The 57,671-nt window shown below is 49.6% G+C and carries 49 protein-coding genes, 1 tRNA gene, 1 pseudogene and 1 riboswitch (2 of these 52 running past the window's edge); of the genes and pseudogenes, 22 read left to right on the top strand and 29 right to left on the bottom strand.

Going from position 1 to position 57,671, the window contains the following annotated elements:
- Window positions 1-310 carry the 5' portion of a MazG nucleotide pyrophosphohydrolase domain-containing protein gene (locus tag CFREI_RS04215; protein ID WP_027013218.1) on the bottom strand. The gene continues 278 nt to the left of window position 1, outside the view, so the window shows 310 of its 588 coding nt (coding positions 1-310); its start codon is at window positions 308-310; its stop codon lies beyond the left edge, outside the window.
- Between the two features lie 63 nt (window positions 311-373).
- Between CFREI_RS04215 and CFREI_RS04210 the strand changes: the two genes are divergently transcribed.
- Window positions 374-1,849 (top strand): amino acid permease, encoded by a 1,476-nt coding sequence (locus CFREI_RS04210; RefSeq protein WP_027013217.1) that lies wholly within the window; start codon window positions 374-376, stop codon window positions 1,847-1,849.
- A 791-nt stretch (window positions 1,850-2,640) separates the two neighbouring features.
- Here the strand turns inward: CFREI_RS04210 and mfd are convergent.
- Together mfd and CFREI_RS04200 are read right to left on the bottom strand one after the other, a co-directional pair.
- Window positions 2,641-6,384: a transcription-repair coupling factor gene (gene mfd / locus CFREI_RS04205; protein WP_051256061.1), complete on the bottom strand. Its 3,744-nt coding sequence runs from the start codon at window positions 6,382-6,384 to the stop codon at window positions 2,641-2,643.
- A 17-nt stretch (window positions 6,385-6,401) separates the two neighbouring features.
- A complete protein-coding gene (locus tag CFREI_RS04200) occupies window positions 6,402-7,028 on the bottom strand; it encodes a TetR/AcrR family transcriptional regulator (RefSeq protein WP_027013215.1) in 627 nt (208 codons plus the stop codon).
- 138 nt (window positions 7,029-7,166) lie between these two features.
- On the opposite strand from CFREI_RS04200, the gene CFREI_RS04195 reads away from it, so the two are divergent.
- A tRNA-Gln gene (locus tag CFREI_RS04195) sits at window positions 7,167-7,238 on the top strand.
- A gap of 59 nt (window positions 7,239-7,297) precedes the next feature.
- Here the strand turns inward: CFREI_RS04195 and CFREI_RS04190 are convergent.
- Window positions 7,298-8,842 (bottom strand): peptidoglycan DD-metalloendopeptidase family protein, encoded by a 1,545-nt coding sequence (locus CFREI_RS04190; protein ID WP_290246126.1) that lies wholly within the window; start codon window positions 8,840-8,842, stop codon window positions 7,298-7,300.
- 411 nt (window positions 8,843-9,253) lie between these two features.
- Here CFREI_RS04190 and CFREI_RS04185 point away from each other — a divergent pair, with 411 nt between their 5' ends.
- Complete coding sequence (locus CFREI_RS04185; RefSeq protein ID WP_027013214.1) at window positions 9,254-10,438, top strand: hypothetical protein; 1,185 nt, start codon at window positions 9,254-9,256, stop codon at window positions 10,436-10,438.
- On the opposite strand, the gene CFREI_RS04180 is transcribed toward CFREI_RS04185, so the two are convergent.
- Both CFREI_RS04180 and CFREI_RS04175 read right to left on the bottom strand, forming a co-directional pair.
- Window positions 10,433-12,403 carry a heavy metal translocating P-type ATPase gene (locus CFREI_RS04180; protein ID WP_084170810.1) on the bottom strand — a complete coding sequence of 657 codons (1,971 nt, stop codon included), beginning with the start codon at window positions 12,401-12,403 and terminating at the stop codon, window positions 10,433-10,435. The two genes, CFREI_RS04185 and CFREI_RS04180, sit on opposite strands and share 6 nt — an antisense overlap.
- Window positions 12,404-12,714: 311 nt before the next feature.
- The gene (locus tag CFREI_RS04175) at window positions 12,715-13,140 is read right to left on the bottom strand and encodes a YfbO family protein (protein ID WP_051256047.1); all 426 of its coding nucleotides are present in this window, start codon (window positions 13,138-13,140) and stop codon (window positions 12,715-12,717) included.
- 203 nt (window positions 13,141-13,343) lie between these two features.
- Between CFREI_RS04175 and CFREI_RS04170 the strand changes: the two genes are divergently transcribed.
- From CFREI_RS04170 to pth, 5 genes are all read left to right on the top strand, one after another.
- Entirely contained in the window at window positions 13,344-13,682 is a 339-nt protein-coding gene (locus CFREI_RS04170; protein WP_027013212.1) for a DUF5713 family protein, read from the top strand.
- Between the two features lie 43 nt (window positions 13,683-13,725).
- Window positions 13,726-15,198 (top strand): bifunctional UDP-N-acetylglucosamine diphosphorylase/glucosamine-1-phosphate N-acetyltransferase GlmU, encoded by a 1,473-nt coding sequence (gene glmU, locus CFREI_RS04165; RefSeq protein ID WP_027013211.1) that lies wholly within the window; start codon window positions 13,726-13,728, stop codon window positions 15,196-15,198.
- A 12-nt stretch (window positions 15,199-15,210) separates the two neighbouring features.
- Window positions 15,211-16,188: a ribose-phosphate diphosphokinase gene (locus CFREI_RS04160; RefSeq protein WP_027013210.1), complete on the top strand. Its 978-nt coding sequence runs from the start codon at window positions 15,211-15,213 to the stop codon at window positions 16,186-16,188.
- Window positions 16,189-16,484: 296 nt separating this feature from the next.
- Complete coding sequence (locus CFREI_RS04155) at window positions 16,485-17,093, top strand: 50S ribosomal protein L25/general stress protein Ctc (protein ID WP_027013209.1); 609 nt, start codon at window positions 16,485-16,487, stop codon at window positions 17,091-17,093.
- A gap of 121 nt (window positions 17,094-17,214) precedes the next feature.
- Complete coding sequence (pth, locus tag CFREI_RS04150; RefSeq protein ID WP_035112337.1) at window positions 17,215-17,823, top strand: aminoacyl-tRNA hydrolase; 609 nt, start codon at window positions 17,215-17,217, stop codon at window positions 17,821-17,823.
- Window positions 17,824-17,828: 5 nt separating this feature from the next.
- Here pth and CFREI_RS04145 read toward each other — a convergent pair whose 3' ends face one another.
- A complete protein-coding gene (locus CFREI_RS04145; RefSeq protein ID WP_169719169.1) occupies window positions 17,829-18,005 on the bottom strand; it encodes a hypothetical protein in 177 nt (58 codons plus the stop codon).
- Between the two features lie 108 nt (window positions 18,006-18,113).
- On the opposite strand from CFREI_RS04145, the gene CFREI_RS04140 reads away from it, so the two are divergent.
- The 3 genes from CFREI_RS04140 to CFREI_RS04130 all read left to right on the top strand — a co-directional run bounded on the left by CFREI_RS04140 (window position 18,114) and on the right by CFREI_RS04130 (window position 21,134).
- A complete protein-coding gene (locus CFREI_RS04140) occupies window positions 18,114-18,851 on the top strand; it encodes a cyclase family protein (protein WP_027013207.1) in 738 nt (245 codons plus the stop codon).
- 117 nt (window positions 18,852-18,968) lie between these two features.
- Window positions 18,969-20,420: a serine hydrolase domain-containing protein gene (locus CFREI_RS04135; RefSeq protein ID WP_027013206.1), complete on the top strand. Its 1,452-nt coding sequence runs from the start codon at window positions 18,969-18,971 to the stop codon at window positions 20,418-20,420.
- A gap of 33 nt (window positions 20,421-20,453) precedes the next feature.
- Entirely contained in the window at window positions 20,454-21,134 is a 681-nt protein-coding gene (locus tag CFREI_RS04130) for a DUF6891 domain-containing protein (protein ID WP_027013205.1), read from the top strand.
- A 37-nt stretch (window positions 21,135-21,171) separates the two neighbouring features.
- Here the strand turns inward: CFREI_RS04130 and CFREI_RS04125 are convergent, their stop codons facing one another.
- Together CFREI_RS04125 and CFREI_RS04120 are read right to left on the bottom strand one after the other, a co-directional pair.
- Window positions 21,172-22,614, bottom strand: coding sequence for a glyceraldehyde-3-phosphate dehydrogenase (locus CFREI_RS04125; RefSeq protein ID WP_027013204.1), 1,443 nt, complete (start codon window positions 22,612-22,614; stop codon window positions 21,172-21,174).
- Window positions 22,615-22,814: 200 nt separating this feature from the next.
- A complete protein-coding gene (locus CFREI_RS04120) occupies window positions 22,815-23,861 on the bottom strand; it encodes a nitronate monooxygenase (RefSeq protein WP_051256046.1) in 1,047 nt (348 codons plus the stop codon).
- 440 nt (window positions 23,862-24,301) lie between these two features.
- Between CFREI_RS04120 and CFREI_RS04115 the strand changes: the two genes are divergently transcribed.
- Window positions 24,302-24,802, top strand: a complete 501-nt coding sequence (locus tag CFREI_RS04115; protein WP_027013202.1) for a hypothetical protein — start codon at window positions 24,302-24,304, stop codon at window positions 24,800-24,802.
- A 322-nt stretch (window positions 24,803-25,124) separates the two neighbouring features.
- On the opposite strand, the gene CFREI_RS04110 is transcribed toward CFREI_RS04115, so the two are convergent.
- From CFREI_RS04110 to CFREI_RS04095, 4 genes are all read right to left on the bottom strand, one after another.
- The gene (locus CFREI_RS04110; protein ID WP_156907794.1) at window positions 25,125-25,697 is read right to left on the bottom strand and encodes a hypothetical protein; all 573 of its coding nucleotides are present in this window, start codon (window positions 25,695-25,697) and stop codon (window positions 25,125-25,127) included.
- Window positions 25,698-25,778: 81 nt separating this feature from the next.
- The gene (locus tag CFREI_RS04105) at window positions 25,779-26,348 is read right to left on the bottom strand and encodes a hypothetical protein (RefSeq protein ID WP_027013200.1); all 570 of its coding nucleotides are present in this window, start codon (window positions 26,346-26,348) and stop codon (window positions 25,779-25,781) included.
- Between the two features lie 916 nt (window positions 26,349-27,264).
- On the bottom strand, window positions 27,265-27,828 hold the full coding sequence (locus tag CFREI_RS04100) for a hypothetical protein (RefSeq protein WP_156907793.1): 564 nt from the start codon (window positions 27,826-27,828) through the stop codon (window positions 27,265-27,267).
- 14 nt (window positions 27,829-27,842) lie between these two features.
- A complete protein-coding gene (locus CFREI_RS04095; protein WP_027013196.1) occupies window positions 27,843-29,486 on the bottom strand; it encodes an RHS repeat domain-containing protein in 1,644 nt (547 codons plus the stop codon).
- Window positions 29,487-29,838: 352 nt separating this feature from the next.
- Between CFREI_RS04095 and CFREI_RS04090 the strand changes: the two genes are divergently transcribed.
- The gene (locus CFREI_RS04090; RefSeq protein ID WP_027013195.1) at window positions 29,839-31,473 is read left to right on the top strand and encodes a peptide chain release factor 3; all 1,635 of its coding nucleotides are present in this window, start codon (window positions 29,839-29,841) and stop codon (window positions 31,471-31,473) included.
- Here the strand turns inward: CFREI_RS04090 and CFREI_RS04085 are convergent.
- The 4 genes from CFREI_RS04085 to CFREI_RS04070 all read right to left on the bottom strand — a co-directional run bounded on the left by CFREI_RS04085 (window position 31,421) and on the right by CFREI_RS04070 (window position 35,076).
- Window positions 31,421-32,299, bottom strand: a complete 879-nt coding sequence (locus CFREI_RS04085) for a CPBP family intramembrane glutamic endopeptidase (protein ID WP_051256045.1) — start codon at window positions 32,297-32,299, stop codon at window positions 31,421-31,423. The genes CFREI_RS04090 and CFREI_RS04085 overlap by 53 nt on opposite strands.
- 52 nt (window positions 32,300-32,351) lie before the next feature.
- The gene (locus CFREI_RS04080) at window positions 32,352-32,996 is read right to left on the bottom strand and encodes a response regulator transcription factor (RefSeq protein WP_035112324.1); all 645 of its coding nucleotides are present in this window, start codon (window positions 32,994-32,996) and stop codon (window positions 32,352-32,354) included.
- Window positions 32,997-33,063: 67 nt separating this feature from the next.
- Window positions 33,064-34,173, bottom strand: coding sequence for a sensor histidine kinase (locus CFREI_RS04075; RefSeq protein ID WP_156907792.1), 1,110 nt, complete (start codon window positions 34,171-34,173; stop codon window positions 33,064-33,066).
- A gap of 18 nt (window positions 34,174-34,191) precedes the next feature.
- Complete coding sequence (locus tag CFREI_RS04070) at window positions 34,192-35,076, bottom strand: alpha/beta hydrolase (protein ID WP_027013193.1); 885 nt, start codon at window positions 35,074-35,076, stop codon at window positions 34,192-34,194.
- 101 nt (window positions 35,077-35,177) lie between these two features.
- On the opposite strand from CFREI_RS04070, the gene CFREI_RS04065 reads away from it, so the two are divergent.
- From CFREI_RS04065 to CFREI_RS04050, 4 genes are all read left to right on the top strand, one after another.
- A complete protein-coding gene (locus tag CFREI_RS04065; RefSeq protein WP_027013192.1) occupies window positions 35,178-35,801 on the top strand; it encodes a LysE/ArgO family amino acid transporter in 624 nt (207 codons plus the stop codon).
- A gap of 39 nt (window positions 35,802-35,840) precedes the next feature.
- Entirely contained in the window at window positions 35,841-36,518 is a 678-nt protein-coding gene (locus tag CFREI_RS04060) for a DUF4253 domain-containing protein (protein ID WP_051256044.1), read from the top strand.
- Window positions 36,519-36,898: 380 nt separating this feature from the next.
- The gene (locus tag CFREI_RS04055; RefSeq protein WP_027013191.1) at window positions 36,899-38,119 is read left to right on the top strand and encodes a DUF6882 domain-containing protein; all 1,221 of its coding nucleotides are present in this window, start codon (window positions 36,899-36,901) and stop codon (window positions 38,117-38,119) included.
- A gap of 8 nt (window positions 38,120-38,127) precedes the next feature.
- A riboswitch (FMN riboswitch) is annotated at window positions 38,128-38,273 on the top strand.
- 82 nt (window positions 38,274-38,355) lie between these two features.
- Window positions 38,356-39,087 (top strand): nicotinamide mononucleotide transporter family protein, encoded by a 732-nt coding sequence (locus tag CFREI_RS04050; protein ID WP_027013190.1) that lies wholly within the window; start codon window positions 38,356-38,358, stop codon window positions 39,085-39,087.
- A gap of 3 nt (window positions 39,088-39,090) precedes the next feature.
- On the opposite strand, the gene CFREI_RS04045 is transcribed toward CFREI_RS04050, so the two are convergent.
- The 11 genes and pseudogenes from CFREI_RS04045 to CFREI_RS03995 all read right to left on the bottom strand — a co-directional run bounded on the left by CFREI_RS04045 (window position 39,091) and on the right by CFREI_RS03995 (window position 51,669).
- Window positions 39,091-40,143, bottom strand: a complete 1,053-nt coding sequence (locus CFREI_RS04045; protein WP_027013189.1) for an enoyl-CoA hydratase/isomerase family protein — start codon at window positions 40,141-40,143, stop codon at window positions 39,091-39,093.
- Between the two features lie 99 nt (window positions 40,144-40,242).
- On the bottom strand, window positions 40,243-41,097 hold the full coding sequence (gene ppk2 / locus CFREI_RS04040) for a polyphosphate kinase 2 (protein WP_027013188.1): 855 nt from the start codon (window positions 41,095-41,097) through the stop codon (window positions 40,243-40,245).
- A gap of 27 nt (window positions 41,098-41,124) precedes the next feature.
- Window positions 41,125-41,448 carry a putative quinol monooxygenase gene (locus CFREI_RS04035; RefSeq protein ID WP_027013187.1) on the bottom strand — a complete coding sequence of 108 codons (324 nt, stop codon included), beginning with the start codon at window positions 41,446-41,448 and terminating at the stop codon, window positions 41,125-41,127.
- A gap of 21 nt (window positions 41,449-41,469) precedes the next feature.
- Complete coding sequence (locus tag CFREI_RS04030; RefSeq protein WP_051256043.1) at window positions 41,470-42,393, bottom strand: zeta toxin family protein; 924 nt, start codon at window positions 42,391-42,393, stop codon at window positions 41,470-41,472.
- Complete coding sequence (locus CFREI_RS04025; protein WP_027013186.1) at window positions 42,377-42,694, bottom strand: hypothetical protein; 318 nt, start codon at window positions 42,692-42,694, stop codon at window positions 42,377-42,379. The genes CFREI_RS04030 and CFREI_RS04025 overlap by 17 nt, the downstream gene beginning before the upstream one ends.
- Window positions 42,695-44,551: 1,857 nt before the next feature.
- Window positions 44,552-46,105, bottom strand: a pseudogene (locus tag CFREI_RS04020) (ABC-F family ATP-binding cassette domain-containing protein); the annotation flags it as partial.
- Window positions 46,084-47,049, bottom strand: coding sequence for a 4-(cytidine 5'-diphospho)-2-C-methyl-D-erythritol kinase (locus CFREI_RS04015; protein WP_027013182.1), 966 nt, complete (start codon window positions 47,047-47,049; stop codon window positions 46,084-46,086). The gene CFREI_RS04015 and the pseudogene CFREI_RS04020, both read right to left, overlap by 22 nt.
- Window positions 47,042-47,917, bottom strand: coding sequence for a 16S rRNA (adenine(1518)-N(6)/adenine(1519)-N(6))-dimethyltransferase RsmA (gene rsmA, locus CFREI_RS04010; RefSeq protein ID WP_027013181.1), 876 nt, complete (start codon window positions 47,915-47,917; stop codon window positions 47,042-47,044). The genes CFREI_RS04015 and rsmA overlap by 8 nt, the downstream gene beginning before the upstream one ends.
- Before the next feature lie 37 nt (window positions 47,918-47,954).
- The gene (locus tag CFREI_RS04005; RefSeq protein ID WP_027013180.1) at window positions 47,955-49,100 is read right to left on the bottom strand and encodes a resuscitation-promoting factor; all 1,146 of its coding nucleotides are present in this window, start codon (window positions 49,098-49,100) and stop codon (window positions 47,955-47,957) included.
- Between the two features lie 240 nt (window positions 49,101-49,340).
- Window positions 49,341-50,186 (bottom strand): TatD family hydrolase, encoded by an 846-nt coding sequence (locus CFREI_RS04000; RefSeq protein WP_027013179.1) that lies wholly within the window; start codon window positions 50,184-50,186, stop codon window positions 49,341-49,343.
- A 16-nt stretch (window positions 50,187-50,202) separates the two neighbouring features.
- On the bottom strand, window positions 50,203-51,669 hold the full coding sequence (locus tag CFREI_RS03995) for an aldehyde dehydrogenase family protein (RefSeq protein ID WP_051256041.1): 1,467 nt from the start codon (window positions 51,667-51,669) through the stop codon (window positions 50,203-50,205).
- Window positions 51,670-51,884: 215 nt separating this feature from the next.
- Here CFREI_RS03995 and CFREI_RS03990 point away from each other — a divergent pair, with 215 nt between their 5' ends.
- A complete protein-coding gene (locus CFREI_RS03990) occupies window positions 51,885-53,333 on the top strand; it encodes an NAD(P)/FAD-dependent oxidoreductase (RefSeq protein ID WP_035112322.1) in 1,449 nt (482 codons plus the stop codon).
- 33 nt (window positions 53,334-53,366) lie between these two features.
- Here the strand turns inward: CFREI_RS03990 and CFREI_RS03985 are convergent, their stop codons facing one another.
- Entirely contained in the window at window positions 53,367-54,692 is a 1,326-nt protein-coding gene (locus CFREI_RS03985) for a hypothetical protein (protein ID WP_156907791.1), read from the bottom strand.
- 204 nt (window positions 54,693-54,896) lie between these two features.
- On the opposite strand from CFREI_RS03985, the gene CFREI_RS03980 reads away from it, so the two are divergent.
- The 4 genes in view from CFREI_RS03980 to CFREI_RS03965 are tightly spaced (each overlapping or abutting the next) and all read left to right on the top strand, a layout consistent with a single transcriptional unit that may run on beyond the window.
- Window positions 54,897-55,475: an MptD family putative ECF transporter S component gene (locus CFREI_RS03980; protein ID WP_051256040.1), complete on the top strand. Its 579-nt coding sequence runs from the start codon at window positions 54,897-54,899 to the stop codon at window positions 55,473-55,475.
- Window positions 55,472-56,152: an energy-coupling factor transporter transmembrane component T gene (locus CFREI_RS03975; RefSeq protein ID WP_027013174.1), complete on the top strand. Its 681-nt coding sequence runs from the start codon at window positions 55,472-55,474 to the stop codon at window positions 56,150-56,152. Before CFREI_RS03980 ends, CFREI_RS03975 begins: the two co-directional genes overlap by 4 nt.
- Window positions 56,149-57,582 carry an ABC transporter ATP-binding protein gene (locus tag CFREI_RS03970; protein WP_084170809.1) on the top strand — a complete coding sequence of 478 codons (1,434 nt, stop codon included), beginning with the start codon at window positions 56,149-56,151 and terminating at the stop codon, window positions 57,580-57,582. Before CFREI_RS03975 ends, CFREI_RS03970 begins: the two co-directional genes overlap by 4 nt.
- A protein-coding gene (locus CFREI_RS03965) for an ABC transporter ATP-binding protein (protein WP_051256039.1) crosses the window boundary here: on the top strand, window positions 57,579-57,671 show its beginning. Its footprint extends 1,677 nt past the window's final position; only the first 93 of its 1,770 coding nucleotides appear in the window; its start codon is at window positions 57,579-57,581; its stop codon lies off the right edge, out of view. Before CFREI_RS03970 ends, CFREI_RS03965 begins: the two co-directional genes overlap by 4 nt.

The following is a 57,671-nucleotide window of genomic DNA, read 5'->3' as shown; positions in this document are numbered from 1 at the left end:
TCTGATCTCGTTCCCAAGCACCCCGCACCACTGCGGCATGCATAACGGACACGGCTTCGTCAATGCTTGTCGACGTCCCGCATCTCAATATTTGCTCACCGGCTACGATACGCTCAACCACCTCTGGATGAAAAAGATCAGAAGTAATCAATAATGCTGCATGTTCACCGGGTTGAATTCCAAGTTGTTCCCCTGCATCTCGCACCTGGTTGGGCACCTCAGAAGTATACGCAAACCTCCCGTTATACTGGGCTAATACATCAATGGGGAATAAAGTTGGATGCTTCGAATCCAAGAGGAAAACCGGCATGCGGCGATTCTACATGCATTCATACTTGGGAAATTAGTTGGTGAGCACCTAGGGTTACTCTTTGTGACTACTACAACGGCCGATCACAAAGTACGCGTCTGGACACTCGTTTCCCTTATTATCGGCTCCACTATTGGAACCGGAATCTTCGCCCTGCCACAAAACGCAGGATCAGTGGCCGGCCCCGGCGCCATGCTTATCGGCTGGTGCATCGCTGGCGTAGGAATGCTCTCAATTGCCTTTGTATTCCAGATTCTGGCCGTGCGAAAACCCAATTTAGACTCCGGCGTATACTCCTATGTTCGCGCCGGACTTGGCGACTTCGTAGGATTCGCCTCTGCCTGGGGTTACTGGCTCGGCAGCGTCATCGCCCAAGTAGGCTACGCTACACTCTTCTTCTCTACCCTCGGCTACTACGTCCCCATTTTCTCCTCAGAAAACCGCTGGACCTCCGCAATTGCCGTATCCATCCTCACCTGGCTTATCTTTGCTGGACTCACTCGCGGTGTCCGCGAAGCCGCCATAATGAACGTAGTAACCACAGTGGCAAAACTCCTGCCCATCCTGGTTTTTATCGTCCTCGTAGCATTCCTTGGTTTTAGCTGGGAGCGCTTCACCTTCGACCTCTGGGCCGAAGGCAGTGATATCGGCAGCGTTATGGACCAAATCAAAGGCATGATGCTCTTTACCGTATGGGCATTTATTGGCGTCGAAGGCGCCAGCGTCTACTCAAAACAAGCACGCACACGGCGCGATGTCGGGCGCGCTACCGTCATCGGCTTCGCCATGGTCTTGGCATTACTTGTCACCGTAGCCACACTCTCCTACGGCGTACTTACCCAAGAAGAACTCGCCGCTCTACCAGATAACTCCATGGCAAGCGTCCTTGAAGCAGTAGTAGGCCCATGGGGAGGCGCCCTTATTTCCTTCGGCCTCTGCCTCTCCGTGCTTGGCGCATATGTCTCTTGGCAAATGCTCTGCGCCGAACCAATCGCCCTTATGGCCTACGACGGCCTACTCCCCCGCAAACTCGGCAAAATCAATGCTGCAGGGGCACCCGTATTTGCGCAGCTCGTTTCCACAATAGTGATACAAATCTCCGTAATTATCTTCTTTGTGAACGAAACAACCTATGTATCAATGGTGCAACTCGCCACCATGATGTACATGCTCCCCTACATTTTCTCCGCCTTCTACCTGGTACTCCTTACCACCCGCGGACGCGGAGTAACCCACCCACACGCCGGAACCCGCTTCGATGACTCCGGACCCGAAATTTCTACTACAGATAACCGACGCCATCTTCTCGTCGGAGCAATAGCAACTATCTACTCCCTCTGGCTCTTCTACGCTGCCGACCCCACCTACCTCCTATTCGGCGCCCTCCTTGTAGTCCCCGGATTCATCCCCTACATCTGGACACGCATGCGGGCAGGCGAAAAAATCTTTAACGCCTTCGAATGGGTCGTAGTAGGTCTTATCGTCCTTGGCGCACTGACCGCCATCTACGGCCTAGCAACCGGCACACTAAGCCTGTAAACAAGATTCACCACAGTTTATTGGGTTAGGCCTGGGCAGGGGCTGGGTTAGGCCTCGGTTAGGCCTGGGCAGGGGTTGGGTTAGGCCTCGGTCGAGGCTGGAACAGGCAGATTTGTGTTGCGGGCTTCTGGTCTTGGGGTGTGAACTGGGGAAACGTGGTGATGGGTTGTGGGTGATGTGAAATCTGCCTTGTTGGGGGTGGGGTGGGTCAGATCTGCCTGATATTCGGGCGGGTTGGCTGATTTTTGGGGCGTTTGGGTCGATTTACCTGGAGTTTGGCCGGCTTCTCGGGCGTTTAATAGGCCCACCCTATTGAACTAGTGATGTTTTTATACCGAATGTCACAGATTCCATAAAACAAACCCGTTCCAGTGGAATTTGTGACACCAGCCAATGTTGCACACAATCGTTGACCTGGGGTTTGTCGCAGATTCCATAAAAACAACGAAAAAAATGGAATCTGTGACAGGATCCCTACCTATCGTGTCACAAATTCCATAAAAACAGCCGAAAAAATGGAATCTGTGACAACCCGCCCAAGCAGCACCCAAAAAAGACCAAGCAACCCCGATCAAATCTCAAGCAAAGCCAAGGTCACCGGACGTACACAACCAAACCACCGGCCAAAACCCAGCCCTTCGCCAGGTTGACCCAGTGAAATCCGGACCACCACAATCCCACAAGCCCCAAAAACCACAGCAGCAATGTCTCGACATTCAACCAGGCCCAGCCACGTCGTAGATTCGAAACCGGAAAGTTTTTGTACCAGGTTTACTCTTGGTTAGCAGCCCTTAGCGTAATCGGTATTTCCGACGGCGGGCAGCTCTACGATCTTCGTCATCAGTTTCCAATTGGTTAAATGTTCGACCTGCAGTGTTGGAACGCCGAAGAGCATTGGTTTCAGTTGCTGGCGCGGGCGTCGTAACGCTAGTGGTGTTTTGACGTGGTGAGCCATCTACATTTATCGGCACCAAATCAAACATTGTTGCGATAAAATCTGCGATCCATTGGAGGAGTTCCATGTCGCGCAGTTGCGGGTCAGTAACATTTCGGCCAGCCTTGGGGAATGGCAACTGAATGGCCTGAGCGGCAGGCCGATACGTAGCCCCGGCGAACATTCGTTTGAGCCTGATTTGTTTAGAATCGGGAAGTTCAACGGGGTGCACTTTGATTCGGGTTCCCTGAACACCAATGTCGGTAAGGTTGGCCGCGCGCATCAGGTGCCGCACGCGGGCAACAGCGAACATTCTTTCTACTTCGACCGGAATCGCACCATAGCGATCGAGTATTTCTTCGGCTACTAGGCGGAGTTCGGACTCATCAGTTGAAGCGGCGATTTTACGGTAGATTTCCAGACGCAATCGCTCGGCATTGATATAGCCATCAGGGATGTGGGCGTCCACAGGCAGGTCGACGCGGATTTCTTTTGGCTCCTTATCGGTGGCATCAACAATTTTGCCATCAGCGAGCGCCCGGAATGCCTCGACCGCCTCCCCCACAAGCCGAACATAGAGATCAAAACCGACTCCAGCGATATGGCCTGATTGCTCTGCGCCAAGCACATTTCCAGCACCACGCATTTCAAGATCTTTCATTGCCACTGCCATACCAGCACCAAGATCGTTATTTTGTGCGATTGCGGCAAGACGATCGTAGGAGGTTTCTGTAAGGGTTTCGCCTTTGGGATATAGGAAATATGCATAGCCGCGTTCCCGGGAGCGCCCTACCCTGCCGCGGAGTTGATGAAGCTGCGAAAGTCCCATATGGTGGGCGTTTTCTACAATAAGCGTATTGGCATTAGCAATATCTAGACCAGTTTCCACAATGGTTGTACACACCAGCACGTCATATTCACGGTCCCAGAACCCTTGCACTGTCTGCTCAAGAAGATCTTCGCTCATTTGTCCGTGCGCAACTACAATTCTGGCTTCTGGGACGAGTTCGCGGAGCTGCTGTGCACGTTTTTCAATGGAAGCAACTTTATTGTGCACATAGAACACTTGTCCGTCTCGGAGGAGCTCCCGGCGGATTGATGCAGCCACCTGCTTATCCTCCTGTGCACCAACATATGTAAGCACTGGGTGGCGGTCTTCGGGCGGGGTGAGGATCGTGGACATTTCACGGATTCCAGCCATTGACATTTCCAGTGTGCGCGGAATTGGAGTCGCTGACATGGTAAGCACATCAACATGGGTGCGCAGCGCTTTAATATGCTCTTTGTGTTCTACGCCGAATCGTTGTTCTTCATCAACAACCACTAAACCAAGATTTTTCCACTGAACACCAGTTTGAATAAGGCGGTGAGTTCCAATTACTACATCTACAGAACCATCCGCCAAACCGGCAATCACTTCCTTCGCTTCTTTTGTCGGCGTAAAGCGGGATAATCCTTTGATAACTACAGGAAAACCGTCCATACGCTGCTGGAATGTTGATAGGTGCTGCTGTGCTAATAGTGTGGTCGGCACTAATACGGCCACTTGTTTGCCATCTTGGACAGCTTTAAAGGCGGCACGTACGGCCACTTCAGTTTTTCCGTAACCAACGTCACCTACGATTACACGATCCATTGGAACAGGGCGTTCCATATCGGATTTTACGGCTTCGATTGCGGCCATTTGGTCTTCGGTTTCCACAAATGGGAAATTATCTTCCATTTCCCGCTGCCACGGATTATCCATCGAAAATGCGTGCCCCGGCGCGGATTGCCGTTTGGCATACAGTTCGATGAGCTCTCCGGCGATTTCACGTACTGCAGTGCGGGCTTTACGTTTTGTATTTTTCCAATCGGACCCACCCATTTTGCTAAGGGCAGGCTTTTCGCCACCAACATACCGGGATAATAAATCCAGGCTTTCCATTGGAACATAGAGTTGATCTCCCGGCTGTCCGCGTTTCGACGCCGCATACTCCAAGACAACATATTCCCTGCGGGAAGTGCCGTCACCAGTGGTAATGGTACGTTCCATCATTTTAATAAAGCGGCCAATGCCATGTGTTTCATGGACCACTAGATCACCGGGCGTCAGTGCGAGTGGGTCGACTTTATGGCGGCGACGTGCGGGGCGTCGTTTAGCACCTGCAATATCGCCAACCCGGTTACCGGTGAGGTCTGTTTCAGTAATAACAATTAGCGGCATAGCCGCGGCGTCGCGGTGCTTTCGAATCTTTGGAAAGACTAATCCTGCATGGGACATCGCCTGATAGAGAGTCACTTCTCCGGGGCTTGGCTCCCATGCGGGCGTGGCTACCTTTGTGGGAATTCCCTGCTCCGCAAACCGCTCAACCATACGTTTGATTGCACCCGCCGCGGGGGCAATAAAAGCTGCGCGGCCACCATCGCGCGTGTGCGCTAGTAAAGCGTGCATCATTGCTTCGATTTTCGGCAGGTCTCCACGTGGCGCAGGGCCTGGCTCAAAGTCAAGCGGTAATGTGTCGGCGTCATCTGCTGCGAACATTCCTTCGGGCGCAAAAGTCCACCAAGGCTGGCCGAATTTTTGAGCGGAAATTTGCAGTGATTCAAAGGAACGGTAGCTACTTGGGGAAAGATCAAGCCCCTCAGCAGCGAGCGGACCACTAGCCCCCATCGCTGCCGCTTCCCAGCCTGCAGCAAGGAATTCCGCGTCGGTTGCTGCTAAATCCGCAATCCTTGTTCGTATCTTCTCCGGATCCATTAATAGGATATGTGTTCGGTCTGGGAATAACTCTGAGACCGCAACCATGGGAGCATCACTTAGCGCTGGAATAAGGGCTTCCATTCCATCTGCGGGTGTACCTTCTGCCAGTTTGGAAAGCAATTCCACCAATGCAGGGTTTCCAGGATGCTGCACAGCAAGCTGCGCGGCACGTCCCCGAATCGAAGAATCGATCAGAAGTTCGCGGCACGGATAAATTGGCACCTCAGGAATTTCAATTTCTGCAACGGCCCGTTGATCAGCCACGGAAAAAGGACGAATTTCCGCAATTTCATCGCCCCAAAACTCAAGTCGAACCGGCAGTTCGGCGGTCGTCGGAAAGATATCTATAATTCCGCCACGAGTTGCGAATTCGCCGCGCTTTGCCACCATATCCACACGCTGATATCCCCGAAATACAAATTCACGGATTAAATCTTCGAATTCATACTCGGCACCTTGAGCCAGCACATACGGGGACCGATCCTGGTGTAATACAGGTTGGCAAAACGCGCGGGCCGCCATTACTACAACCTGTAAGTTCGGTAGGTTCGCCAAGACTTCTGCCCGTCTACCAACGGTATCTACGCCGGGGCTCATACGTTCGTGAGGCAGGGTTTCCCACGATGGAAACCAGGCAACTTTTTCCCCCAGCATTGCTTTGAGTTCGGCGGTAATATCTTCGGCTTCTCGGCCGGTGGCAGCAACCACAAGCAACGGCGCATGGTGCGCTAACGTTGCAATCGCCCACGGGCGGACTTGATGCACACCAGAAAGGTGCAATATTGGTTCGCCAATATGGTTGACCATGCCTTTAAGTTTTGGGTCTGTGGCTGCAACTTTTAATAATCCTGCCAGCATTGGAGCCTGTGTCTCCATTAGTTTTGTTCCTCCGCACCAGAACTGGCTTCAATCGTTGGGTTGGCTTTCATACCTGCCAACCCATTCCAACTTAGGTTCACAATATGCGCGGCTACTTCTTCTTTCGAAGGTGTGCGCTCATCTAGCCACCATTGTGCGGTCATAGAGACCATGCCTACGAGTGCTTGCGCATATAAGGTTGCAAATGCAGGATCAAGACCTGTTCTCACAAATGCTTGCCCAAGGATATGGGATACCTGGGTAACAGCATCATTAAGCATTGTCGAATAACTGTGCTCCCCGCCTGGGGTTACGTCACGCACTAGAATTTGGAAGCCATCTGTGTGCTCTTCCACATAGGTGAGAAGCGCAAGCACAGCACATTCCACGCGTTGCCGCGAATGTCCCCGCGCTAGGGAATTGGTTATAAGACCTTCCAACCGCACCATTTCCCGGTCAACCACAACCGCGTACAGGCCTTCTTTACCCCCAAAATGTTCGTATACGACGGGTTTGCTCACCCCGGCGCGCGCCGCGATTTCCTCGACGCTTGCGCCTTCAAAGCCACGCTCAGCAAACACTGATCTACCAATTGTAATGAGCTGCTCGCGTCGCTCTTTGCCCGTCATGCGCTGTCTACCCATGCGTACCACCTTAGAGCACCGCTCAAGACAATACACGCACAGGTCAGGCCCCCAATATGCAAACAAACAACAATCAAGGTATAGTAATCACCCGAACGCGTAAGGCGCTGATGATTATCGACGCCGCGCATAGTTCAATGCCCCATGGTGTAATTGGCAACACTCTGGTTTTTGGTACCAGCTTTCTAGGTTCGAGTCCTGGTGGGGCAGCATAGAGAAATAACCGCCAACCCGCAAAGTCAATGCAGGTGGGCGGTTATATTTTTTTATTACGTCACTGTAGCTCCAGCTGATGCCCCTGCTGGGACTCCTGCGGATTCTTCCTTGGGCTTTTTATTAACGACGTCCCGGTTCGTCACCCCTGCCACACCATGTGTGGCATTGCCATTGATCTTTAGCTGTGCCTCGATTTTGTCCAACCGGGCTGGAATTTCAGCTACTGCTTGGGCCATCTCGATTAACAGTTTTTCATTACGATCAAGCCGGGCAGGAACTTCCGCCACCACTTTGGCCATTTCAGGGATGAGCTTGAGTTTGCTCACTACGTAGTCAACAAATGTACGGCCCTCAGTTTGCACCCAACCAGAGAATTTTGGTTTTCCATCTGACCATTCAGGTCCAACAAATTGATCTAATAACCAACGAGTCATACGTTCCATGCGGGTTTTCTCCTCACCTTCAGAGCCTTCGGAATGTCCAGTGTTACTTGGGGTGCCATAGAAAAGGGCGTGTAGCTGTTCTCTGGTACCACGGAAAGCATTGATATCAACACCCGAATTTCCGCCGCGCCAGCTTCCAAATCGCGCTTCTGAGCTAAATTGCCACAACGCCGGCTTTTGTTTGCCCAATGGGTAATTCCATTGCCTGTGGCTATTTCCTGGATAGATATTTTTTGGCGGGCCCGGAGCATTTTTCCCATATGCTGCCACCCAAAATGCACCAAATTCATGGCTATCTGGCTCACCCGGCGAAATTTTATGCTCCCAATAGGGAACATATGAATAACACCCGATAACTCTCACTCCAGCTTCTTCAAACCTCCGTTTACATTCTCGAATATGGTCCACATGGATACCTGCGGGAGTCTCCACATCAATCCACATTGGGCGTTGCTGGTTTCCCATGACCTCAAGTGACGCTTGTACCTGAGCAGCGATACTCCGACCCTCACTTGGATTTCGCAAGTAGTGGTATGCCGCTGTAATCAGGCCGGCACCCTCAGCATCTCGTAAATGTGATTGATAGCGTTGATCGCGGTGTGTGCCATCTGTAGTGCGGATAATGGCAAAATCCAAACCAGCTTCTTTCGCTGCAAGCGTTAGACTCATTCCGGCTTGGTGTTCAGATACATCGACGCCAAAGATTGTCATTGAATCTCCTTCTGGTGCTGAGTTTTCGCCTGGATGCGGGCATCCCGCAAGCCAACGAGCTGGGTCGATTCGCCTTCCTCCGTATCCTCGTTCCCATACGGTGAGGTGCAAATGTGGCCCGGTAGATGTTCCGTTGCTGCCTACATATCCAATGAGTTGTCCTGCGGTGACTTTCGACCCAACTTTAAGACCCGTGGCAAAGGCATTCCACATATGTCCGTATTCGGTACAGCCTCCACCTTCACTTGCGGGATGGTCAATAACAATCCATTGTCCATATCCTTGGGCCGCGCCAATATGGATAACAGTGCCTCCTGCACAGGCATAAAAGGGTGTGCCGTCGGGTGCAGCAAAGTCGAGCCCATAGTGGAAGCCTCCCCAGCGTGGACCCCAGCCGGAGGATATTGTGTACGAGTCTTTTTTCATTGGATATTGTCTGGGCATAAGCGATCCCTTCAATGTCATTTGCCGCACCATATATGCGCTGTTTCTGCACAGTGGTCGGCGCCTGATGGTTCCCAAACCAATGCCGTTTTCCTTGTTGTTTTCACATAGGAATGGTGGTGGTTGTAATTGGTTTGGATTTTGGTTGCTTGAGTATAAGCTCGGCACCCCCTTAAAACATCTCACAAGCTGCGCACGTGGTGTTTAAGCTTTCGTGCCTCATGTTTTATATTTCCACTTCGAAATATGAGCACTATAGATGTTGGGTAGTGTTTCTATATCAATTAAGGCGGGCTTTTAGAGCATTTGCTATCCAGAGCCTTAGCCACTGCGAATCATAATTTTATAGTGCGCACTACCTGTCTAATGCGGCGGCCCGGTTTTCCTCTGTTTTTTGGTTATTTTTCCAGCATGCCTGTTTCGCAAATTGCGTGCTCTTACGCGTTTTGGCCAGGCCGCGGATTTACTACACTTGGCGGAGTGGAAACCCTTACATTCCTGCACAATTTCGATTGGGCGTCACTCAAACATGCTTACGGTTCGGCCGATGACGCATTAATGTATTTACAAAACTTACTAGGTGAAAATCCGAAAAATATTGAGGATTCAATAGATTATTTGTGGGATGCGATTATGCACCAAGGCACGTTCTATTCTGCAACGGTGCCGGTAGTTCGTGTATTACTGCATGCACTCGCACACAAAGAGCTTGCCGACGCCGCAGTCGATCAGGTAATCGACTGGCTTGGGGAAGTTGCCAATCGTGTAAGAAATCGCCCGGACGGTTCTCAGATTGCGGACGCCATATCCTATTTTGCAACCCTTGGTATTGATCTAAGCAATCAGTTCGACGCACAATATGATTCCCAGTGCATAGAATTAGCAGAATACGCTACCCAAACTCTCTTACAATACCCAGCAAACACTCATGCTATTACCGAGTGGGCTCTATTGATTCCCCCAGCTCAGCGCATGCACGAGGTTCAAACACTAGTGGCACATACGCTTACTCGAGCTACAACCCGCGTCGCACGTATTGAAGCGCTTATGGACTACCACGAAGTCGGTGGAGATATCAGCTCCTATCTCGACGATTCTGATATTGCGGTGCGTGCAAGCGCAGCCTTATTGCTTTTCGACGACCGCGCAACCCAGGTTCTTATTGAAGCTATCTGTGGCACGGAAGACCCTCGCGAGTGGTTTCCTGATATCCGTCCAGCCCAATACAACGATTCGGCAGGTGTAAGGGACAAGCTTATTCATACACTTGTACAACGAAATATACCTATAGACGATATTGTGCCGGTTGCCATGCATGTACTTTCGCAGCCATATCTGACGGACGAGCAAGTTGGCCCGTTACTGTGTGTTACCTTGGGGCTTTCACTACAGGAATATTGGCGGTTAAGCGCACCACCACAAAAGCTTCCGGTGCTTTCACCAAATGCCCGTAAGGTGCTTGGTGTATATGCGGAAAATGATTGTGTTTGGAACCCGCACGATGGCAATCATTTGCATGTACGCAGACAACTTGGGTTGCCGCATGATCGTCAGACCTTATACAGAATGATTGAGCAGAATCCGCCAATTTTATGAGGATACAAGCGCGGTAGGTTCTGAGGCGGTTGCTCCGCTCTTTGCAAATGATTGCGGCGTTTTAGCCGCTTGCATCCCTAAAAGGATAATTACCACTTCAGCAATTTCGTGGATCAGTACCACACTTGTAAGACCAAGGATCCCAAAGAGCGCGAGTGGGAAAAGCCCAAGAATAATCAATAATGCTAAAGCAATATTGGTGACCATAATGGCTCGACCGCGGCGGGCATGTGCCAAGGCTTTTGGAAAGAGTCGCAAGTCGGTTCCGGTAAATGCAATATCAGCAGATTCCACTGCTGCAGCCGTACCGGTGGCACCCATTGCAATACCGATTGTGGCGGCCGCCAGGGCGGGGGCATCATTTGTTCCATCGCCAAGCATTGCTGTGGGTTGTTGCGCCCGCAATTCGGTAATTCGTTCAGCTTTTGTAGCGGGAAGTTGTTCAGCGTATACAGTGGTGATCCCCGCTTGTGCGGCAAGTGTTTGTGCGGTTTCTTTGTGGTCACCAGTAAGCATGACAGTGGTCAATCCCTGCTGATGCAGTGTTGAAATAACTTCCGATACTTCGGGTCGAAGTTCGTCACGGATACCAAGCAATCCGGCGACTGTATTTTCGATTTCCACGACAATAACGACCATTCCTTGTGTAGTCATGGAATGAATCTGATGTTCCAGTTCAGTAGATTCGATCCAGCGTGGACTACCTACGCGAACCTTCTGACGGTTCACCAGACCTTGGAGCCCAAAGCCAGAAAGCTCGACCACCTGGTCAGCCAATGGGATACGGCCAACCTGGGCCACCACAGCGTCGGCAAGCGGATGTTTACTTTGAATTTCTAACGCGGCAGCCGCCTCACAAACTTGTTCGCGGCTAAAGCCGGGGCACGTATGTACGGAAACTACTTCGGGACGGTTTTGGGTAAGCGTGCCTGTCTTATCAAAAACAACTGTGCGAATCGTGCCGAATTCTTCAAATGCAGCGCCCGATTTAAAAACCACACCAAGCTTGCTTGCAGCACCGATAGCAGAAATTACTGTTACCGGAACAGCAAGAGCTAATGCGCATGGTGACGCGGCTACAAGAACCACCAATGCACGTTCGATCCATAATTCAGGTTGCCCAATAACAAAACCAAATCCCGCAATAGCACAAGCTACTACCAGGATAATTGGAACGAGAGGCGCAGCGATTCTATCAGCAAGACGGGCTCGAGTACCTTTATTCGCCTGTGCTTGCTCAACTAAATGGACGATTTGGGTCAAGGAATTATCCTCACCTCGGGCGGTGGCACGAACCGTAATAACTCCAGCACCATTGATTGCGCCAGCAAGTATCGGCGAATTAGGTTCCACTTCAATCGGAATTGATTCGCCAGTAAGTGCGGAATTATTTACTGATGTTTTTCCGGTAACTACTACCCCATCAGTTGGAATCCGCTCACCTGCACCAATAACCAGGATTTCCCCTTCCACAATGTCTTTTACTGGGATTTCCTGTTGTTTACCAAGTCGGATTACCTGCGCAGTATCGGGAATTAAAGCAAGCAATGACGATAAACTACGGCGTGCCCGCCGCATTGCTCGTTCTTCGAGCGTTTCTGAAATTGAGAAAAGAAATGCTAATGCTGCCGCCTCACCCACATGGCCTAAAAATACCGCACCTACTGCAGCGATAGTCATAAGTAAACCAATACCTAAGCGCCGCAGCCCACGTTGACGGACGAGACGTCGTAACGCCTTTGGCACAAACGTGTAGGCGCCAACCAATAGCGCAACACCGTATATCCAAATAGGCCATTCCCCCAGCCCCAGCCATTCAATAAGTGCACCAGGCAACCATAGCGCACCAGAAATTATTGAACAGAGGAAACCTACATCGCGCCAAAGAGACGGAGCCTTCTCAGAAGAGATCGAAGACTGCTGCCCATTTGTCTCGTCGATACTGCAGCAACAACCATCACTCATGAAACACACCTAATCCCACAGCCAAGAAAATCGCAATAACTACTCATTCTTCTACAACGATAATCTTTGTGCACAAGTACATCGACACACAACTAAAATTACACCCCCGCTATGGCACTTGTTCTACATCGCAAATACTGATGCGACAACCTTTAACGCAAGCAGAACATCAATTGAGCCTTCGCATTTTAGTTCTATCAATCGAACCTCGATACCATTACCCCAGGATACGGCCGATTCCCATATCCGACCACTGTAGAGTTTTAATATATTTTGTGTGCGAATTAATATATTTCGGGAGACGGAATATCCTAGTCCCAAATAAGAAATAGCACATCGTAGCCATCAGGAATCAAAGGAATATCCGAATAGGATTGCACCATACGCGGCGTTGCTTTTATAACGCCGCTACTCTCCAAGGTTTGATAATCAACCCGGTTTTCAATTTCCTCCGGTGAGGCTGTTGTGCAAAATGCAATATGATCACCGCAAACTGGATCATCCGGATTAAGTTCTTGGGTATCAGGATGAAGCGTTACTCGTACCCATGCAATATCGGAATCCTGCTGCCGCACGCTTATACGGTCAAACAACTCTGCTAACGGTGGGCGCCCAAATTCCCACTGGTTTGGGGCAATGGAATCTTCAATCGAATTGTCCTGAAAAAACGCTTCAAGGGTGAGCATAGGCAAGACGCCATCCGCAGCTTGTTCCGCAATTTCTCCGTACGTCATCATGCGTGAACCCTTATCTTTGTTACTACTCGGACTGGCATCCTAATTACGACCATACGGTACACGAAACCACTGAAAACCCAGGCCACAACTATGTTTTACACTTTTAAAAATTCAGGTTTTACTGATGAATTCTTCTTCATTTTCAGGAAATACTTGGCAGTATTGGCCTATCTAATAGCGTTTTTCGAACTATCCTTTTGCCTATGGAGATACCTCACGATGCGATCGATTCGCACGTTTTCTTAGCTGACATGGTCGATGATCCATATTATCCGCAATTCCTGGTAGCCAAAGGTCAGGAAATCCTTTTGGATGTTTGCCGCACCATTGAGTCATTGCAACCGAAAAACCTTGATGAGCTTTATACAATAACGCATCAAGCTACCGAGCAGTTCAATGATTTGGATGAAGAATTGTCAGCCCATGATAGTGAAATTGAAACGGTTGCCCGTGAGAATATCGCCTCTGACATGTTATTTATTGCTAACGCATTCGGGTTTGAAGCTGATATTGAAGAACTAGTCGCGCCGCGCGATTGGTAGCGATTGGTAGTTTTACATCCTTGTAAAGAATTGGAGTTTATCTATGTCACATGCAGATTCTGCAGTTATTATCTTAGCGGCGGGCGCTGGCACTCGTATGAAGTCAGCAATTCCTAAAATGCTGCATAAGGTTGTTGGGCGTACCATGTTGGGCCACGCTTTACATGCCGCAGCGGGGGTACAGCCTGCTCATTTAATTACGGTTGTTGGTCATGGCCGTGACCAGGTTATTCCAGCCATTGAAGGCACTGATGTTTCTTCTTATGGAGTTTCGAGTGTTCGCATAGCAGTTCAAGAGGAACAAAACGGCACTGGTCATGCTGTGGCTTGCGGTCTAGAGCAATTGCCTGCAGATTTTACGGGAACCGTATTGGTCACTACCTCCGATGTACCAATGTTAAATTCCGACACACTTGAAGCTTTACTTGCAGAGCATGATCAAAAACCTCGAGCTGCTGTAACGGTGCTTACCGCCGGGGTGGAAAACCCCACTGGCTATGGGCGTATTGTGCGCAGCGCCGACGGCGAGGTATTGCGCATTGTTGAGGAAAAAGACGCCAATGAGGACGAACGCGCTATTCAGGAAATCAATTCCGGTGTATATGCGTTCGACGCCACACTGCTTCGCCATGCGGTGACACAATTAGATACCGATAATGCCCAAGGCGAGTTTTACCTTACCGACGTGGTGCGTATTGCACGCGATCATGATCGTATTGTTCGTGGACATAAGCTTGACGACGCCGCGCTCGTCGCTGGTGTAAATGATCGAGTACAGCTCGCCGCAATGAACGCTGAAATGAATCGGCGAATCTGCGAGCAGCATATGCGTGGCGGCGCAACCATTATTGACCCGAATTCCACTTTTATTGACGTCGATGTTGTAATCGGTCAGGATGTTACGATTCTCCCCGGTACACAACTTCAGGGCACTACGGTAATAGCCAATAACTGTACGATTGGCCCGGACACCACACTAACCAATATGACAATCCACGAGGGTGCAAATGTAGTACGCGCACACGGCTCAGATTCAATCATTGGTGCGAATGCCTCCGTGGGTCCCTTTACATTTATTCGCCCCGGCACTGTGGTGGGTGAAGATGGCAAGCTTGGTGGTTTTGTGGAAACCAAAAAAGCTGTTATCGGTCGCGGCTCCAAAGTTCCTCACCTCACCTATGTGGGGGATGCAACCATTGGCGAATACTCCAATATTGGAGCATCATCAGTTTTCGTCAATTACGACGGTGTTCATAAACATCACACAACTATTGGAAGCCATGTGCGAACGGGTTCTGACACGATGTTTATTGCACCAGTGAATGTCGGTGATGGTGCTTACTCCGGAGCAGGTACAGTAATCAGAGAAGATGTTCCCCCGGGGGCACTCGTGGTTTCCGGAGGACAACAGCGCAATATTGAAGGCTGGGTTCAGCGCAAGCGCCCTGGAACCCCGGCCGCCGAAGCAGCAGCCCGCGCCCTGGGTGAAGCGGAGGCACCGAACACGGAAGGTTAGAGCAGACCGAACATGACTGCCAACTGGATTGATAACCAAAAGAACCTCATGCTTTTTTCGGGACGCGCACACCCGGAATTAAGTGAGGCTGTGGCAAAGGAGCTCGGCACCGACCTGACTCCTATGACTGCCCGCGATTTTGCTAATGGCGAGATCTTTGTACGCTTCGAAGAATCCGTCCGTGGTTGCGATGCATTCGTCTTGCAATCCCACACCCAACCATTGAATAAGTGGTTGATGGAGCAATTGCTTATGATCGACGCACTCAAGCGTGGTTCCGCAAAGCGTATTACCGCCATCCTGCCGTTCTATCCGTATGCACGTCAGGATAAAAAGCATCGCGGACGCGAGCCCATTTCCGCACGTCTAGTGGCAGATTTGCTCTATACTGCTGGCGCCGATCGTATTGTTTCCGTAGACCTGCATACCGATCAAATTCAGGGCTTCTTTGACGGCCCTGTCGATCATATGCACGCTATGCCGATCCTTACGGACTACATCAAATCTAAATACGAACTCAATAATATTTGTGTAGTTTCCCCCGATGCTGGCCGCGTAAAGGTTGCAGAAAAATGGGCCAATACGCTTGGCGACGCCCCCTTGGCTTTTGTGCATAAAACGCGCAGTGTTGATGTGGCCAATCAGATCGTTGCCAACCGGGTAGTCGGTGATGTTTCCGGCAAAACCTGTGTGCTTTTGGATGACATGATCGATACTGGTGGCACGATTGCTGGCGCCGTTGGTGTACTTCGAGACGCCGGTGCGGCGGACGTCATTATTGCGTGTACTCACGGAGTATTTTCTGGCCCCGCCCGCGAACGTCTTTCCGAATGTGGCGCTAAGGAAGTAATTACCACTGATACGCTCCCCCAATCCACTGAAGGCTGGGAAAACCTCACGGTTCTTTCGATTGCCCCACTGCTTGCAAAAACCATTCATGAAATTTTTGAAAATGGTTCAGTGACTGATCTTTTTGAAGGCCAGGCATAACATTTTCGCTTAAACCCTGCACCTAGTAGTTTCGTGTTTTTGAGTTCCACTACTGTGTGTGTGCGGGGTTTTGTATGCTGCGTATTCCGCGAGTTACCGCAACTATGGGTTTAGTGCCGCACTATGTTACAGTGTTCGAGTCTCGGCGAGGGCTATTACGGTAGCCGTTATCGACGCGATGTATTCTTCTTACCTGCGAAGACTCGACCAAGACGCTCGGGTTTTGCCGCAGGCTTTATTGTTTCTGTGGCTACTCAACTTTCACCTTTGTTACACCACAGGAGAACATTTTTACTATGTCCCAGACATTGAATCTTGCTGCAACACTTCGCACTGAACTAGGCAAAGGCTCTGCTCGTCGTGCTCGCCGCGCTGGCCTGATTCCAGTTGTTATCTACGGTAAAGGCTTTGAGCCTGCCCATATTACTGTTGATCGCCTTGAATTCACCGCAATTGTGCGTAACCACGGCCTCAACGCTGTTGTGACTGTTGATATTGAAGGCAAAAAGCAACTTGCCATGTTGAAGTCCGTTGACCAAAACGTTCTAACCTTGGAAATTGATCACGCTGACCTCCTTGCTATTCACCGTGGTGAAAAGGTTGAGGTTGAGGTTCCTGTGGTCTACACCGGTGAGCCTGCACCTGGCACTATGGTGATTCAAGATGCAGACACCATCCGCGTGGAGGCAGACGTTCTCTCCATTCCGGAAGAAATCTCCGTTTCCGTTGAGGGCCTTGAGGTTGGTTCTCAGATCACCGCTGGCGATGTTGCGCTCCCAGGCGACGTGACCCTGGCCGACGAGGCTGATCTGCTGCTCATCAATGTCGTGTATCCTGAAACTGCTGACGAGCCTGCAGAAGGTTCTGAGGCAACTGAGGAAGGCGAAGAGACCGCCTCCGAGTAAACTCTTTAAGATTACAAATAACTCCCCACTGAGAGTGCGTAGTTTGTTCTCTCAGGGGGAGTTTTTCGACGCCCCGCAGCGCGTATATGTGGCTGCCGTGGTCACTGTGTGTAAAGGAACAATGGTTGTGGCTAACAATGAACAGCAAACAGCACCATTTCTAGTGGTTGGGTTAGGTAATCCGGGTCCACGATATGAGGCGACCCGCCATAACGTTGGTTTTATGGTGCTCGATGAACTCGCCGAGCGTACCTCACCAGTGCCCGCAACATTTTCCACACACAAGAAATCAAATGCACTGATTGTAGAAACACATTTCAATGGTGCAAAAGTGATTTTGGCGAAGCCACGAAGCTTTATGAACCTTTCAGGCGGACCAATTCAAGCCCTTGCCCAGTTTTTTAAAGTACCAATACACCAAATTGTGGTTGTTCATGATGAATTAGACCTTGATTTTGGTGTAGTACGTCTTAAGCAAGGTGGTGGAGAAAACGGCCACAATGGGTTGAAATCTACATCAAAATCATTAGGCAGCCGCGATTACCTTCGGGTCCGAATTGGTGTTGGGCGTCCCCCTGGACGCCAAGACCCAGCAGATTATGTGCTACGCCCCTTTTCAGTTGGGGAAGCAGCAGATCTTGGGGCAATTTGCGCAAATGCAGCAGATGGCATCGAACTTTTGGTCACACGAGGCCTTGCTTTGGCCCAAAATGAGATTCATAGCCGATAATCGGGTCACCACTTTCGCGCTTTTTCAAGCGCTTTTGCAAGTGCTTTATCGTCGAGTTCTAAAGCATGGTTTTTGCGGAGTCGGTGAAGCACCACAGGACAGGTTTTACAGCGTTTTTTAGAACGACAGCATTTCTTTTTTCCACCTTTTTCCACCCGCTTCCGCAGCTTCACCATGTTCATAAGCAAAGCCTAACCTGACAAGCAAAGCGAAAGCCAGTTTTGACACTCAATCACCCTCCCCCACCCCAGAACTATGCTGTACGGAATTTATAGACTAAGCTGTCTGTCATGACAAATTTATGGGATCTTGCCCACACCCTACGCACTCAACATCGCTATATAGACCTCACACATGCATTCCATGCAGGCCAACCCCGCTTTCACCTTCTACCCGATGAAGAGCGGAAAACACTTTTTACCGTAGAAGAACACGGATTCGCCATTACGCAGTATAGTTTTGTTGGTCAATGGGGCACCCATATTGACCCACCTGTCCATTTTGTGGCCGGGGCTCGAACCTTAGATGATATTAGCGTTGACCAGATGATCTTGCCTTTAGTTGTCCTTGATTTCTCCCGAGAGGCATCTGAAAACGCTGACTTCACGCCGTCGATAAGCGATATTGAGCAATGGGAAACTGCATATACCCGCATTCCCGAAGGCGCGTTCGTTGCACTGCGCACAGACTGGTCACATAGATGGCCAAATCCCGATGCCATGGCAAACAAAGATGCGGATGGCATTGCGCATTATCCAGGATGGAATACCGAAATTGTGGAATGGCTAATTGAGCAGCGCAATATTACCGCCATTGGCCACGAAACTACCGACACTGACCAGGGAATTGTCGTATCAGGCGGCGCATTGCCTACCGAACTTTTATTGCTTGAGAAAGACCGTTGGCAGATTGAACTTTTAGCAAACCTTGATCAGGTACCGGCTACTGGCGCATTGATTGTGGCAACATGGCCCAAGCCGCAGCATGGAACCGGCTTCCCCGCTCGGGCATTTGCAGTTCTGCCGTAGAAAATAAATCAGGGTAATCCCTGAAGCACGTGTATGTTTCTCCGGCTACACTGCGAATTATGAGCTCGTTGAAAGTACTCACCATACAGGATCATATAAACCCATAGAAGAGTCTGTATGAGAAACCCCATCCAACGAGCATTCAATATCTGCTTAGCACTCTTATGCGTGCTCTTTACCCTTACACCGCCCGATGCAATGGCGGTGACAAAGCAGGATTATAACGATGCAATCGAGGCAATTGGCGCGCCCGGAATTGCTGTTATCGAATTTAATAGCGATGGGATTACAAAAGAAACGTATATTGGAAAAGACGGCAATGGATACCTCCTTGGCGAAGACACACCGTTTGTATGGGGGGCACTATCTAAATCATTAACTGCCGCTGCAGCGATACAACTTTCAGAAGAAGGCTACCTTGACCTAGAAAGTCCGATCACACAATATCTTCCTGAACTGCTGGGCAGCACATTAGATGCACAAAAAACAACAGTGCTTCAATTGATCCACCACACTTCGGGTTTGCCAGCAAATATTATTCCCGGGGTGGCCACAAATGAGGAACTTCTCCAACGGCTTCAGAATTTTAAAGATATTCAAAATCCCGGCCAATACCAATATTCAAATACCGGTTATTCCCTGCTCCAGGAAATTCTTTCCCGTGCGGCAGGCACAAACTTTGCCGATATTATCCAAGAAAAAGTTGGGAAGCCAAGTGGAAGTTCCCCGATTATTAGCGACCAGGAAACCTTTAATATTCGTGTACCCCAAGGTCACCAGCCATTCTTTGGTACCCATCGGGCCGCACCGGTAGAAACTTGGCCTAATGCTTTTGGATCAGTTTTCCTTTCTGGAACAAGCAAACAGTTTGCGTTATATGCACGCTGGCAATTGCAACAACACATTCACCATAACTCTCCCAGTACAATTCCCCGTACCCGAGTTTCCCAAAACCATGAATACGGCGCTGGGCTCAATTATAAACAACGCAAAACCAAAAACAGTAAAACAATTGAATATGTATATCACTCAGGAAGTGTGTGGGGATATACGTCCTATATTGGATTTACCCCAGAAACCAACCGTGGACTGGTTGTATTTACCAATGAACTCGGCTTACGAACACAATATAATGAACGGCGCAGAAATGGTGCTAATGCGTTTATTGCAAAATATTTTGAGCTAGAGGATTATACGCAAGCTTCGCTTATTCCCACCGATATCCTTATACTGAGCGCGCAAAGCTTAGTGCTTGCCGTTCTTGCCATTATCACATTGTATTTTGCCCGAAAACCTCTACGTACAACGGCGCCAAAAAGCTCACAACAAGCGTTTTTACGAACAAGCATTCCACTAATCCTTGGTATTGCTAGTGCATTACTTGTATATTATGGCGGACCCAAAGCTTTTGGCCATGAGCTTTCAGAAGTTGAAGTTGGGGCACCCGACATAGCCTTGCTTTTCCATCTTATTATTTTAGAAATCCATATTCTTACCGCGGTCATTGTATATAAAGAAATTCGAAGAACATATAAAGGTACGGGAAAACCACATATGCCCCATTTATAATGCAGATTACTATGTTCGGCTACACTGCATTTTATGTTTAAGCTCAACGCTATCCCGAATTCGCTGTCTCTTCCTACTGAACTATGCCCACCTGACATAGCCAATGATGTAATTTATGTGTGCTGGCAAGAGATTATCCAAGGTGATGATGATTTTTCTTACCTCATTACGGAAGAATTTGAAGAGTTCACCGATGAACAAGCCGAACAAATAGCGGAGATTATAGTTCAAGCCAGATTGCAGCAACAAGCATCATTTGGGGAAGTGACCACCAACCTTGCTCGTGCTTTTGCGCAACTTGAACAACAACAAGTACTTACTGACCAAATGTGCGAGCACACAGTGCAGGAAGGCCATTCGGAACTGACCGCAGCTGCGCAAGAAACCCCGGATACCTGGCAAGGAATCGCGTTTATCCCAGGGTTTTCCGTGCAAAACTTTGCAGAAAAAGCAGCGGAGTTTACTGAGGCGCAAGTACAAGAGCACGCACCAACCCCAGAAACCTTTGTCCTTGGATTTGCCACGGTACTATCGCCGGAAGAAACCACCCTGCCGGACACTAAAGCAGACGCTCTATATATACAGCGTTCCGCGGAGCTTATGAAAAACAGTATTATCCCTACGCTGGAGCGTTATGGCATTAGCGTGGAATGGTCCGGCGATGTAGAAGACCTTGCTATCCTGCACAATGCAGAATTCTACGAGCCAATTTAAGCCACATGGACTTCTACACGCCGGTACAAAATGCTATTTAGAGCTCATTAAGTTGCTTACGCTCTGGCACTACTGCCGGGCGGGCTCCAGCAATTTCCTCCACAATACGGATTACTTGGTTTGAGTATCCGTATTCATTGTCGTACCACACATAGAGTACAAGGTGCTTGCCTTGCGCAATTGTAGCCAGGCCATCCACAATGCCGGCGCGGGTAGTTCCAACAAAATCCGTAGAAACAACCTCCGGGGAGTGAATATAATCAATTTGCTGGCGTAGCACGGAGTTTAAAGAAACTTCCCGCAGATAGGTGTTTACTTCATCGCGGGTTACTTCTTTTTCCAGCGTAAGGTTGAGTACCGCCATAGAAACGTCCGGGGTGGGTACACGGATTGCATTACCCGTAAGTTTGCCTTCAAATTCCGGCAGCGCTTTGGAAACTGCTTTTGCCGCACCTGTTTCAGTAAGCACCATATTGAGTGTGGCGGCGCGGCCACGGCGCTGGCCCTTGTGGAAATTATCAATTAGGTTTTGATCATTAGTAAATGAATGCACAGTTTCCACATGGCCGAATTCCACACCCCAACGATCATTAATCGCCTTAAGCACTGGGGTAATGGCATTGGTGGTGCATGATGCTGCGGAAAGAATTTGGTCGCTTTCTTCAATCACACCATGGTTGATGCCGTACACAATATTTTTCAGGTCACCTTTACCTGGTGCGGTTAGCAGTACTTTAGCTACGCCCTTAGATTTAAGGTGTTGTTCCAAGCCTGCGCGATCCCGCCAGCGGCCGGTATTGTCCACCACAATGGCATCATTAATTCCGTAGGCAGTGTAATCCACGGTAGCTGGATCGGAGGAATAAATCACCTGAATAGGTGTTCCATTTGCCCAGATAATATCGTTATCGCGGTCCACACTAATAGTGCCGCGGAAAGCACCATGGACAGAATCACGGCGAAGCAGAGATGCGCGCTTTACAATATCGTCTTCACCATTTTTCCGAACTACTACAGCACGCAACCGGCAACCAGTATCAACAGACTGATGTTCGATAAGAATACGGGCGAGCAAACGTCCGATTCGGCCGAAACCATACAGCACGACATCAGTAGGTTTTGTTTCGCTTGCCGTACCGATTACCGACGCCAACTCGCGGTCAAGGAAAGCACGAAGCTCGCCGCCTTCTTCATCAAAACGCGCCGCAAGTTGCCCAAGGTCAATCGACGCCGTGCCAAGATCCATCTGTACTAATTCCTGCAAGATCGGCAGAGTTTTCGCCAGCGGCAGTTCTTGGTCAGTAATCCGCCGTGCATAGCGATGCGACTTAATCACATCAATGTCCGTGCAGTGTATAAGCAATCGGCCATATACGGAGGTGACCACATTGTGTTCGCGGTGCAGCTTGCCGATCAACGGGATCATCTGTTCGGCCAGTGCGATCCGCTCGTTCCAATCATTGGTTACCGGGGTAGTCATGGGTGTGGATTCCTCCGTTAAAATTTGGGTTTGCCAATGCCACGCTTTGTTGGCACACAGTCAAAGCTACCGGCTCAATCATGGTTTTTCTGGACTTTCCCACCCCCGATATCAAACACCCAAAAACCCCAGGAATCACCAGCACACTCATATAAAATCCCCACCCCAACGGGGGTAAAAGTTATATTTTCTTTATGTGACTATCGGCTGCCCATAAGCCGTTCTACAATTACCGCGGCAGGTGCCTCCACAATTGATGACACCCCACAACCAGCCCACGCCGCCGCATATTCAGGAGCAGCAGCCCGCAATGGCCCCATCATAGAATTCACGTGCGGATACACGGCTGGCGCATCCATATGATTCGCCATAAATTTCGTCTCCACACCGCGCGCCACCCGACCCGAAAATGCCCGCGTAGTAGCCGTACGCACAGCACCTTTAATAAGCTCTCGTTGCCACGCTCCAGTGCCGGCTTCATTAGCAAGCAAAAATGCCGTCCCACACGCAATGGCTTGCACTCCCGGCCACGACAATGGCTCAGCATTTATAATCCCTCCCGCCGCCACCAAAGGAACTTCCGGCATTTGCTCAACTAATTCCCGTAATGGCACTTCAGAGGGTGTTTCTTCCGTAGTAAACGTTGCTCGATGCCCACCCGCTTCCGGGCCCTGTACCACCAGCGTATCGACGCCCCTGCCCACTGCCTCCCGCGCCGCATCAACGTTTGTAACACTTCCCCATACTTCAATCCCCGCTGCTTGAAGGCGGTGAATTTCCGCAGTACTTGGCAGCCCAAACGTTACCGAAACGACTACTGGCCCCCACCCTTCCGCGGCCGCTTTATAAATAAGTTCGAGCTTTTCGTCCCAACCATCGGCTACATCAACAGTTCGAAAATCTCCCGGATGGACACCAGCTCGTTCAAACTCCTTATCGAGTTTGCGAACATATTCCTCCACAGGGGCCAAATCCTTTGGCACTTTCTGGGGCGCAAACAAATTCACCCCATACGGCCCCCTTGTAGCACGCATATTCTCCGCTAAGCGCTGCGAACTTATATACCCCGCAGCCAAAAACCCAAATCCACCTGCCGCAGATACAGCATTTACCAACTCAGGGGTAGAAGGACCACCCGCCATTGGGGCAGCAATTACAGGAACACGCAAAGTATCAATAACGCCCATGCCCATATGTGTACCAGAAAGCTTTACCGGCCAACCGTTCGTATTAGAACGCCAATTCATGAAGCACACGAGCCTGTTGAACACTGTTGATATTTTTGCCCCATGACTTCTGATATAGAACTTCTGCCACACTAACAACAAGCTCTGAATGAATTTCTTTCCCGTGACCCACTCCGCTATCTCCTTGCCGAAGATTTTGGCACCGGAAAAACCATTACCGCTTGCCTATACCTCAAAGAACTCATTGATAGCGGCAGGTGCCAAGGCGCTTCGCGGCACGCAGAGAGCAAACACTTTAAAATCTAAAAGAATCCCACTGGGACCTTGCAATTATTGACCAAGCAGACCTACTCACCACCAAGACCTCCGACAATTTACTACTCCTTACAGCAACCCCCAAAGCCTATGGGCACAGGGAATACCGGACACTACTTTCACTGCTCGACCAAGACTACTTTGACAAGACGCCTCAAGATGCGCAGCCCAACACTGATGGATACATGCCCAGCCTTAGAAAAGAAGACCTCCGCACAAATAATGGCAAGCCACTATTTCCAGAACACCAATTCCACACAGTGACATACTCGCTTTCGCCCCGCCACCAGCGCCTATGCCAACAAATACGCAACGTTACCTCCAGCCCAAACACCATTCAGGCAAAACTAGAAAATGCCGTCACCTTTATCAGCCCTGACTTCTATGATTATGACAAACCGGACCGTGATCCGGAACTTCCACATAACGCAGAAGATCACAAATGGCAGTCATTGCAATTAATACTAGACGACTATATGAAAACTCAAAAACCCGAAAACGAACCCACCAAAATAATCATTTACACAAACTTTCATAGCACGGGAGATTATTTAAAACAGAAACTATGTGCCTACTTTGGAAATAATGAATCAGTTGAAAAAGTAGAAACTTCCGAAATAAGGAACGAAACCGTTGGATTCGCCGCATCGCACAGCAGCGCAAATGCCATATCTGGAACTTTGTAGCAACCAGCACAATTGAAGAAGATGTCTTTATAGAAATTTTTAACAAACTCGACTCGGTAGAACCTGAATACCACGAGAAACTTCTATACGCTTTAGGAGCACCCGAAGCATTCAATGGATATTCACTAGACAATCTTTTAATGTCCGCTATCCAATTTGCTGACTCGGCGAAAGTTAAACAACAAATACATTCCATAATCCAAGCCAGCATAGATAAACATTTAGCACAAATAAAACAACGCCCATAATGTGAACAACCACCAATAGGCAAAAATCAAGCATTCAAACTAAAGCGGGCAATGCTCCTACTTGATGCAGACGCTCACCATTTGTCACTTTCTGCATCCGGAAAGATTTCCGCAAACTCCTCCGAATAGGTGAAAAACACACCATACTCATGATCATTGACATTATATACATCAATGTTCCCAGGCGCATACACAAAACTCCGCCCACCACGCAGATACCGTTCATAAATCTCCCCAATACCAACTTCATTAACGATATAACCCGAAAACATCTGCCACACCCCCTCAGGAAAACCCGGCTCATCGGTCACCACTAAAACAAAATTACCAAACCTGCCTTTGCTGAAAATATCTTCAATCAAAAACACCTCCCCCACCGGCTTCACCACGTCAAACACACCAAACCTAGCCGTAGGAATACCAAAAAACTCCAAAAACGGATCAGGCGTCCTATCTGACGCCCGCGCCTCCTCCAACCACGGAGACGCATTCGCCATCACAAAAAACTCTTCAAGTTTTCGAAGCACCATCAAATACATCCGCAATGCATCATCAGCATTCACCATCGCACACAGGCGATGAAAACGCCGCTCAAACTCATCCCGTGGCAAATCAACAGTCCCCTTCACACAATCATCAAGCGACAAAACTTCCTCTCCCCAAACCGCGCACCGCTCACAAATACATAAACAAAACTAAAATATTTTACACAGGTTTACTAAAACCAATTACTCGAAACGAGCAGACCGCGGAAATAAACCTACAAACTCTTTTGTATAGGTAGCAAACGCACCAAACTCATTGTCATGTATATTATCTTCATCAATATTCCCAGGCGAATACACGTAGCTCCGAGTACCACGCAACCACCGTTCATCAAGGGCTTCGAACCCGTCATTGTGGATCATATAATATGAGAATGCTGACCGAACCCCCTCAGGAAAACCCGGCTCGTCGGTCACCACCAAATCAAAATCATCAAACCTGCTAATACTGAAAATTTCCTCGATCAAAAACTCCTCCCCCACCGGCTTCACCACTTCACACACACCAAACCTCGTCAGCGTTCCCCCTAATAAAGGAGGAACATAAGGAATACACGGCTCATTCGAAGTCCACGCCACCTCCAACCACGGTGACCCATCCGCCATTGTAAAAAACTGCTCACTCCGACGACTCACCATTAAATACATCCCCAACGCATCATCAGCATTCACCATCGCACACAGGCGATGAAAACACCGGCGAAACTCATCCAGCGGCAAGTCCACTAGCGCTTGTACAAAACGATCTCGCATCAAGCTTTCCTACCCTTCCAATTCACAAACTATTATCGCGCACCAAAACCGAAAACATGTTCAAAAATTGGTGCGGCTTAACCTCACGGCGAATCCACCACCATAACAACCACAGACCTTGCAACAACGACTACCAAATACGCGGCACATAAAACAGCCAACGATATACCTGTTTATAGTCGCTATCAGTACTAGTGGTATACATTTGCGCTTCCTTTAACAAATCGGTGCACGTTAAGTAGCTACCGATGCTCTTTTTAATAGCATTACGAGTATCTTTTCTGTTTGGGCATGCTGTGTAGTCGGTAATCAGTACTACCGGCTGTTTATCCGTGTTCGCGGCATACCGAAGCAGCTTTTGCTCCGCGTGGAATGAACACCCCATCACTCGCTTCCTCGCGTAAGACGAAAGGTTCTTTAAATCCTCCGCATCTCGAACCTTATTCACCGGCCATGCCACATTTTCAAATCAAATAATCGTGCCTTTGAAATTATCAATATACTTTACTAAATCGTCCAATCATCCACTGTCCCGGAAGCATAACAATCTCGACTTCCAATGTCATTATTGTTGCTATATTAAAACCACGCTCTTTCTGCCCCACATACATTTGTCTATTAGCCTCTACCACAAGATCATCGAATCCTTTTATCACTTGTTCAATAGCACTTTGAAACTTCTCATTGCACCTCTGTAGCCCGAAATAGTCAGTCCACGTCAAAGGATTAGGCACATACTGCGAGGACACCACAACACCACTAGCAACATCCACACACGTCTTCGCAATACGACGCCCCCGCAGATCAAGGCCTAAACGATCCCATCAACTCAACTGCACCCACAGCAGAATACCGAAACCCCTCTAACGAACCAGCAGACCCCACAACCCACGGTGCACACGCATGGTGAAGCCAACTACTCGAAACGAGCAGACCGCGGAAATATATCTACAAACTCCTCCGAATTCGTATCAAACACTCCAAACTCATTGTGATATATATTATCTTCATCAATATTCCCAGGCGCATACACACAACTCCGCGCACCACGCAAATACCGCTCATAAATCTCATTAATTTCGATTCTATGCTCCAAATAATCCGAATACACTGGTCGAACCGCATTAGCAAAATCAGGCTCATCGGTCACCACCAAAGCAAAATCACCAAACCTGCTAGTCCTGAAAATGTCCTCGATCAAAAACTCCTCCCCCACCGGCTTCACCACCTCGCATACACCAGACTTGCTCTTAGGAAAACCCACCGACCACAGGTGCTCCAGAAACCAATCAGGCTTCTCATCTAATACCCACACATCCTTCAACCACGGTGACGCATCAACCATTGCAAAAAACTCTTCCCCCTGACCACACAGCATCAAATACATCCCCAACGCATCATCAGCATTCACCATCGCACACAGGCGATGAAAACACCGACGAAACTCATCCAGCGGCAAATCCACCATCACAATAGCCACACACCTTCCAACCACTAATGCCAATCACGAGGAACAAAAAACCGCCAACGAAATACTTTTTTCGCGTGATTGACGGGATCCATCAACTCTTCTTTCAATGCATCTATACAGGTCAAATACCTACCAATACTCTTGTAGATACCATGTGTACTGTCTCTATCATTTGGACATGCTCGGAGTTCAGGAAGCAATGCTACCGACTGCTTCCCCTCGTTCGAGGCATACCGAAGCAGCTTTTGCTCCGCGTGGAATGGCCGCCGCATTATACGCTCCCTCACGTAAGACGAAAGGCCTTTTAAATCCTCCGCATCTCGAACCTTATCCACCAGCCATGGCACATCTTCAGACCGAATAATCGTCCCTGTAATATCTTTCGGCACGTCCGTTAGTTTGTCTGCAGCTCCTGAAGCATGAAAAATCTCTCCATCTAATGTCACCATGGTAGCAATGTTGTAATAATTTGATCCCCCATATTTTTCGACGAGTTCCTTGAATTCTTTTTCTGCTTGAAGAATGGCATTATAAAGCTCCTCTTTGCACCGCTGTAGCCCGAAATAGTCAGTCCACGTCAAAGGATTAGGCACATACTGCTGCGCCCCACCCGGGCTGGGAACAACCCCTAAAGGGTCTTGAGAGGTATAAACACCGGCGTACGGGTCATAAAACCGAAACCGGTTATACACCCATCCAGATTCCGAATCCACATATTGCCCAGCAAACAACAGCGGAGAAGCAACCCCATCCCAATCACGCACCCCAAACACCGACTGCCGAACCTGACCCGCAACCTCACCTGACACGACGTCGATAAGCTCTTGGGGCGCACCTGCAAGATCAGCAACCAACGCATAAAATACCGCATCCACCTGTGTTTGTGACCACCCCCGCACCCCATCCCCGGCGTGCGCCTTGCGATCTAGCTGCCCGACCACCTCACCGGAAACAGGATCATGCACCCAAAACCGCGCAACCACCCCATCCTCAGCACCACCGGCAGTAGTGACCTCCCCTACCAAAGCATCGCCAATATAGGCGAAAAACTGCGAGGACACCACAACACCACTAGCAACATCCACACACGTCTTCGCAATACGACGCCCCCGCGGATCATATGTATACCGCCAATACACGTTTTTGGCATCCGAGGACGAAAACTCCGATACCAACCCAGACGAGCCCAAATACCGGAACTGCTGTACCAATGGCGGCAACGAGACACGCTTAACCACAATCTTGGTCACACGCCCCAACGCATCATAGGTGTAATACCGCCGCCCCGCCTTGCGAACACACGTACCCTGATATTCCATCCGCGAAGCAAGCCGACCACCACCCCGAAAATCCCCAACGCCAAACGACCCCATCGACTCAACTGCACCCGCAGCAGAATACCGAAACTCCTCTAGCGAATCAGCAGACCCCACAACCTGCGGTGCGCGATGCAACCTGGTAATACGACCAACAGCATCGAGGTCAATTGTTGCCTTACCGCGAAGATGATCGACAATTTCTTCGACTGCACTATCACCACGCCAACCCCAAGTTCTACCCGCAATAACTGGAAGTTCATTAATGCTGGAACCACTATCGGACGGAATTTTTCGAACAAGATCCCGAACCCGACGACCTCGCTGATCCACAGCAATATCCCGAACCACCTCGAAAGCTTAGTGCGCTGGTCGTCCGGAAGTGGCTATATTTGTTCACCTAACATAGCCAGTTAGCTACTTTGCTACCCTAAAACCCCAGGTAAAAAATGTAGCAATGTAGCTAATTGGCTGGGTTTGGAAAAAGTTGCAGCCAGTTCCGGACCACCTGGGGTTTTTGCGCAGGCAATATCAGCAAGCAATATCAAGCAGTAAAAGGCACTTACTCGCAAACTCAACCATGCGATCTAACTTGGCTACCTGTCCTCGCATATCGGCGACTTTTCAGTGTGGTTTGTTTTGCGTTAGCTCTCGCCTTGTTGGTGGCCTATTGTTATAGGGGTTATTCACGGGAAGGAAGTTCATGTCCACTGTTGCTGCTGAGGCTGGTCGTCGTCGTACATTTGCTGTGATTGCGCACCCGGATGCTGGTAAGTCCACATTGACGGAGGCACTGGCATTGCATGCTCATGTGATTGCTGAGGCTGGTGCTGTGCATGGCAAGGCTGGGCGGAAGGCAACGGTTTCGGACTGGATGGAAATGGAGAAGGACCGCGGTATTTCTATCGCTTCGTCCGCTCTGCAGTTCGAGTATGCCCCGGAGGGGCACCAGGGCGAACCATTTATGATCAACCTTGTGGATACGCCAGGTCACGCCGACTTCTCCGAGGATACGTATCGTGTGCTTACTGCGGTTGATGCTGCCGTTATGCTTATCGACGGCGCGAAAGGCTTAGAGCCGCAAACATTAAAGCTTTTCCGTGTGTGTAAAGCTCGTGGTTTGCCCATTATTACTGTGGTAAATAAGTGGGATCGCCCCGGCAAGGCCCCACTGGAACTTGTGGATGAAATTGTCGCCGAGATCGGATTGCAGCCAACGCCACTTTTCTGGCCTGTTGGGGAGGCCGGTGATTTCCGTGGCTTAGCGCGCCTTAATGCCGATGGCGAAGCCGCAGAATATATTCACTTTATTCGAACAGCTGGTGGATCAACGATTGCACCGGAGGAGCATTATTCCCCAGAAGAAGCATTAGAAAAAGAGGATGGTGCATGGGAAACCGCTCTTGAGGAAGCCGAACTTTTGGCTGCCGATGGTGCAATCCATGATCAAGAATTATTTTTGGAGTGCACTACTTCCCCATTGATTTTTGCGTCTGCAATGTTGAATTTCGGCGTCCACCAGATTTTAGATACTCTTTGCGAACTCGCACCATCACCTGCGGCACGTACCAGCGATGCTGAGGTGGTCGCGGCGTCGACAAGCGCAATTGATGAGGTTCGCACACCGGAAGACGAATTTTCGGGTGTGGTTTTTAAGGTGCAGGCGGGTATGGATAAGAATCACCGCGACTCTTTAGCGTTTATGCGCGTGGTCAGCGGCGAGTTCGACCGCGGCATGCAGGTAACCCATGCGCAGTCCGGGCGGAGCTTTTCCACAAAGTACGCACTCACCGTATTTGGGCGCACACGTTCGACTGTCGAATCGGCATTCCCTGGCGATATTGTTGGCCTTGTGAACGCTGGTTCGCTCGCACCTGGAGACACCATTTATGCAGGCAAAAAGGTGCAATTCCCACCCATGCCGCAATTCGCACCGGAGCATTTCCGCACCCTACGAGCAAAGAGTTTGGGCAAGTATAAGCAGTTTCGAAAAGCACTGGATCAGCTGGCCGCTGAGGGCGTTGTCCAGATTTTGCGTAACGACGCCCGCGGTGATGCCGCACCAGTTATGGCTGCGGTGGGTCCTATGCAATTCGAAGTAATGCAAGCCCGAATGGAAAATGAATACAATGTAGAAACTATTGCCGAACCGGTGCCATATTCGGTAGCACGTCGCACCACTGCCGCTACCGCGCCGGAGCTTGCAAGGCAACGCGGTGTGGAAATTTTTACCCGCACCGACGGCGAACTAATCGCACTTTTTGGCGATAAGTGGCGTCTGCAATTTATTGAGAAGGAACACCCTGAGTTTGAGCTAGAACCGCTTGTTGCGGATTAACCGTAAAAAGTTTCCAACGCCACGCAATCACCAGGCCGACCATAACCCACGCCGTGCCGCAGAGTAACCAATGCACTGGGCTTTCTAAAATTGGCATATATAAACCAATAAGCCCAGATAAATGGAAACCTGCGTGCACGCCGATAGCAGGCCAGGTGGAATTTGTAATCAAGCGAGTTACACCTGCTGTAAAAGCAAAACCAAGCGGAATCGCAAGATAGATAAAACGTTCAACTAGGTTTTCTTGCCCTCCATTGGAGAACAGATGCAGCACCGTAAAAATCAAAGTGCTCCAAAACAATCCATGCCACGGATTCCGCAATGAAGAAATCAACCAGCCACGCCACACAATTTCTTCTGGAATCCCCTGGTAAAACACCCCCAGCCCAAAGGTAAGCAGTATTGATAACCACCAAGTATCCCCGCGCACTGCAACCTCATTATCTTGCACACCCACTGCTACAACTACCCAGGAAACAATCACTTGAATAATAAATGCGATTACTACCATCGCCGCACACCAGATCAATCCGCGTTTTTCAATACGCATTCCCAGTGAAGCAACTGGCAACCGATCCCAACGGGTAATTAGAAACCTTGCACCAAAATAGGCAACACATGAAGATATTGCATAAATTGCAATTGCTGCAATAGCGGCGGCCAACATTCCAGCATTACCACCACCAAAGAGTTCACCCTGAAATAGCGGCCGCAATGAACCGATAACCGAAAAAATCGCCGGAGCAAATACCGCAAGCACTGTAAGACAGATTGCGGCGAGCAAGCGAAGGAAAATCCCCAATGGTGTTATATTTTGAGTTTTCATAGTGCCATTGTTGAACCAGCTCAAAGGGAATACTAGTGCCCATAGTCACGAGTTATCTGTGAGTATTATCATTCCCGCTATGCCCAATATGGGAGCGCTCGCTAAAGTGCAATGCCAACCTTGTTCGATCCGGCATTCCGGTTTTCCGTAAGAGTGTGGATACATGGTTTTTTATTGTGCCCTCAGCGAGAAATAGTGTGGACGCAATTTCTTTATTAGATAATCCCCTCCCCACAAGGACTGCAACGGAGCGCTCCGAAGGCGTCAAACATTCATATGGGCCAGGCACCGATAGAAGGTCTGCAATGCGGGGATCTATAAAGGTTGATCCACCGTATATGGTTTCAATGATCTGCGTTAATTTCTCGGGCGAGACATCTTTCAATAGAAACCCAGCAGCACCTGCAGCAAATGCCCGACGCACAATATCCGGCTCGTCAAAAGTAGTAAGAATTGCCACTGGGATCGAAGGCCAATGACGCCGAATTTCCGCCACAAGTTGCGGGCCGTCCATCCCTGGCATAACGGCGTCAGTAAGCACAATATCGATCGGTTGTGAATCCAGCACTGTTAAAGCCTCATCCCCAGAACCGCACACGGCGCACACCTCGATCGAAGGTGAATACGCAAGAAGAAGCGATAGACCGCGGCGCAGTAATTGTTGATCGTCCACAATCATTGTGCGAATTGGCCGCATTTCACCCTACTTTCAAAAACTGGTGCTTCCCCAAGTGTAGCCAGCATATTGCCAAGTGCTTTGTCTATTACAACGGCAATCGAATCTGCAACCGGAAACCTTTCGCATATGGTTCCGCAACCACAACTCCACCGAGTTTTTCCGCACGCGTGCGCAGTGATCGGATGCCGTAGCCATCACTTACCGTCGCATGCTCCACTGGTGTTTCCGAAAAATCAACCACACTAAACTCCAAATGTGTTGGCGAATACTCAAGCTGAAAATGTATTTGCTCGGGATCGCCGTGGCGCAGCGCATTGGAAAGCCCCTCCCGAGCCGTAATATGTATAAGCTCACCAATTTCTTGGGAAAATTGTGCGTTATTATCCGGAGTTTCAATATGAAAATCCAATCCAGTCCCGCGAAATGCGCGCGCCAATGCTTGTAAAGTATCGCGGAATTGCTCTACCGTTTTGGGAGTTTTGAGTTCCGGTGGATCGAGGGCACGCACCCAACGCCGCAAATCAGTAAGCGCTGTTGAAGCCAGCGTTCGCGCTTGTTCCACTTCATCCCAGGCTGCCGCACTATCAATAGCATTAATATTTTTTGCAACATCCAGGGACATTGACATTGCTACCAGCTGCTGGCCAAGACCATCATGGAGTTTGCGGGCAGCCGCAGTGCGCTCTTCACTTACGGCAAGTTCCGCTGTCTTTTGGCGCTCTTTTTCTAGTGAAATAACCACATATACAAGAAGGAAACACATAGATTGAAAGAGCAAAATACGTATAGAGTTAATAATTGTATTCCATAGTGGATTCTCCAAGGCGATGTATAAAAACACAATCGAAATAAAATATGCGACATAGCAATAAAACGCTGCGCGAAACCCATAACTGAGTACAAGCACACCGAAACTCCCAGCTACCAGCACCGCCGCGATTGGATCGTCAAGAACAATAGAAAGTACGCAGCCTAGTACGGCAATGGGAAGCGCTAGAAACCGTTGTTTGGTCTTCCGCCAATAGTGCACAAGGATCACAATGAACACAATTAAAGTCAACCCAGCACCAAATCGGTAAAGCGCTAAATCAAACTGATCCGGCACGAAAAACGGCCATACTAAAAGGTATGCAATGGATATTGCAATCAGTACAGCTAAATAAAACGTCGGGGTTTCCTTTTTTAACGTGTTCATTGTGCGCACGCGAATACGTTACAGCCTGCTATCTAGCCACTGCACAAGGTGCTGATACACCTCTTCCTTATTGGTTTCATTAAAAATTTCATGGCGGGCACCCGGGTAAACGTGCGTGACCACATCAAGCCCACGGCGTCGATAGGCTGCCGCAACATCATTAACGGCATTGATTCCACCAACAGGATCGAGTTCGCCAGACGCAATATAGACCGGCAATACAACCGGAAGATCGAAATACTGTTCGCACTGCTTAACGGCGCCAAGGAAATCTGCAAAAAAGCGGTTTGTTGCGGCGAAACCACAATCTGGATCCGCCATATATGCATCCACTTCAGCATGATCGCGAGATAGCCAATCGAAGTCTGTACGCTGCTCGAACCCCTTATTAAAACCAGCGAACACCAGGCTAGTAAGGAGTTTGCCGGGTTCTTTTGGAGATTTCATGCTCAAAAGATTCGCTAGATTTAGCCCGATTTGCCCAACAAGCCCAGCCCACGTGCCGGTGCCAATAATTGCAGCGCCGCGTAGCTCATCTCCATAGCGGAAAATATAGTCGCGGGTAAGAAAACTACCCATTGAATGCCCGACAAGGAATTGAGGCTTTTCTGGAAAGCGCTCGGCGGCATATCGACCAACTGTCTGAATATCCGCAATGACCGCATCCCAACCATGCTCATCAGCGAAATACCCGCGCGGTACCCCCTTGGTATTTCCATGACCACGGTGATCATGGGCAACAACCGCATATCCATGTTCATTAAGATATTCAGCCAAGGCATTATAACGACGCCCATGCTCCACCATGCCGTGCGCAATTCGTACAACCCCACGAGGGCTATCTACCGGCCAGGTATAGACACACAATTGCACATCCCCCGAAGGGATATGGGTAGTTTCCATTGTTCCTCCTCTATCAAACCTGCCACCAGCCTACATTTGCTTGAGCAGCACAAGCATTCTTAAATTGATGAGCGCTTTCGAGCCACCTACTGTAAGCACTTATGTTTGATACGCCCGCCATAATGACTGGCTTTACCGCCACCTTTGTTCTTATTGCAACAATTGGGGCACAATCAACCTATGTTTTGCGCCAAGGGATTTTGCGTCAATACGCAATAACTGCCGCATTTTGGTGCATTCTTATCGACGTCCTGTTTATTGCGGCAGGCATTGCTGGTATCGGTTTGCTAATCCACCAAATCCCCTGGCTACTTAGTGCACTCCGAGTTTTAGGTGCCGCATATCTCTGTCTCCTTGCTTGGCAATCAATCCAAAAAGCACGCAACCCTGCAGTGTTTTCGCAAGTACGCAATGGGCAAATAAAAACCCGGCAGAAAGTTACCCGAGAAATTCTTGGAATAACATTGCTGAACGCGCAAATGTATATCGATCTTGTTCTTATTTCCACCCTCGCAAGCGCTTTCGGTTATCCGGGTCAGTGGTGGTACTACCTTGGAGCAATTGCTGCCAGTGCCGCGTGGTTTTCTGGTCTTGCATTTGCAGGTGCCGCGCTCACACCGTTATTCCAGTCCAAACGAGCTTGGCAAATCTTGGAAAGCGCCACCGCATTAGTGATGATTTTTGTCGCCTGGCACCTTATTGAACCATTGGTTTTTGTTCCATAACCCGTGACCAGTCCAAGGGTGCTTTGCTATTTTTGTGGCATGTTCAATGCACACACCAAAATTACCGCAAAAGCACCAGGCAACCTGGGAATACTCACCACTTGGGGCTTACCCCACCGACTTATTAGCTCCGATGCGAATATGCCTATTGGGGCACTTATTACTCAAGGAAATCTCGCCGAGCTATATGTAAAATTCTTGCAGGATTTTCATACCACCGGTCTATGGCCAGTATGCACAAATGAGCCAGACGACCCTTGGTTGACTACTCGTCCTCCGGTACAGCCATTCGCCCCATCTCCTCCCCCGTTCCAAGGTCTTTTTCGAGCCAGGCCGGAAAAATCCCCACCGGAAGTACTCTTGTGCCCCGGACTTATCCCACCAGAAGCGCTATTACTGGTTCCAGTTCGTCGACCAGCTGATGTCCCCGCCGTTATAGGTTGGCTGGGCTCGGTAAACCAAAATCTGTTTGGAAATGATATTTCTGGATGTTTACGCAGTTGGGAAGACCGCTATGGTGCAGTCCTTGTCACTATAGGAGCGGATAAATTTGAGCTCATGATTACGCACCCGCCAAAAACTGCACAGCAAGCGCGGGAAATAGCGGAAGAAATCTACACTGTGTGCCCGGATATGGTGGCTCAGGGAGCGCATACTATCGAACTACTACAAGCCTTAGTGGAAGATTCTGACACTTGGTATTTTTGGTGGGATTAACGTAGCAAACAAAATGCAATCGGCATATGCGGTATTTGATTTGAAAATTCCCCATGGTTCATGCATGCGCAAATACTGTGGATACACAAAGATTATTCCCGGTAAAAATAAACCATATAGTTTTTAGAGGCGACCGCAATCTTGCAGATACTACGCCATAGGATTGCATGAAAATCGCTGCCCTAGGGTTTTACCTGCCCAAAACGGTGGTTTCTAAGTGTGCCCAGATATCTGCCTGCAATGCAAGATTTGCAGATGTAAACAAGTCCGAACGCTGAACAGCAACGCAATGATTAATAGTGAAGCGATAAGGCAACGCGAAGAATTATTTATAGTAGGTTGCGTCATTTTCATTTCCATTACGGGTACCATAGGTATTTGTGCAACATTCGAACCCAACAAACGTTAAAGAAGTCGCCCATGATGGTCTTATCGCACAAGCGGGCGTCGATAATGCATACGCCCAATTGATTGGTGCCCGACGTAGCGCCGATTTCGACGCTGACGGTGCGGCTACAGGGGTTGCTGGCGCCACACATAGGGTGCGGTATTTTGGTGCTGGGAAAGACCTTACGCTACCGGCAAAAAAGATCGCTTCTGTCCGCGATGGCACGTGGACCTGGGATGATCCAATAGCAGAAGCCTTTGGCGCGGAATTTAATATTCCGGAATTTAGCGGTGAGCTCGCTGGTTCAATAGAGCTTGAGCAAGCTGCCCGCACGCTTCATGATAATGCCCCATTGGTTCGCGCGCCCCGCGCTGATGGCACCACCGATATCCTTATTGTCATGGCGGAACTTCCGCTTTTAGAGCCTCAAGTATGTATTCGAAGCGCAATACCGCGGCTTACTCCCGATATTGATATTCAGCGAGCGCTTACTGGCTTTGCCGCCATGCGGGAATTGCCTATTGCAATTACAGAATGGGATGCAGAAATCGCTGGTGAAAAACTTATTATCCGCAATGGACAACTTATAGATATTGTTTCAGATATCAGTATCGACGATGTTCGCGCAGATGCCATTTTCCTTTCCGCTGAATATCAATTCCGCGCCGATTCGCTGCTCCCAAATTGTCAGGGACAACTCCAACCAGATCGGTCAACAGCGCTGCTACACGCCACAAATGTCCCGCAAATGGTAATGAGTGCACAACCAATTGCGGTAATTACAGATACGCAGTGGACTTGGGCATGGGCTGATCCTTCCCTTTCGGATCTAGCGGCTGGTCAGCGCCTACGAAATTTCGGGGCCCAACATGGGATTCCAGCTCTTGTGCAACCTACCCTGCCAATTGAATCTGCTTGGCAGCTTAATCTTCCTGAGGTTGCCAAACCGATCTTAGGTTTCTGGACCCATATTGTGGTGCCCTTTGGGACAGATCGTTGGGCCATGGTGCTGGTGCGCGATGCCACATTGGACCTACCGCCTGCTACGCAAAAGAGCGTTGAAGGTATTTTGCGAACCAAGATTGACCCAGCATTGGATCGCACCCGTTGTGCCACCGCATATGCCACAGCACGAGCAATTCATCAGACCACAAATGACTTTAAGGTCATTTTCCACACCCCTGATGGTGAAGTGGAGTGGAGCCGGTACTAAACTATTGCCTACGTTCTCAGGGCGGGGTGTAATTCCCCACCGGCGGTAGTGCCATTTTTGGCGAGCCCGCGAGCGCCACCTGCAAAAGGTGGGTCAGCAGATTGTGGTGAGATCCCACAGCCGACGGTAACAGTCCGGATGAAAGAGAGCTGTAGGTATAGAGCATTATGCCTGCGTTTCAAAGCCCCGAGGATTCATGTGTGTCCCGTTTCTTCTTTTTATCAAGGAGATTCCTTGTGAATCCTTTTACTCAGTTACTAGATGCCACCTTGGTTATTGGCGGCGTCCCAATTCTTTGGCGTGAGATTATTGGCAACCTATTTGGTCTTGCTTCTGCTATTGGAGGTATGAAGCGAGTAGTTTGGGCTTGGCCAGTAGGTATTCTTGGAAATCTTTTACTATTTACCGTATTTCTCGGCGGTGTGTTCCATACTCCTCAGGATTTGGATTTATATGGGCAAGCCGGCCGGCAAGTAATGTTCCTCCTAGTAAGCCTCTATGGCTGGATAACATGGGCGGCTGCAAAACAACGCGGCATTCAGGAATGTAAAGATACCAATCCTTCACGGTCTATTATTTCCGAACCGCACGAGGATATTGCCGCAGTACAACCCCATTGGGCAACCACTCGCGAGCGCGTGGGAATGCTGGTATTTGCACTCGCAGGCACCGCGTTTTTCGCTTGGGTTTTCGCTTCCCTCGGTTCTTGGGGACCGCTTGCAGATGCCTGGATTTTCACTGGTTCCATCCTGGCGACCTATGGCATGGCGCGCGGCTGGACGGAATTTTGGTTGGTATGGATCGGCGTAGATATTGTTGGCGTTCCGCTCTTACTTTCGGCTGGCTACTACCCCTCCGCGGTACTGTACATTGTGTACGGCGCATTTGTGATTTGGGGCTTTACGGTATGGCTTAAGATCCAAGCAAAAACGCGACAGGACTCCACTCAAGAACCCTGCCGCGTGTAACCATTACCTTCCAAGCAGCGTGCGGTAGTGCTGGGCGTCGACCTCCGCAATAGTCGCCGGGGTAAACGTCGGATTACGGTCCTTATCAATCAAAACCGCGCGCACTCCCTCCGCGAAATTCGGTTCCCTGCGCAGTGCCGAGCCAATAGTAAACTCATTATCAAGGCCCTTTCGCACAGTTTCCGCATAACGATTGGCCGCAAAAAGCTCCACCGCTGCCACTATCGACGCCGGGTTCGCCGCGCTCACCAATTGCTCCACCATAGCCACAAATTCACGATTCTCACACTGGGCAAGCGCCTGTTCGATTTCTGCCCAGGTTTCAAATCCGAAACATTGCTCGATCTCATCGATATATTGCGCCAACTCGGATTCCGTATCGACGTCCCGTGCGTACCGCTCCAGGGCTTCGTCCAAAGATTCGGCCACCACCATGGCAATAAAATCCTGCACATCCGAACTGTGAATATAATCCGTAGCCATGCCCGACCAGATCATATCTGCCGGGCTAAGCCGCCACCCCGTAACCCCAAGGAACGTAGCCAATGCTGGGCTTGGTCTGCCTAATGTGCCAACCATCCGTTGCATCATCCAACTAACCCCAACATCAGGAATAAAACCTATAACCATCTCCGGCATCGCTGCGTACGCCTTTTCGGTTACCACCCGATGCGAACCATGCAGTGAAATGCCAAGTCCGCCACCCATTGCAACACCATCAATTACCGCAATATATGGCTTTGGAAAATTCGCAATATCATTATTCATCTCATATTCGGCATTGAAGAACTGATCTCCGGCATCGTGTTCTCCAGCAATATCTTCATCGCGTACGGTTCGCACATCCCCACCCGCACAAAATGCCCGATCAGAAGCTGAATACACAACCACACGGTGCACAGACTCATCATCGATCCAGCGGTCCAACGCCACCGTGATAGTGTCCACCATTTCCGGGTTTAGAGAATTCAATGCACGCGGACGATTCAGTTCTAACATCCCCGTAGAATTACGAACAAAAGCATTGACTAGGTTTTCAGTTGGTCGACTACTCATGGGCCTAGTGTCCCACAACACAACCAAGCCCGCTACCGAATGTACATCACAACTATGTTCGCCTACCCCTTTTACCAGGGGATAGGCGAACAAAACTACTTACTTCTTTTTGGATTTTTTAGACTTCTTTTTGGTAGCCACAAGATGTTCAGCAACATCCGGAACATACCGGAAATCCGAACGAGGTGGGCGCTCATAATCATGGCTTGACTTCGGACGTTGCGGAATCTCCGGCAACGGCCGATCAATCTTTTCATATGGAATTGTGGACAAAAGATGACTAATCACATTAATACGTGAACGCTTCTTATCCTCAGATTCCACCGTGTACCACGGTGATGATGGAATATCAGTGTGGATAAACATCTCATCCTTCGCCCGGGAGTAATCCTCCCACCGAGTAATCGACTGCAAATCCATAGGAGAAAGCTTCCAGCGCCGCAATGGATCCTCCAACCGAGAATTAAAACGCCGAACCTGCTCTTCATCCGATACAGAGAACCAATACTTTCGCAGCAAAATGCCATCTTCTACCAAAAGCCGCTCAAAAATAGGGGCCTGATGCAAGAACCTGCGATATTCCTGAGATGTACAAAAACCCATCACACGTTCCACACCAGCACGGTTATACCACGAGCGATCAAAAATCACGATCTCCCCAGCAGTAGGCAATTTCTCCACATAACGCTGGAAATACCACTGTCCGCGTTCCCTCGAAGTAGGCGCTGGCAATGCCTCAATACGACACGTCCTTGGATTTAAGTATTGGGTAATTCGCTTAATTGCAGAACCTTTACCAGCGGCATCACGGCCCTCCATAATAATGACGATCCGCGCACCAGTTTCCACAACCCACTGTTGCATATCAACTAGTTCTGCCTGAAGACGCTTGAGCTCTTCTTCATAGGCAACTTTTGAAAGTTTTGGCAGCTTTTTTGAGTCCTTTTTACCCATGCTCAACAGCCTACTACCCCATGATGACTACTCGACACGAAACTCAGCCATTTGATCCCAATGCGTCTTCCCAGGAATCAATGTATTAATAATCGTCGGTGTTTTTTCAAGTAATTTCGGCATATCCACACAGGCCTGCTGAAAGTGCTCCGAACCAACATGGGCCTCCGCGGCGTCGTCAAGGAAACCCTCAACGAGCACAAATACATTGTCTTCATCCACCGAGCGATACCAATCAAAAAACAAACAGCCCGGCTCTGCACGTGTAGCCTCAGTAAACGCCGCTACCTGTTGCGGAAAAGTCTCCACAAATTCAGGGCGAACGTGAAATTTCACATTAATCAGAATCATGCGACACAGCCTACCGAAACTTCACCCCTCGATTAATGCGTCACTAATCCGCTTACGAAACTCCTGATGCCGCGCTGGAAGCTGCAACCCAACCGGCCGAAGCGCCTCCGCATCCCACGCCAAATTATACAGCAAACGTGATGTATAAGCAGTCACAAAACCACTATCAAGCAGGAACGATACACACGCACCATAGCTATCCCCCCACTGCTCCACCGACGTAATATCTGCAAAAAATGTATCCCGCACTTCCTCCAATGTATCCACCACCCGGTCCTGACGGGTAATCCGGTATCGATGCGCTAATTGTCGATCCGTCACTACAACTGAGCCAATACGCGAGGAAATAAACTCCTCAATGGTCGCAGCGAGCCCCAATAACGCAGCAGTATGTGCAGCTTCCGTAGTCCAACGCGGTAAAGAACCCCCGGCACGTGAAGCCTGGCGAAACCTATTCACTATCCCCAATCGCGACACACTCGACGGCACCGCAAGACACAAAAAACCAACCATATAGCCAGCATCCACAAATGTGCGCGCCTCATGTAGCACTGCCTGGGGATTTGCAAACGTGTTCTCAATTATGACATTGCAGCGATGTTGCCGAGCATGCTCAATAATCGTATTGCACCAAGCACCGACTGGACCATTGCTCAATACATCAAACCGCAACGGTGCCACCTTCGAAATCTCTAAAACCGCAGGATGTAGCTGGCGCAGAATATCCGAATCAACGACCACGGCCCCGCCCAATGCCCGCCGATAATGCTCCACCAACATACTTTTCCCAGAACCCGGTTGGCCACCAATAAACATTGCACTCGGCCGAGACATACGCGGCTGGTTATACACAAAATGCTGCACTAACCGATCACCAATGCGAACAATATCCGAATCACACACTGGAAAATCGGCAGCAGTCAATTTGTTAGCGGGTTTCGCCACCGCCAAGTCCCCCGATCGACGCTAATTCCTCAGTGGCATTCCTAGCCACCCGAAGAAGCCCTTCTACATCAGTTACATCAATATCGCGGTGAATCTGTTCCAATTGCGCTATCCGAACCTCGTACTGTAATTCCGTATCTCGGTGATCAACATACAAGATCCTACGCAAATACGCTGCCTTAAGTGTTGACAATGCATCATGCATCGCGTCATATGCAGCAAACGCATCAATGCTTGGTGAGGCCAAAGCAAGCACATCAAATGAATCACTAGGGTAAGACTTTTGCAATGTTTGAGGCATTCTATTCCTCCCCAAAGGTGAGGTTCATCAATATCTTTCCAATAGGTCCGGTCCCTATATAGGACCTTTACAGGTTTTAAGTTGGGTCTAAAGTATTGTCGCCGGAAGCCTATCAAAGCATACCCACGATCTACCACCCGAAAAAGTGCAGGCCACAGGATTTCTACGACGAAATTGAGGTGTGTGCGGGCGCGCGATTGAAGAAACTGCCAGATGTGCAAACTCCACGTTCTACAGCTATAAGCGTGGTAGGCACCATTATACGAAGCAACGTTCGATAGCATATGTTGTGCACATGTCGTTTCTTTTTGCGTACGCAAATCAGAGAAGGACCAGCGGCTTTACTGCGATAAGAAATCGATCTGATGCACGAAAGCTGCCATGGGATTTATAGCCGCACCCAACGGAATCAAAGCAAGGGCACGAAATTGGCGATCACTAAAATAATACAATTCACAGATCTGAAAGATCGGCCAATATTTAGCAAAATAACAATCAGATAACAGAATCTCCAGGTGTAGTTTGTTGGCGATTCAACCACCCCCAAACCACTGCCCAAGCCAACTTTGATGCAAGGAGGCGCGGACAAGTGCCCGAATGCTGGAACTCTGTGGGGCGGAAAGCTGGGATGGGAAAGCTGGGACGGGAGAGCTGGGATGGGAAAGCTGGGAAAGGCAGATTTATGTTGTGGCCGATCCGGTGTTTAGAGTCGTATTGGGCGCTGACCGGTCTTTTCGGGCGCTGGTTGGGCGTGTTGTCACAGATTCCATTTTTTCGGCGGATTTTATGGAATTTGTGACACGATAGGTAGGGAACCTGTCACAGATTCCATTTTTTCGGCTGTTTTTATGGAATCTGCGACAAACCCCAGGTCAACGATTGTGTGCAATGTTGGTTGCTGTCACAGATTCCATTTTTTCGGCTGTTTTTATGGAATCTGCGACAGTAGGGATGAAAACATCACTAGTTTGATAAGGTGCGCCTATTAAACACTCGGGAAAGCGGCTCGAAGGCTCGGGAAACCAGCCAACTCACCCCGGAAACCAGCTCAAACCCCCGGGAAGCCCTGGATTTTCTGCCGACCCACCCGGAAAACAGGCAGATTTCACATCACCCACAACCCACCACAACATTTCCCCAGGTCACACCCCAAGACCAGGAGCCCACAACACAAATCTGCCTTTCCCGGGCCCGTCTAGGCCTTCCTCAAGCCAGCCCAACCCCGCCCCAAGCTCTTCTAAACCATCACCAGCCCTCCCGTACCCCAAAACACCATAGAAAAAGAAACCAACCTCCCCCCCCGAGGACAAATTCACGCAGTCTGCCCCCAGCACAGGCATCCAATATAAGCCCCCCAGCCACAAGCACTCAACGTAAGCACAAAAGCTACAACTTTAAGGCAAGGATTGACTGCTCCTCTAGTTAAAGTTACATTGCATTCGCTTAACCTTCGAGCTGTTCGCCGAGTTCCATCCATTGAAGTTCATAGGCTTCTATATCTTCCCTAATCAGTGAGCTTTCTGTGCTGAGCTCAGTGAGTGCTTGAATGTCGGTTGCAGATGCTGCCATGCGCTGATCAATATCGGCAAGCTGGTCTCGGAGTTTCTCCATTTTCCGTTCAAGTGCTTTCATTTCTTTTTCCAACCGGCGCCTCGTTGCCGCATCCGGGCCCGCTGCGTTACCAGAGCTCCGGCCCGCTGCGTTACCAGAGCTCCGGCCCGCCGTACTACCTGTCCCAAACTCAGCCGTGCTACCCGAGTTACCCAACCCGCCGCCCACAGTCGAGCCGCCCACAGTCGAGCCGCCCACAGTCGAGCCGCCCACAGCCGAGCCGCCCACAGTCGAGCCGCCCACAGCCGAGCCGCCAGGAACACCAGACTTGCTGGCATTGAGCGGGCGGGTTTCTTTTGGCATGGTTTTGCGGCGTTGGAGGTATTCGTCAATGCCGCCGGGAAGGTTGGTGAGTTTGCCGTCGCCGAACAACGCCCACGTGGAGTCGCAGATTCGTTCGATGAGGTAACGGTCGTGCGAGATAACTACAAGTGTGCCTGGCCAGTTATCTAGGAGGGATTCAAGTTCTTGAAGGGTATCTATATCCAGGTCATTGGTAGGTTCGTCCAGGAGCAGGACATTGGGTTCGGCCATAAGGACTCGGGTGAGTTGGAGGCGTCGGCGTTCACCTCCGGAAAGGTCTCGGATTGGGGTCCGTTGGCGTTTTGCGCTAAATCCAAGGCGTTCGGCAAGTTGGGATGCCGTGAGTTCTTTTTTGCCAAAGTGAACGTAGTTGGCAACGGATTCCACGGCGTCAAGGAGGCGCATTGTGGGATCGAGGTCGTCGAGTTCTTGGCGGAGCCAACCGAGCGCTACAGTTTTGCCTTGAATCCGGCGGCCAGCGGTGAGGGGGTGTTCGCCGGCGAGGGTTTTCAGGAGGGTGGTTTTGCCGGAACCATTGACTCCAACAAGGCCGATTCGTTCGCCGGGTGCGAGGCGCCAGGTGGTGTTGTGGAGGAGGTCTCGGCCATCTGGGGTTTGCATCGAGGCGTCTTCGAGTTCGATAACAAGTTTGCCTTGGCGACGTTTGGAAAACGCCATGAGTTCTACGGTATCGCGAGGTGCCGGAACATTTGCAATGAGTGCTTCAGCGGCTTCGATGCGATAGCGGGGTTTCGAAGTGCGGGCAGGTGCCCCGCGCCGTAACCAGGCGAGTTCTTTGCGCGCTAGGTTTTGGCGGCGTTGTTCCATGGCATCGGCTTGGCGGGCGCGTTCGGCGCGGGCGAAGGTCCAGTCGTTATAGCCGCCTTCATAGGTGTCTACTTGGCCGTCGTGGACTTCCCAGGTCCGGGTTGCCACGGTGTCAAGGAACCAACGGTCGTGAGTTACCACAATGAGTGCGGCTTTTTGTGCGACAAGGTAATCAGCAAGCCACTGTACACCTTCGATATCAAGGTGGTTTGTTGGTTCATCGAGGATTAGAATATCCAGTTCCTGGACTAATGCGGCGGCGAGGTTGGCGCGGCGTCGTTCTCCGCCGGAGAGTTCGCCTACACGTGTGTCAAGCCCAAGGTCGATTATGCCGAGGCCGTAAAGCACTTCGCGGATATTTGGATTTGATGCCCATTGGTAGGTTTCGACGCCCAGCGGGCCAAGCACAATACCGGCGACGGTGGCTTCTGGGTCTAGGTCCGCGGATTGTGTGATCATTGCCATTCGAAGGCCATTCACATGTGAAACCCTGCCCTCATCTGGTGTTTCAATGCCTGCCAGCACCTTTAATAGGGTTGATTTTCCGCCACCATTTAAACCAACAACGCCAATACGGTCACCTGTCTGTACACCCAAACTTACGTTTGCTAGGAGTGTTTTTAAACCAAATGACTTTGAAACATTTTCTAAGTTGACCAAGTTTGCCATGTTTGTCCTTGTATAACTACGCCATCGGCTGGCCCTGTAGCGGTGGTAACAGCCGAAGCTACCCCATCATCGATAAGTGCGTCAGCCACCTGGTGTGCGTGTTCCATATCTGCGCATATAAATGCGCATGTTGGCCCCGAACCAGACACGATTCCTGCAAGTGCACCAGCGGCTTTTCCGGCGGCTAAGGTTCGCCGCAATTCCGGCAATAAGCTTAATGCAGCTGGTTGTAAATCATTTGCTAGGGCTTGTGCCAAGCGCTGCGGATCGGCGGTTATTGGACCGATCGGTAATTCATGGTCGTGACCAATACGAGGCATTGTGCGTTCTTGACGCAATTGATCAAGTTTTTGAAATACCGTTGGAGTTGAAAGCCCTTTCGAGTTCATTGCTAGCACCCAATGATGCGTCCCGCGATGCATTACTGAGGTGAGTTGTTCCCCACGACCAGTACCCAATTGCACACCGCCAACCAATGCAAATGGCACATCTGAACCCAGTGTGGCGGCAAGGCTAAGCATTTCATTCCGGCCAATTGCCCCATAGGCCGGGGCAAGCATACGCTCCATAGCGCATAGAGCTGCTGCCGCATCCGCAGAACCACCCGCCATACCACCAGCAACAGGAATGCCTTTTCGAATCGAGATTTCTACTTCTGGGAATTCCGTAAATCCTCGGTCCCGATATGCCGCTACCAGTAATTCCACAGCCTTCCAAGCAAGATTTGTTTGGTCGGTGGGAACGGTTCGAGGGCCCTGGACGGAAAGACCTCGTACTCCCCCACCAGCACCTACGGCGGTTAATGAAAGCTCATCCGAAAGTGAAAGTGACTCATAGATCGTTGTGAGATCGTGGTACCCATCCGGCCGGAGATCACCAACCTGGAGGTATAGATTCACTTTCCCATGAGCCGTAGCAACTACGTTTTCGAGAAACTCAGGCATGAGTGTGCTCCCTTAAAATTTCGGCAAGCCGAACAAAATCTGCAATATCAAGTTTTTCTCCGCGGAGTTGAGGATCAATATTGGCCGCTTGTAATGCGGTCTCCGCTGCTGCCGCCGAACCAAACACTCCTGTGAGCGCAGCACGGAGGGTTTTTCGGCGCTGGGCGAACGCGGCGTCGATAAGTGTAAATACAGCTGGGCGTAATGCGACGGGATACGGGTCAGTGCGATCAATGGCCACTAAACCTGATTCAATCTTTGGTGCTGGCCAGAACACATTTTTGCCTATGGCGCCGGCACGCCGTACGGAACCGTAGAATGCTGCCTTGACACTCGGAACACCGTAAATTTTTGATCCAGGTTTTGCAGCAAGACGATCAGCCACTTCAGCTTGGACCATAACTAAGACTCGGCGAATAGAAGGGAATTCGGCAAGCATATGCAGCAGTACCGGCACCGAAACATTATATGGCAGGTTCGCTACAAGCGCCGTTGGTTGAGTCCTAAGATCACTTTGGTGGATCTCTAACGCGTCGCGCACTATCACCCGAAGTTTGTCGGTATGCATCGGTGCCCGCCAAGCAATGGTGTGCGGCAGTTCCGCTGCTAGCCGTGGGTCGATTTCCACAACGGTGACACTCGCTGCCGTGTCCAACAGCGCGAGTGTAAGGGAGCCTAACCCTGGCCCTACTTCAATAACATGGTCTTGCGCACCAATTTCCGCAGCGGCAACGATTCGCCGCACGGTATTTGGATCATGGACAAAGTTTTGGCCAAGTTTTTTAGTAGGGGTAACGTCAAGTTTTTCCGCCAACTGGCGGATTTCTACGGGTCCCAGCAGTGCTGCCTGCGCGTCCTCATTGTGCATAGTGCATATGAATCTACCGCAGACAGCCTAGGAAAAGTTAACGCAAACCAAGCTTTGAGGTACAAGCAGGCCAGGCACCCCAACCTTGCATTTGCTGAAGTTTTTCCGCAACTGCAATTTGTTCTTCGCGGCTTGCTTGGTAAGCCATTGGTGCATACTGTCCGCCACCTGCGGCAAGCCATGAGCTTGGAGTGAATTGTAGGCCACCGGAGAAACCGTTGCCGGTATTAATGTGCCAATTGCCACCCGCCTCACATTGGGCGAGCGCATCCCAAACGGAGCCACCAGAGACACTTGGTGCGGATGGCTTTGGTTTGGTGCCTCGTTTAATGGTTGCTGGTGTGGAAGGCGCCAATTCCTTTTCTTCCACAATGTCATCGGCGACGCGCTGACCATTGACAAAGCGTAAATCACGGGTGACTTCTTTTTCACCAACAGTAGCGGCGGTAATAAGTTTTTCTTCACCTTGGAAGGTGTTTGCGTCATCAATATAGGTTGCTGGCGCTTCAAATGCGACTTTTTCGGTGACGCGTTCAATATGAACACGGTCAACGCGAATGTCCATGCCAACGGTAACTGGGGTGTCAAGGGCGGGCGTAACGACGTCGTCCTTACCTAGGTCTACCCCACGACGCTTCAGCACATCAGAAACGGTATTGGCAGCGATATTGGTGTAGGTTGTAGCACCCTCACCATCGGTAACGGTAATGATCTTCGGCTTAGTTACGCCAAGCTTCAAACCTTCCGTAGGGATCTTTTTTTGCCGATCAAAGGTGAGTAGGTCAGCATCGGTAACATCGCCGATTTCCCGCACAAGTTCATCAACGGTAAGTGCGGTGGAAGTGATGTTTTTGGTTTGGCCATCAATAGTGACAGCAACAGGCTTGGCGGTACGGACCACAATGGTCGCACCATCGCGGAGTTTTTCATCAGGTTTTGGGTCAATGCGATCTTTGGAGTCATACTCCACGCCCGCCCGTTGTAATGCCTCGCCAACAGTTTCTGACATGGTGGCAAGCGCAATGCTTTCCCCATTGACATCAACGTTAACGTCCTTCTTTTCGATGACGGCCAACCCGCCACTCACCAGAAGGGTAGCGAGCATACCGCCAGTGGCGACACGAAGCGGTACCGAGTGTGCCGAATTAATGCGGTGCAAAGCCGACTGTTGAGAGGTTTTCACGAATTTACCTTAGGTCTAGGTGTGTCAATCAAAAAGTCCAATAAAAGTCACAGTACGATAACTTTCCATTGTTGTCGAGGTAAATTGCAAACTGTTCGAATCATGCGTCACAGAAATTGACAACCGTTAACAGAAGTTGCAGTTTTTCGTGGCGTCGGTCACACCCTAAAGTGTGTATCGAAAAAGCTACACACAATATAAAAATGCCCCTTATTGTGGGCGCCCCACCCACTCAAAACCTTAGACAGGATTAACAATACCATAAACTTTATCAAAAGTTTGCATAAGTTCTTCGGCAAATTCCGTGGGCTGCTGGCCGCGAATCTCAGCTAAACAATAGGCAGTGTGCCCCACAATGGCTGGTTCATTGCGCCCACCCCGAAATGGTTCAGGCGTCATATAAGGCGCATCTGTTTCAATTAATAGCTGACCAGCAGGCGTTTTTCGAGCAATTTCACGCAACTCTTCATTACGCCGGAATGTTACATTGCCTGCAAAGGACAAAATATATCCACGTGCTATCGCTTCCTCCGCTACTGCCAGCGGCGAAGAAAAACAGTGCAAGATTGTGGTACGAGGAGTCGGTGCATCCGCAAGTACCCGCAAGAGCTCATTATCTGCCTCCCGATTATGAATCATCAGGGCTTTCCCGCTAGCCACCGCCAGGTCAATATGCCAGCGCAGTGCCTCTTCTTGCACATCCAGTGGTGCACAAGTATCTGATTTACCGATCCAGTATGTATCAAGCCCAGTCTCACCAATTGCCACGCATGCTGGGTCCGCAGCCATTGCTGTAAGGCGGGCGCGCGCGGCGTCATCAAGCTCATTGGCCCGAGTTGGATGAATCGCGCACGCAGCAAACACGCGTTCATTTGACTGGGCGGCCGCTAAGGCGAGTTCAGCCTCAGCAAGCCCATCACCTACAGTGCAGAGCTTTTCGACGCCCGCGGCCACCGCGCGTTCGACAATAGCTTCTACTTCATCGGGAGTTCGCGCCCCGCAAGATGCCAAATGTGTGTGCGCATCGACAATGCCGGGCAAGCGCGGTGCAGGAACAGGAGATGGCCGTGACTTCTTTTTACCCATAACCGCACAGTGTAGGTCACCCCAGGTGAATCACGCCCGTCCGCAGGTCAGTCATATCAAGGAGGGTATGTTTACCACCAATACGTCCCCACCCTGTGCGAGTGCCTCCAACGCCACCGAACGGCATATTAATATCCCAAAATCCATTGGAATCATTTACGATTACTTGGCCCGTACGGATATTCTCTACAAATCGATATGCACGCGCCATATCCTTAGTAAATACCGCACCCTGTAAGCCGAGTGCGTCTTGGTTTGCGAGCCGTAAAAGATCGTCATCATCTTGGCCAACGATAATCGGCACCACTGGGCCAAAAGTTTCATCCGTACTGAGCAAGCTATCTTCCGCAACATTATCCACTACGGTGAACTCGTAATAGAGATCAGTTGGGAAATATGTGCTCCGCCCACCACCAACAATAAAATCAAACCCACGTTCACGAGCCTCATAAAGATGCGCATCAACCTTATTCGCGGTCCGTTGATTATTCATCGGGCCCAATGTAGTTGCGGTATCGAACGGATCACCTAATATCGCTTCTTGGGACGCCTTTTTTATTGCAGCCACAAAATCTTTATGGACCGCCCGATGTACCAATACCCGACCAGTCGCACAGCAGACCTGGCCAGCATTATAGTAAGCCCCTTGCACCGCAGCCTTTGCAGCAGCGTCGAGGTCTGCGTCGTCGAGAACGACCACTGGGCCATTGCCGGACGCCTCAATAACCGAGCGTTTTAGGCCAGCAGTCCGAATGATTTGCTCGGCGGTAGCCGAAGAACCAATAAAACCAATTGCATCAATTCCCGGATGGGACACCAACTTGCTACCAAACTCACCATCACCAGGAAGAATATTGACTAACCCTGGCGGAAGTCCCGCCTGCGCAAGCACATCAACCATAGCGAGCAATGTGAGAGCGGTATGCGTAGGGGGCTTCACTACCAATGCATTCCCCGTAGCTAACCCTGGTGCAGCAAATTCCGAAAACATTAGTACTGGGAAATTCCACGGAATAATAATTGCCCATGTACCAACGGCTTGGTGGAAGGTCCACATGCGCTTCTTTGGATCATTTGACGGCAACGTTTCCCCATGCAGACGCACCGCATCCTCCGCATGCAAATGGAACAATTGAGCGGTTTCATCAATATCCGCATAGGACTCCGTAATTGGTTTCCCTTGCTCCAATGTAAGAAGATAGGAAAGCTCATCACGGCGCTGCGAAATCGAGTCGCCAATCCTATGCAAAATCTCCGCCCGTTGCCATACACCAATATCGCGCCAAGCGCGTTGCGCACTACGGGCACTTTCAATCGCGCGATGAAGATCCGGCATTCCCGGTTGCGCTACTGCAGCGATCACTTCCCCGGTGACTGGGCTTACAACATTGGTGGTGAGCCCATCGGTAGCATCACAATATTCCCCCTGGATATAAAGTTGCGTATGTGTCGGAATAATATTTTTGGGATTTTGTATATTCATTGGTCCGCTCCTTTTCGCCCACCCTATAGAAGACCTTGAACACTTGGCTAGGCTTATGCCATAAAAATATTGCGGACTGCCAAAATTTTAGAATGTATATAGGTTTCCAGGATTCACTAAAGGCAAATTCTTATTTCTTATTAAAAAATATTTCAGTATTGACGCAATGATCCCCACATTGCCATGATAAACACAACACTAAAGGAGAATAACCCATGCCGACCCCTACTTACGGCCATTCAATACGCCATGACCAGGCAATGCTCAATGAATCACTTGCTCAAGCAAGTTCCACGCCCTTCTGGCTGGACACTCCTGATCGGCCCGAACCGAGACCAGCATTGCAACACGACCTTATGGCAGACCTCCTTATTATCGGTGGTGGCTTCTGCGGGCTATGGACCGCACTTATTGCAAAAGAACGGCACCCAGAATGGAATATTATTCTGCTTGAACAACAACGAATAGCATGGGCGGCGAGTGGCCGCAATGGTGGTTTTTGTGAATCTAGTTTGACCCATGGAGATGAGAATGGCGAACTCCACTACCCAGATGAATTGCCAATAATACACAAACTAGCAGATCAAAATTTCGCCGAAATAGCGGCAACAATTGAACGCTATAATATTGATGCGGAATGGGAAACCGGCGGAATTATGGTAGTGGCAACAGAACCCCATCAAGAACATGAACTCCGTGCATCCGCAGATCAATCCGCAGACGCACATGTGCTGGATATGACAAAACCACACGGCTATGGCGCATCACCCGTGTACCGTGCTGGGGTAACACACCATAAGGGATACGCCTATGTACATCCCGCAAAACTAGCATGGGGCCTTGCTCAAGCAGCCGAGGATCTAGGCGTACAAATTTTTGAAAATACGGAGGTTACTGAGCTTTCAAACTCTTCCTGGCTGGCACAATTGACGCGCACGAGCAAACCAATAACGGCACACACCCCAGAAGGCACAGTCACGGCACAACGGGTTGCATTGGCAACAAATGTTTTCCCATCACTATTGCGTAGGTTACGGCTTTTTACGGTGCCTATCTATGACTATGCCCTTATGACAGAACCATTAACCCAAGAGCAACTCCAAGCCATTGATTGGACCCGCCGAAATGGGATTACGGATTCTGGCCGAGAATTTCATTATTACCGCAAAACAAGCGATAACCGCATCCTATTTGGCGGTTGGGACGCCGTATACCACTGGGGCCGCAAAGTACAACCTTCCCAAGACCAACGGCACGAAACCTTTCTTCTACTTGCTGATCATTTCTTCACCACATTCCCAGCACTTCAAGGTATTCGATTTACTCATGCATGGGGCGGGGCGATCGATATGTCCACCCAGCTCATGGCGTTTCACGGCAAAACCCGAAGCGGCAATATTGCCTATAGCGCTGGCTATACAGGTTTAGGTGTAGGTGCGACCAGGTTCGGCGCCTCCGTTATGTTGGACCTTTTGGAAGGCTCCACCACACAACGTACCGAATTAACAATGACACAGCGATTGCCCATACCAATTCCCCCAGAGCCTATCGCCTATCCGCTTATTCATACGATTCGCCGTGCAGTGGCCCGATCTGATCGACGGGGAAAAGACAGTCTACTCTTAAAACTCATGGGGCTTTTTAAAGTAGGTTTCGATTCCTAATCGCCGCCTCTCATACAACCAAGTATTTGGTTGTTATTTTGCTAAGTGCAGCACCACCGGCCAGTTTGTGCCCCTGCCCGGCTTTGTATGATCCCAGTGATTTACATTGATCCATTCACCATTATGAATGTGTTGCGCTTGAGATTCTGTAAATGCCGCTGGCCAAGCCACATCATAGGCTGAACCGTTGCTATGGTCACCGATATACCATTCACTGTCTCCCACTGCACGAAATTCCAGATCATAGGTTTCACCGGCATTGAGGGTAACTGTTTCGGAAAGTGGAATATCGTACCAAGTGTAAGAACCAATATCGTTTTTCGCCGTAGCATCGGTCCTGAAATTTGCCTCCGGCTGTTCGATAGTACCTTCAGCCAAAATTTCGTCGTTGCGGCGAATACTCCACGCAAGTTCCCCAGGTTTCGAAGCCGCTGCAGCAACAGAAAAACCGGTGGCATGTTTGCTTGTCGACGGCGCGAATCGCTCTCGCACCGCATGAGTTGCGGTAATTGTACTCATTCGATCCGGCACCACACTGCCTGATTCCATATCGAACACGCCTTGCACGTGGCCATCGGCGAATGTGAGTTCCATTATCGGTGAAAAGAGATTATCCCCAGAACCTTCCTTTGTTACATCCTTCCAGGTATATGACATCCCAGTTTCGCTAGCTTTACGGTAGCCAATAACCGTCGCCCAGTCTGTAGTATCCAACCAGCGAGCAGGTTTGCCGTTATCACGATGCGTCAGCGAATGATCCGTGCTTATGAAATTTTCCGCAGGATTGGCATCAATATTTTCAGCGAAAATATGATAAAGCTCTCCAGCTACAAGCGGCTGCTCCATAGTTTCAAATACCAGTTTGGGCATTATCGGACCACGCGCTTGTGGTTTGCCATTAACGAGGTGTGGTTCAAAGTATGTCACCGCAAGCGGTTCGGCCTGCAAATTCGGTACATGCGCAGATGATCCATCATCTGGGAATATACTGATTTTAATTTTGCCACCCGTACCTTTGGAATAGTTTGTACCCGTTGGCCAGTAGAGCCGTACTGCTTCCAAATTTCCACTGTGGAGAGCCCGAAAGCGGTTTGACACTACTCGCGTATTGTCTTCAATAATCCCTGTGACAGTATTGCCAAGGATCGTATGAGTAAATACACCTGGACCATAAAGCCGCGAAAATTCTTCCGAATTAAGACGGAAACCTTGTTCGGTTGCCGGAATAATCTTATCCGTGTTTTCTTGGGCATATGCCGCCCCTTGCCCACTACATACAAGTGTGGCAGCAATACAAAAATACACGAACTTTCGATTCTTAAATTTAGGGCGTTTCAAGTCTTTGACCAGGCTTAACATAAAAGTAGCATATCAGCAGCAATGTACTGGTGGGGCCATATTTACATTGGCGTGTTATTGGGGGCAATACCTTCGGCAGCAACCAGTGAATCACCCCCTTATTGCCAGCCATTTCAATTAGGGCCACCCCCGTTCCTAATAATTATAGGCTTTAAGTGTTAGGCTTGCCTTGCTTTTACATTGCTATTGATTGCGAGGATCGGTATGAAACTCACACCGCGCGACTTTATTAATGTCGGTATTTTTTCCGCTCTGTATTTTATTGTCACATTTGCCTGCGGCATGATTGGTTTTGCTGGACCTGCTTTTATGTTTGTAGGCTGGTTTATTGGCATAATGCTCGGCGGCATAATCATTACGCTGTATATCATTCGTACCCCAAAGATCGGCGCACTGGCACTGCTGTACACAATTATCGGCATCCTTTTTACTATTACCGGGCATTTTGCGCTTACCATTCTCGCGGGTGCAGCATTCGGATTCATTGCCGATCTATTTCTTTGTGCTGACCGCACGAAATTAGCTTCCCGAATCCCAATTGCATACGCGTTTGTTTGCTTAATCATGATTATCCCATTGCTCCCAATTGTGATGAATGCTGATGCCTACTTTGCCGAAATAAGCACCACAATGGGTGACGAATACACCTCCGCTATGCGCGCTTTATTCCAACCATGGGTTATTGGCGTTTGGGCAATTGCAGTGGTTCTTTTGGGATATTTCGGTGGCCTGCTTGGCGTTCGAGTAAGCCGTAAACACTTTACTCGCGCAGGGCTGGCATGAGCCCCGATCCACGAACAGCATTGATTACGCTGATCGGGTTTAATTGCCTGGCATTAAGTTATGGCCCGCTCCCCGTAATCATTACCATCGCCGTAATCACCTTTGCACTCTTCACATTCATTAAAAGGATAAAAGCAGCAATTATCTTTGGTTTAATTTTCGCACTATTTCTGGGCGCTTTTCTAGTGCTTAAAAACTTCGGCGGTATTACCGGAACCCTTGGCTTTATGTTTTTTTGGTTTACCAGATTTACCGTAAGCATCGGTATAGGTGTGTATACCGTCATGATTATTCAATCAGGAAAACTCATCGCTGCTTTACGGTCAATCCATACCCCACAATGGCTTGTAATCCCCATTGCAGTTGTAATGCGAATGTTTCCAATAATTGCGCAGGAAGCACAAGCAATTCGGGAAGCAATGCTACTCCGTGGGCTTCAACCAGGATTTATCGGCACGCTAACTCACCCGCTTCAACATGGGGAACTTGTAATCGTCCCCTTAATTTCCACAGTCGTACGAGCTGGTGATGAACTTGCAGCTGCAGCATTAGTACGTGGTTTAGGTAGCGACATTAAACCAACAAGTATCACACCACTCAAATTCGGACCTCTCGATATCTTCTTATTACTGATATTGATCGCACTAACACTCCTAACATTTGGAGTGCTCCCATGATTCACGCAAACGACCTTTCCTTCGAATACACCGCCGGGGTGCTGCAAAACCTTACCCATCGCGGCGTCGAAAATCTCTCGTTTACATGTGCCCCTGGCACCATAACACTATTGGCTGGGCCATCTGGTTCCGGCAAAAGTACCGTTATTAAATTATTGAATGGCTTAGCGCCGCATTTTCACGAAGGCAAACTTCAAGGTTCGCTTGAAATCAATGGATTTACTCCAAGTGAACACCCATTGCACACATCTAGTAAACATTGCGCCACTGTTTTTCAAAACCCGCGGACACAATTCTTTACCGATACCGTAATTACCGAACTTGCTTTCGGCCTAGAGAATCTCGGAATTCCTGGCGAAGAAATCCAGCAGCACATCGATACCGTTTCCGAAGAAACAAATATTAGTTCGTTGCTACACCGCAAGCTTCACGGACTATCCGGAGGTCAACTTCAACAAGTTGCCTACGCTACCGCACTTATGCCCAATACCGATGTCATGCTTTTTGACGAGCCCACATCAAATCTCTCAGATGATGGGATCGAAATGCTTCGAGGCACCATCGCAAAACTCAAAAAAACCGGACATACCATTGTGCTGGCAGAACATAGGCTGCACCCATTCCGGAACATGGTAGATCAAGTGCTGTATATCCGGGATGGTCGTATTGCTCAAACTTTTACGGGCAATGAATTTTTCCAATTAGACACAAAAACTCGCCACAGTTTGGGTCTTCGGGAGCTAAAAACACCGAAGCTTGGTAGTATCCCTAGACTGCCAACACATGCCGAACCAAGTGGATCCGAAGGATTGGAAATATCAAATCTCCAATACACGGTGAATGAAACGCGTGTACTAAATATTGAACACTTGTACTTCCCGGCAGGAAAAATTTGCGCACTTATGGGCCCAAACGGTGTTGGGAAAACTACTTTCGGAAGAATTTTGTGCGGGCTAGCCCAACCGGACCGAAACACAGGAGCACAAATCACACTTGATGGTACGGTTCTTTCCGCAAAACAACGCGTCGCCGAAAGCTATATTGTGATGCAAGATGTCGGGCGTCAATTATTCGCAGAAACTGTTGCATCAGAAGTAACTTTGGGAATTCGCCACCATGTAGATACCGAATCCCTCTTAGCGGACATGGATCTAGCATCCCTGGCGGATCGCCATCCTCATTCACTTTCGGGAGGACAGCGACAGCGCCTGGTAATTGCCACTGCAATGGCTCATCGAAAACGCGTTTATGTATTTGATGAACCCACGTCAGGTGTGGGAATCGAACACTTAGAAGCAATTTCCAAGCAATTCCGATCGTTGGCTGATGCTGGCGCAGTGATCATTGTGATTACTCATGATGCCGAGCTCGTTCAAGCGTGCGCCGACTATTTGCACATTCTTCAACCAAAGGAGGACATGCACTCATGAATGATAAAAACTTAGACCAAGTGGTTGCTGAATCAAAACAAAAACGCAAAGATGGCGATATTGCCTTAAAACGCCTACTGCGACCAGTG

It is taken from the genome of Corynebacterium freiburgense (assembly GCF_030408815.1).
Classification (GTDB): domain Bacteria; phylum Actinomycetota; class Actinomycetes; order Mycobacteriales; family Mycobacteriaceae; genus Corynebacterium; species Corynebacterium freiburgense.
Note: the sequence above shows the minus strand (reverse complement) of the source record. Positions and strands in the feature narration are given on the sequence as shown.

Bases quoted from the DNA above. Each gene is read 5' to 3' on its own strand.
- mfd (WP_051256061.1), bottom strand. From the start codon at position 6,384: ATGCTGGCAGGATTATTAAAAGTTGCAGCCACAGACCCAAAACTTAAA.
- CFREI_RS04200 (WP_027013215.1), bottom strand. From the start codon at position 7,028: ATGGGTAGACAGCGCATGACGGGCAAAGAGCGACGCGAGCAGCTCATT.
- CFREI_RS04190 (WP_290246126.1), bottom strand. From the start codon at position 8,842: ATGCCCAGACAATATCCAATGAAAAAAGACTCGTACACAATATCCTCC.
- CFREI_RS04185 (WP_027013214.1), top strand. From the start codon at position 9,254: ATGCCTGTTTCGCAAATTGCGTGCTCTTACGCGTTTTGGCCAGGCCGC.
- CFREI_RS04180 (WP_084170810.1), bottom strand. From the start codon at position 12,403: ATGAGTGATGGTTGTTGCTGCAGTATCGACGAGACAAATGGGCAGCAG.
- CFREI_RS04175 (WP_051256047.1), bottom strand. From the start codon at position 13,140: ATGATGACGTACGGAGAAATTGCGGAACAAGCTGCGGATGGCGTCTTG.
- CFREI_RS04170 (WP_027013212.1), top strand. From the start codon at position 13,344: ATGGAGATACCTCACGATGCGATCGATTCGCACGTTTTCTTAGCTGAC.
- glmU (WP_027013211.1), top strand. From the start codon at position 13,726: ATGTCACATGCAGATTCTGCAGTTATTATCTTAGCGGCGGGCGCTGGC.
- CFREI_RS04160 (WP_027013210.1), top strand. From the start codon at position 15,211: ATGACTGCCAACTGGATTGATAACCAAAAGAACCTCATGCTTTTTTCG.
- CFREI_RS04155 (WP_027013209.1), top strand. From the start codon at position 16,485: ATGTCCCAGACATTGAATCTTGCTGCAACACTTCGCACTGAACTAGGC.
- pth (WP_035112337.1), top strand. From the start codon at position 17,215: ATGGTTGTGGCTAACAATGAACAGCAAACAGCACCATTTCTAGTGGTT.
- CFREI_RS04145 (WP_169719169.1), bottom strand. From the start codon at position 18,005: ATGAACATGGTGAAGCTGCGGAAGCGGGTGGAAAAAGGTGGAAAAAAG.
- CFREI_RS04140 (WP_027013207.1), top strand. From the start codon at position 18,114: ATGACAAATTTATGGGATCTTGCCCACACCCTACGCACTCAACATCGC.
- CFREI_RS04135 (WP_027013206.1), top strand. From the start codon at position 18,969: ATGAGAAACCCCATCCAACGAGCATTCAATATCTGCTTAGCACTCTTA.
- CFREI_RS04130 (WP_027013205.1), top strand. From the start codon at position 20,454: ATGTTTAAGCTCAACGCTATCCCGAATTCGCTGTCTCTTCCTACTGAA.
- CFREI_RS04125 (WP_027013204.1), bottom strand. From the start codon at position 22,614: ATGACTACCCCGGTAACCAATGATTGGAACGAGCGGATCGCACTGGCC.
- CFREI_RS04120 (WP_051256046.1), bottom strand. From the start codon at position 23,861: ATGAATTGGCGTTCTAATACGAACGGTTGGCCGGTAAAGCTTTCTGGT.
- CFREI_RS04115 (WP_027013202.1), top strand. From the start codon at position 24,302: ATGCCCAGCCTTAGAAAAGAAGACCTCCGCACAAATAATGGCAAGCCA.
- CFREI_RS04105 (WP_027013200.1), bottom strand. From the start codon at position 26,348: ATGCGAGATCGTTTTGTACAAGCGCTAGTGGACTTGCCGCTGGATGAG.
- CFREI_RS04090 (WP_027013195.1), top strand. From the start codon at position 29,839: ATGTCCACTGTTGCTGCTGAGGCTGGTCGTCGTCGTACATTTGCTGTG.
- CFREI_RS04085 (WP_051256045.1), bottom strand. From the start codon at position 32,299: ATGAAAACTCAAAATATAACACCATTGGGGATTTTCCTTCGCTTGCTC.
- CFREI_RS04080 (WP_035112324.1), bottom strand. From the start codon at position 32,996: ATGCGGCCAATTCGCACAATGATTGTGGACGATCAACAATTACTGCGC.
- CFREI_RS04075 (WP_156907792.1), bottom strand. From the start codon at position 34,173: ATGAACACGTTAAAAAAGGAAACCCCGACGTTTTATTTAGCTGTACTG.
- CFREI_RS04070 (WP_027013193.1), bottom strand. From the start codon at position 35,076: ATGGAAACTACCCATATCCCTTCGGGGGATGTGCAATTGTGTGTCTAT.
- CFREI_RS04065 (WP_027013192.1), top strand. From the start codon at position 35,178: ATGTTTGATACGCCCGCCATAATGACTGGCTTTACCGCCACCTTTGTT.
- CFREI_RS04060 (WP_051256044.1), top strand. From the start codon at position 35,841: ATGTTCAATGCACACACCAAAATTACCGCAAAAGCACCAGGCAACCTG.
- CFREI_RS04045 (WP_027013189.1), bottom strand. From the start codon at position 40,143: ATGAGTAGTCGACCAACTGAAAACCTAGTCAATGCTTTTGTTCGTAAT.
- ppk2 (WP_027013188.1), bottom strand. From the start codon at position 41,097: ATGGGTAAAAAGGACTCAAAAAAGCTGCCAAAACTTTCAAAAGTTGCC.
- CFREI_RS04035 (WP_027013187.1), bottom strand. From the start codon at position 41,448: ATGATTCTGATTAATGTGAAATTTCACGTTCGCCCTGAATTTGTGGAG.
- CFREI_RS04025 (WP_027013186.1), bottom strand. From the start codon at position 42,694: ATGCCTCAAACATTGCAAAAGTCTTACCCTAGTGATTCATTTGATGTG.
- CFREI_RS04015 (WP_027013182.1), bottom strand. From the start codon at position 47,049: ATGCCTGAGTTTCTCGAAAACGTAGTTGCTACGGCTCATGGGAAAGTG.
- rsmA (WP_027013181.1), bottom strand. From the start codon at position 47,917: ATGCACAATGAGGACGCGCAGGCAGCACTGCTGGGACCCGTAGAAATC.
- CFREI_RS04000 (WP_027013179.1), bottom strand. From the start codon at position 50,186: ATGGGTAAAAAGAAGTCACGGCCATCTCCTGTTCCTGCACCGCGCTTG.
- CFREI_RS03995 (WP_051256041.1), bottom strand. From the start codon at position 51,669: ATGAATATACAAAATCCCAAAAATATTATTCCGACACATACGCAACTT.
- CFREI_RS03990 (WP_035112322.1), top strand. From the start codon at position 51,885: ATGCCGACCCCTACTTACGGCCATTCAATACGCCATGACCAGGCAATG.
- CFREI_RS03985 (WP_156907791.1), bottom strand. From the start codon at position 54,692: ATGTTAAGCCTGGTCAAAGACTTGAAACGCCCTAAATTTAAGAATCGA.
- CFREI_RS03980 (WP_051256040.1), top strand. From the start codon at position 54,897: ATGAAACTCACACCGCGCGACTTTATTAATGTCGGTATTTTTTCCGCT.
- CFREI_RS03975 (WP_027013174.1), top strand. From the start codon at position 55,472: ATGAGCCCCGATCCACGAACAGCATTGATTACGCTGATCGGGTTTAAT.
- CFREI_RS03970 (WP_084170809.1), top strand. From the start codon at position 56,149: ATGATTCACGCAAACGACCTTTCCTTCGAATACACCGCCGGGGTGCTG.